Source organism: Mycobacterium sp. EPa45 (assembly GCF_001021385.1).
Lineage (GTDB): Bacteria > Actinomycetota > Actinomycetes > Mycobacteriales > Mycobacteriaceae > Mycobacterium.
Window position 1 is genome coordinate 3,606,823 of the sequence record NZ_CP011773.1, and the last position, 57,671, is coordinate 3,664,493.

Consider the following 57,671-nt stretch of genomic DNA (forward strand, 5'->3'; position numbering starts at 1 on the left):
GCGAGCGTCCGGACGGTGCCTCCTCGGCCACCCGGGCAAGCTCGGCGGCGTCCGCCTTCACCAGCGCATCGAGATTGTCCGACGGCGCACGCGGGTTGTCTCGCAGCGCCTCGACCAGCTGCGGCACCACGCCGCGAAGGTCACCGACCAGCGCCACGTCGACCGGCCGGTTGACGCCGATCGCGGTCGGATCCTGCTCGACCATCACCCACTTGCGATTCGCATTGTTGGCGGCCCAGTGCTGAGTCTTGCCGTAGTGCATGGGCTCGCCGAGCTCGGTTCCCAACGCCACACAGAGGTCGGATTCCTCGACGGCCTCGTTGGCAGCCGGAGAGAACAGATACGGGAAGGTGCGGTCCTGCAGCCCGGGGATGAACGACGTGCCGCCCGAGGTCTGGATCACCGGGCAGGCCATCAGTTCGGCGAGTTCCCTGACCTCCTGCTGGGTGCGGGAGGTGTGCACGCCGTGGCCGACCAGCAGCACCGGGCTCTTGGCCGCACGGATCAGCTTCACCGCCTCGGCCACCTCGCGGCTCCCGGCGCCCTGGTTGACCAGCCGGTAGGCCGACGGCGGCGGCGCGGCATCGACGTCGAGTTCTTCCAGGATCACGTGCGACGGGAACTCGACGTAGGTCGGGCCCGGGGTTCCGGACATGGCCCGGCGGATGGCTTCGTGGATGATCTCGTCGGTCTGGTCCGCGTACTCGATGGAGCTGCTGTATTTCACCGACGCGGCGAAAAGTGGCTCCTGCTGGACGAATTGGATGCGACCGCGCCGGACCCGCCGCTCGGTGACCCGGGCCCGCTGGCCGCCCAGGAAGATGACCGGTGAGTTCTCGACAAGCGCGCACTGGATGGCACCGGCGATATTGGCCATGCCAGGGCCGAGCGTGCCGATGCACAGGCCAGGCTTGCCGGTCATCCGGGAGGCCGCCTCGGCCATGAAGCCGGCACTCAGCTCGTGGTGCGGCGCCACGACCGACCAGCCGCGAGCATCGGCCTCGGTGAACATGTGCACGAAGTTCGGGTCGGGGATTCCGAACAATGTGTTCACACCCTCGGCCTCGAACAGGTCGAGAATGCGTTTGTAAACCGGTACACCCATGCGAAACTCCTTGATTCCGTTATGAATAGCGTTGAGCGAGTTGTTGACGATGCGCGGCCGGAGACCCGAACAGCGAACGGTTCAGTGCGGCGCGCTTGAGGTAGACGTGGATGCCGCTCTCCCACGTGTAGCCGATACCGCCATGCAGTTGCATGGCCTTGCCCGCGATGTCGACGCCGGTGCCGCAGGCGTACGACTTCGCCATCGCGGCTGCGACGGCGGCATCGGGCCGGTCCTCGGCGACGGCGTGCACGGCAGCATCCACCAGTTGCCGGGACACCGCGAGCGCCACGTACATGTCGGCGCAGGCGTGCTTGACGGCCTGGAACGAGCCGATCGGCCGGTCGAACTGCTGGCGCACCTTCACGTAGGCGACCGTCGCGGCGAGCATGGCTTCGGCAACGCCGAGGCTGTCACAGGCTACGGCGACGGCGGACCGTTCGTGCAGCCGGCGCACGGCTGACTGGGGTTCGTCGGCGAAAGCCATTGGTTCCGAGAGCTGTTCGACGGCCACGCGGGCCAGCCGTCGCGTTTCGTCGAGCACCGGCTGACCGGTGACGGTCACGGTCGCTCGGTGGACCGCACCGTCGGCGACCACGAGGACCGTGTCGGCGCCTTCGGCGTCGGGCACGAAGTCGAACGGCTCGAACGCGACGGCCACCCGGGTGGCGCCGGAAGCGATATCGGCGAGCAATTCGTCCCGAAGATCGCTGGGCTGCAGGCTGTTCAGCACTCCGGCGGCCAGCACGGCACCGCCGAGGAAGCTGGTGGCGCTGGCCGCGCGGCCCATCTCTTCGCAGATGACGGCGGCCTCGGCGAACGTCGCACCTGCGCCGCCGAGGTGCTCGGGCACTTCCAAACCGGTCCAGCCCGCGTCCGCGATAACCGCCCAGTCGACGGCGCGTTCCTTCGCGAGCAGGTCACCGGCCACGGACCGCAGCTCGGCATGAAATTCGGAATAGTCGGCCATCACGCCCTGCCTGATTCTCGCGGTCTCACAAGGCCCCGCTCGGACTGGGTTCGCGCGGCAACCCGAGGCCGCGCTCGGCGATGATGGTGCGCTGTATCTCGCTCGCGCCACCGGGAATGGTCCACTCCCAGGAACCGATGAAGTCCAGCATCCACGACCCGGACTCCCAGCCGCTGGAAGCGGGCTTGGTGAGCGCGGTGTGGGCGGCCAGGCCGCCGGTCTCGGCGCCGAAATCGGTCATCCGCTGCAGCAGTTCGCTGTAGAACAACTTCACCACTGAGGCGTCCGCGGCTCCGACACCTCCGTTGTCATGGCCAAGCACCAGGTCCCGGCACAACCCGCGCAGCCCGGCGATCTCGATCTCGAACTGCGCCAGCCGGTCGGCGACCAGGGCATCCTCGATCGGCTGGCACGCCTGCACCAGCCAGCGGAAGCCCGCGTTGCCGAGTCGCTCGGCCAACTCCAGCATCGTCATTCCGCGCTCGGCGCCCAAGGTCGCTTGCGCAACCTGCCAGCCTTCGTTCTCGGCGCCGATCAGGTTGGCCGCCGGGATCACCACATCGTCGAGGAAGATTTCGCAGAAGTGTGATTCGCCGACGGCGTTGCGGATCGGCCGAACATCGATACCCGGCGTGGTCATGTCCAGCAGGAAGTAGGAGATCCCTCGCCGTTTCGGGGCATCGGGATCGGTGCGGGCCAGCAACAGACACCAGTCGGCGTGCATTCCCCCACTGGCCCAGATCTTTTGACCGTTCACCACGTAGGTGTCGTCGACACGCCGGGCGGTGGTGCGAAGGCTCGCCAGATCGGAACCCGCTTCGGGCTCGGAAAAGCCCTGCACCCAGATCTCGCCGGCCAGGATCGCAGGCAGATGACGCTGGCGCTGTTCCTCGGTGCCCGCGACCAGCAAGGTGGATGCGGCGTGGTGGATGCCGACGAAGGCAAGGACCAGTCGCGGGGCGTCATGCGCGGCGAGTTCGGAGTACAGCGCGATCTGCTGATCCACCGGCATGCCGCCACCCCACTGCGCCGGCCAGTGCGGCACCGCGTAACCGGCGGCGTGCAGTTCGGCGAGCCACGCCTTCTGAAAGGCGACGAATTCGGCGTCGGAGGCGCCGGTTTGAGTGGTCCGCCAATCGCTCGGCACATGGGCCTCACACCACGCCCGGACGTCCGCCCGGAAGTCGTCCAGGCACGTCATGACGTGGCCCGCAGCCGGTCCATCGCGTGGGCCACCGCGACACCGTCCTCGAACGACGGAGCGATCTGGGTGCCGGCCCGTACCGCCTCGACGACCTTGCCGAGGAACGACGACAACGCAGGAGGCGGCGAACGCCGTGGCGCAGGTGGAAATTCGAACGTCTGCGGATCCTCGCCGGGCCGATACACCGCGAGTGTCGTGTCAGCGGTCAGTTCAATGGAGCCCGCACTGCCGAGCAGCGTCGCGCGCGGCACGAGGGGAACCGCCCCGGCGAAGCCGGTGTCGTGCGCGGCGGTGCAGCCGTTGGTCATCGTGAACCATGCCGAGTACGCATCCTCGGCCGTTGCCCCGGGCGGCGACCCCTCGATACGCGTCACTCCGCCGCACTCGGCCACCTCGCTGTTGAACAACCACCGGGTGAAGTCGATCAGGTGAGAGCCGTAGGCGCCGATCCAGCCGCCGCCGCGCTCGCGGTCGTTGATCCAGCCGTAGTCACGGCCACGCATTCCGCTCCCGTAGAACGTCCAGTTCAAATGCACTGGTGTACCGATCGTTCCGTCGTCGGCCAGCTGCTTGAGCCTCGCCCACGCCTCGTTGAAGCGAAACTCGAAGTTCAGGAAGTGCAGCACCCCGGCTTCCCGCGCGCGGTCACGCATCGCCTCGGCCTCGGCGGCGTTGCGGCCGAACGGCTTGTCGCACAACACCGGGTGCCCGCGATCGATCGCGGCGTTCACATGATCGACGTGCAGGAACGGCGGCGAGTGGACCGAGACCAAATCAACGTCCGAGGCGATCGCCTTCTGCACGGCGGTGACATCACGTGGGCTGATCACCTCGACGTCGAGGCCGAGACTGGAGTACACCGGCGCGGCGGCGTGCTTTCCGAAGCCGGTGCCGATCACCACGACCTTCATGCGAAGAGTCCTTTCAGTCCGGCCGCGCCGACCCGGCGAGTCAGCAGATCCCGCGTCGCGGACACGCCCGAGGGCAGCCGCCGCAGCGGCTGGCTGTACCGCGAGAGCCACGACAGAGTCGTCTCGTCGCAGAACCCGACCGCGCCGTGCAACTGATGGCACACCCGGAAGACGACCTCCGCGGCTTCGATCGCCGACATTCTCAGGGCGAGAGCATCATTGAGCGCCTCGGCGTCGCCGGTCCCGATGCTCCAGAGCGTGTACTTGGCGAGAATGTCCAATCCGCTGCGCTCGACCTCGGCCTCGGTGAGCTGGAACTGCACGCTCTGGAATGCCGACAACGTCTGACCGAACTGCTTGCGCAGGCTCACGTGTGCAACGGTCAGCTCGATCGCACGATCCAACATCCCGAGCAACGTCCAACACTGCAGCGTCAACGCCAGGGCGACGTCCCCCGCGCCGTTGTCGTCGATCGCCGACAGCTCAAGCTCGGTGACGAAGGCCGGGCCGCTCGCCTCCTGGCCGATCACCTGGCTACGTACACCAGCCAGCGTCACGGCAGCCCAGCGGGATCCGAGGCCGGCCACAGCGGCCGACGGCCGGACATCGGCCACGACCAACAGGCCGTCGACGTCGAGGTCGGTGGGGGCGGCCAGACGCTCGGCCACCGGGTAGGGCACCGCCCAGTAGCCCGCGCTGCGACAAAGGGCCGCGGCGGCTTCCAGCCCGTCGGCATCGTTGCGCGGGTCGAGTTCCCAGGCGCCCAGACCCGCGAGGATCGGGCCGACGAGGGACTCCCGGATGGCTGGTTTGGCCTCCGCATGCTGCACGAGCTGGTCACCGCCCGCGGCCTCGAAAGCCCGAAGTGCCGCAAGCCCGAACTCTCTGGCGTCCTCGCTGAGGTCCAGCACCATCCCGGTCATTTCGCCGCCAGCAGGGAACGCGAGAGCAAGATGCGCTGCATCTCGATGCTGCCGGACGACACCGTCGAGGCCTGCGAGTACTTCCAATGGTCGTCGACCTCCGCGAGGAACCATCCCGCGCGCGGATCGTCGTGTGACACTTCGGTTGCGATATCCATCAGCACCTCTGCGCTGTCCTGATCCAGCTTGGTGACCGCGATACGGTACGCGGCGGCGTCGCCGGGGCGGACTCGCCCGCTGCTCTGGAGCTCCACGATGCGATAGGCCATCAGACGCGCACGGCGGCAGTGCGTCAGCATCCGCACCCACCTACCGCGCAGCTCAGCGGGTACGTCGTCCCAGCGGTCGCCGAGCACCGCCGGCGCGGCCGCAAGCAGCCGTTCGCACCGCGCATAACGCGCGATTCCGACCCGTTCGAAGGAGGTCACCTCCTGCACGATCGACCAGCCCTCATCGACCGTGCCGAGCACGTCCGCCTCGGTGACCCGCAGATCGTCGAAGAACACCTCGTTGAGATGATGCGGGCCCAACATGGCGCGGATCGGGCGGACCTGAATCGCGGGATCGTCCATCGGCACCAGGAAGATCGTCAGGCCCTGCTGCTTCTTCTCACCCTTCGTCGTCCGCGCGAGCAAGAAGCACCACTGCGCCATCGTCGCGTAGGACGTCCAAATCTTCTGACCGCTCACCAACCAGCTGTCGCCGTCCCGGCGCGCCGTGGTGCGCAAGGACGCCAGGTCGCTTCCCGCCTCGGGCTCGGAAAAGCCCTGACACCAAATCACTTCACCACGGGCGATGGCCGGGAGATGCTTGCGCTGCTGGTCTTCGGTGCCGTGCCGCATGATGATGGGCCCGACCCAGTTCACCCCCATGTACTGGGCGCCGCGCGGCTCATGGTGCGCCCACATCTCCTCGCGGACCACGGTCTGCTCCCACACCGAGACGCCGCGACCGCCGAACTCCGCCGGCCAGGCCGGGCAGAGCAACTCGTGCTCGGCCAGCGTCCGGCAAAAGCTTTGTGCCACATCCAGATCTGCGGGGTCATCGGTGAAGGCCCCGAGAAAGTCTTCGGGGACATGTTCTTTCACCAAACCCCGCAGCTGCGAGCGCAAATCCGCCGCGGACGCACCCATATCAAAGCTCAGGCCCATGCGCCGCTCCTCCCCATCGCTCGTACCTCGCTCTGCATCGTCGCCGGCGCGGGCCCATGCGCCGCTCCTCCCCATCGCTGGTACCTCGCTCTGCATCGTCGCCGGCGCGGGCTCATGCGCTCTCCACTTCCAGGCCGAGCTCGGCCAGCACCTCGGCGGTGTCGGCGCCCAGTTCGGGTGTCGGCCCGGCGATGCGACCCGGGGTCCGGGAGAACCAGGTCGGCACACCGGGCATCCGGACGGGTCCCTGCGGGCTGGGCACCGTTTCGAAGAAGCCGACCGCATTGAGCTGTTCGTTGTCGAACAATTGCTGCGGCGAATTCAGCGGTGCGGCCGGAATCTCCAGCTCGACGAACAATCTCAGCCACTCGGCGGTGGTGCGCTCGGTCATCGTCTGCGCCACCAGTGAGTACACGGTGTCGATTTCCGCGGCCCGCGCCGTGAGTGTGGCGTAACGCTCGGTGTTCCACGCGGGCTGGACGGCATTGATGAAGCTGGCCCAGTGCCGGTCGTTGTAGATCAGCGCCGAGATGTAGCCGTCCTTGGTGCGGTAGGGCTTTCGATTCGGCGCGACGGTCCGGTGGTACATCGCGGGCCCAAGAGGCGGGTCGAACATCGCCCCGTTGGCGTGTTCGACGAGCATGAACGAGGCCATCGTCTCGAACATCGCGACCTCGACCTCTTGGCCTTCACCGGTGCGCTCGCGGTGGAACAGCGCCATCGTCGTCGCATACACCGCGGTGAGTCCGGCAACCTTGTCCGCGACGATCGTGGCGACGTAGTTGGCTTCACCGGTCAGCTCGGCCTGCACGGCGGGCAGACCGCATTCGGCCTGGATGGTGTCGTCGTATGCCGGACGGTCGCGGTCGGGGCCACGGCGGCCGTACCCGTAGCAGTTCGTGTAGACGATCGACGGGTTGATGGCCGCGACGTCTTCGTAAGCGAACCCGAGCTTGGTGATCGCCTTCGCGCGCATCGAGTGGATGAACACATCGGCGCCCGCGATCAGCGCGCGCAGCGCCGCTCGCCCCGCGTCTGAGCGAAGATCAAGCACCACGCTGCGTTTGCCCCGGTTGACATTGACGAATACCCCACTGAGCCCCGGCGCCGGGCCGACCGAGACGTAGCGGGTGTCGTCACCGGCCGGTGGCTCGACCTTGATGACGTCGGCGCCCATGTCGGCCAGGATCTGGGTGCAATAGGGGCCCATCACCATCGCGGTGAGGTCGACCACCCGGATCCCGGTCAGCGGGCCGGTGCTCTTCGAAGCCCGCGGCCCGCCGCTGTTCATGCTGTGCCCCTTGCCATTGCGAAGCTGTGGCCGATGTGCGCGTTGTGTCCGTCGGGGACCACCGGGAAGCTGAGTTGCTCACCGAGGTCCCGGATCTCGTCGATGCGGGCACCCACATCGTCGACCGTCCACGCCGGCTGGTAGACCCCGGCCGACTCGACGACCGCGACCCGGGCCACCCGCCCGGCGATCGCGGTGAGAATTTCCCCGGTGACCGAACAGGTTTCGTGCGCCAGCCACCCGACCACCGGAGCGACCAGCTCGGGACCCATCGGCGGGTAGCCCGACGTGTCGATTCCTTCGGCCATTCTGGTCACCGCCGCCGGAACGATGACATTGCAGCGCACCCCGTGTTCGGCGCCCTCCAAGGCGACGACGTTCGACAATCCGATCACGCCGGCCTTGGCGGCGGCGTAGTTGGCCACCCCGTGATTGCCGTACACGCCACCGATCGAGGACGTGAGAACCACCCGGCCGTAGCCGGCCCGACACATCAGCGGAAAGGCCGCGCGGACAACGTGAAAAGCACCGCGCAGGTGAACGTCGAGAACCGCGTCGAAATTCTCCGCCGTCATGTCCGCAAGCGGTGCGTGCCGGACGTTTCCGGCGTTGTGAATCAGTACGTCCAGGCGACCGTATGCCTCGATCGCCGCGGCGACAATCGCCTCACCCCCCGCGGGGGTCGCCACCGACTCCGACGACGCGATCGCCTCGCCACCGGCAGCGGTGATCTCGTCGGCGACCTGCTGAGCCGGCCCGGCGTCGGCGCCCTCCCCGGTCAGCTCGCCGCCGAAGTCGTTGACCACGACCTTGGCGCCCAGCCCGGCGAGCAGCAGCGCGTACTCGCGGCCCAGTCCCCGGCCGGCGCCGGTGATGACGGCGACCCGGTCGTCGAATCGTGCTCGCGTCATCTAGCTTCCGAGCACCAGGCCGTCGAGATCGCCCTTGGCGCGCCATTCGGCGAGGAGGTCGTCGAAGGCGTAGAAGCCGGGCGAATAGAAGTCGCCGAGGAACGCGCCGTTGTTCTCCGAGCCGCCGCGGCCCTCGTTGTTGTAATACCCGGGCGTGCAGGACAGTTCGAACGCGGAGTTGTCGATGGAAAGCTCGCGGACCGTCCTGACCCAGGCGTCCTGGCCGTCCTGGCTGGGCTCGACGGTGGTCGCGCCGCGGTTCTGCGCCTCGGCGATCAGGTAGGCGATGTGCTTGGCCTGCTGCTCGAACATCGCCGTGGTGTTGGCCGAGACGCCACCCTGGATGAAGCCCATGAAGAACTGGTTCGGGAAGCCGCGGCTGGTCATGCCGTGCAGTGTCTTGTACGACTCGTGCCAGTGGTCGAACAGCGACAGCCCATCGCGACCCACGATGGCGTCGATTGCGAAGCGGCGGCTGATCTCGGTGGAGATCTCGAAACCGCTCGCGAAGATCACGCAGTCGACCTCGTACTCCACTCCGTTCGCGACGATCCCCTTCTCGGTCAGCCGCTCCACACCCTTGGACGCCGACACGTCGACGAGCGTCACATTGGGGCGGTTGAACGTCGCCAGGTAATGCTCACTGGACGTCGGCCGCTTACACATGAAGCGGTAGTACGGCTTGAGCGCCTCGGCGGTGGCCGGATCCTCGACGATCTGGGCTACGAGGCGGCGCAGCCGCTCCATGATCTTGTAGTCCTCCTCCTCGCGGAACGCCATGATCTGTTCGATCGACACCGACGCAGGATCTTCGCTGGCCGCGATCCGGGCGGTGAGGTTTCGCCCGAGCTCGGTCCAGAAGTCGCACACCAGGTCCGGTTCCCCGAACACCACGCCGACGAACGGCGACCAGTTGTGAAAGTTGCGTTTGCGCTCCTCCTGCCAGCCCGGCTGTAGCGACGCGGCCCAGGCCGGATCGGTGGGCGGGTTCGTGCGCGCATCGACCGATGACGGGGTGCGCTGAAAGACGAAGAGTTCCTTGGCATCGCGGCCCAGATGCGGAACCAGCTGGATGCCGGTGGCGCCGGTACCCACCAAGGCGACGCGCTTGTCGGCCAACTTGTGCAAGTTTCCGTCGGCGTTGCCGCCGGTGTAGTCGTAGTCCCAGCGCGCGGAGTGGAAAACATGTCCGCTGAAGTCCTTGATGCCCGGGATGCCGGGCAGTTTCGGCCGGTTGTAGGAGCCTTGCGCCATCACGACGAACCGGGCTCGGATGTCGTCGCCGCGGTCGGTGCTGATCCGCCAGCGTTGCGTCTCGTCCTCCCAGCGCAATTCGCGTACCTGCGTGGAGAACAGCGCGCCGTCGTACAGGCCGAAGTGCTTGCCGATGTTGCGGCAGTGCTGGAAGATCTCGGCGCCGTCGGCGAACTTCTTCGACGGCATGAACCCCAGCTCTTCGAGCATCGGGATGTAGCAGTACGCGTCGTTGTCGCACTGGATTCCGGGGAACCGGTTCCAGTACCACACCCCACCGAAGTCGCCGGCCATCTCGATGATCCGGATGCCCTCGACGCCCGCCTTTTTCAGGTGGGCGCCCGCGAGCAGCCCGGCGAAACCGCCACCGAGCACCACCACGTCGACATCCTCGGTGATCGGGTCCCGCGGTGCCACGGGCGTATAGGGGTCGACTTCGTAGAAGTCGGCGAAGTCGCCGTCGAGCTCCAGATACTGCGCGGAACCCTCGGGGCGCAGGCGCTTCTCCCGCTCGACGCGGTACTTCTCCCGCAGGGCGTCGATGTCGATATCAGTCGGTGTCTGGGTGGGTCCGCACTCGACGGTCATCTGTTCTTGGTCTCCTTTTGAGGGATTTCGGCGCGGAAACGTTGGCTCAGCGGCGCAAATCGCGCCGAAATCACAGTTCGCGCGGGCGGGGTTCGCCGGTGCCCATGTATTTCGACAGCTGGTAATGCAGGTTGACGGTGCTGCGCTCGCGGTACGGGTTGGGTTGTGTACCCGGGAAACCCAACGATTTCATCCCCTGCTGGACGGCGGCCATGTTGGAGAAGTCCTGCGGCAGCACACTGCGCCACCGCGGATCACCCACCGGGGTGTACTCCCAGTCCGTCTGCGGCTCCGCGCCTTTCGGGTAGAGCTCGAACACCGACACCTCGAAGATGCACTTGTCCGGATCGTAGCCAGGGTCGGGCCGCGCGCTGTAGCACAGTGCGCTGGTCAGACCCTGGCCGATCTGGAAATTGGGGAACAGCTGCCATGCGGTGCCGCTCTGGCCCAGAATGTCGGCGGGAATGATCGGCCAGATCACCCCGCGTGCCTCGTCGTCACGGCGCGCCGAGGCCAACCAGTGCTCGAGCACCTTGTCAGCCGGTGTGCCCTCGGGCAGTTCGTCGACCAGCCGCAGTGCGGCCGCGACCAGCGTCTGCGTGGTGGTGGCGTTGGTTTCCTCCATGGTGTACAACTGCATTTCCGCGGTGGAGATCCGCGGATCGCCGGTGCCCAGCCGGATCTTCGACTTGGTTTCAGCCATGTCGGCGGGCGCGTCATAGCCGATGTTGCTGTGCCGGCCCTGCGCTTTCGCCCAGCCCTTGAACTCACCGAACTTGTTGAACTCCGGGTGGGTGGTGAACACGTGATAGGTCTCGTTGAACGCCTCCAGGGCGACTTTCCAGTTGCAGTCGAAGTGAACCCACTTGCGCCACTTGCACCGCATGTTCTCCAACCCGAACGGGTCGAGGATCTTGGCGGCCGGGAACAGGAAGTCCGCCAACGGCTCGCTGTCGGGATCCATGTTGATCCACAGCCAGCCACCCCAGGTGTCCACGTTCACCGGCCGAAGGCGGGTGTTGCCGGGGTTCAGTGCACCCTTCCAGTCGGCCTCTTCACGGATGTGGGTGCAGGCACCGTCGAGTCCATAGGTCCAGCCGTGGAAGCCGCAGACGAACGACTTACGCGCCCGTCCGACAGCGTGTTTCGCACCGGACGGGGTGTCAATGAGCCGGCGGCCGCGGTGCATGCAGACGTTGTGGTGTGCGGCGAACTCATCGGGGCCGGTGCGCACCACGATGATCGAGTCGTCGAGGATGTCGTAGGTCAGATAGCTGCCGACCTCGGGAAGCTCCTCCACCCGGCCGACTTGCTGCCATACCTTGCGCCACAGCTTGTCGCGTTCGGCGCGGGCGTACTCCGGCGAGATGTAGGCCTCGACGCCGATGGTCATCGGCTCCGCGAGTTCTTCGACACTCTCCACTTCGCCCATCCTCAAATCCTTTCAGGGCCTGCTGATTTCGCGGCGGAAGTCGTCATCCTTCAGGAACAACGACGTGTTGTCGGCACGCAGGTGACTCCACCGCAGATCCAGACCGCCATCGACGAGCAGCGTCTGGCCGGTGATGTAGCTGGACAAGTCGGAGAGCAGGAACAGGATCGCGCCGGCCTGTTCCTCGGGGCGCCCCCGCCGGCCCATCGCGATGGCCGCCTGGTCGCGTTCAGGATCGGGGTCGACATAGGTGCGCGACGCGGCGGTCTCGGTCACCCCGGGTGCGACGGCGTTGACCCGGATGTCGTCAAGCGCGAGTTCGACCGCCATCGTCCGGGTGGCCGCCACGATCGCGGCTTTGGCGGTGCCGTAGCCGATGTGGAAAGGCGCGGTGTTCATCCCGCTGATCGACGAGACCGAGACGATCGATCCGGGTCCGCCCGTTGCCCGTATCTCGGCTGCCACCGCCTGGCTCATGAAGAACATCGTCTCGAGGTTGGCGGTGAACAACTCGCGCCAATCGGCGCGGCTGACCCGGGTGGCCGGCATCCACGTCGAGGGTGCGGCACCGCCGGCGATGTTGACCAAGCCGTACAAGCGCCCGTCGGTACGACGCACCGTGTCCAGCACGGCGTCGATCCCGTCGTCGGTGGCGGCATCGGCCATCACCGGGACGATCCGCAGTCCCTCGGCGACCAGCGGCCCGATGTGGGCGTCGAGATTTTCCTGGGAACGGCTGACCGCCACGACGGTCGCACCGGCGCGCGCCGCCATCGCGGTCACGGCCGTTCCGATGCCGCCGCCTCCGGCGCCCGAGACCACCACGATGCGGCCGTCGAGCCTGAGGAGATCCGTCATACCCTGCTTTCGGTTGCAGTTTTGTCCGGACAATTATCTGGACTCTGCTGGCTGGAGAACATGATTCCGCAGCAGTTATAGCAGCGTCAAGGGTCTCGGCCAAGTCATCTGGCGACTATTGTCTGGACTAAATCTGCTTGGTACGGTCACGCCGTGACAGAGAAGTCGCCGCATCCTTCTGCCGTTCGCTTCAGCCTCGCCCAGCCCCCGGCGACCGCACCGGGCTGGACCGTGGAACGCCGCACCGCGGCCAGCCGGCTCTTCGGGGCCAACGGCCTGCGGACCGGTCCCGACGGACGCGTGTACATCGCGCAGGTGACCGGAAGCCAGATCAGCGCCCTGGACATCGACACCGGCTCGGTCGACACGATCAGCGCCAAGGGCGGCGACATCATCGCGCCCGACGACGTCGCGTTCGACGACGCCGGAAACCTCTACGCGACCGAGGTCATGGACGGCCGGGTCAGTGTGCGGTCGGCCGATGGCACTACCCGGGTGCTGCGCGACGACCTGCCCTGCGCAAACGGCATCACCGTGTACCGCGGCCGGCTCTTCATCGGCGAGTGCCGAGAGGGCGGCCGGCTGATGGAGCTGGATCCGGCTGGGGGCCAGCCGCGCATCCTGATGGAAAACGTGCCATCGCCGAACGCGATGGAGGTCGGCCCCGACGGGCTGCTCTACTTCCCGGTGATGGGCGCCAACGAGATCTGGCGCATCAACCCCGAGGGCGGCGGCCATGAAGTCGTCGCGACCGGTCTCGGCGTGCCGGACGCGGTCAAGTTCGATTCCCGCGGCAACCTGGTGTCGACCCAGGTGCACAGCGGCCAAGTGCTGCAGATCGATCCGCGCACCGGCGAGCAGACAACGCTGGCCAATCTCAATCCCGGACTGGACAACCTCACCTTCGTCGGCGACCGCCTGTTCGTCTCCAACTTCACCGGTGAGATCACCGAGATTCTCGACGGCCTGCAGACCCGCACGGCCCTACCCGGCGGGTTGAACTGGCCGCTTGATCTCACGGTGGGCCCCGACGGCCGGCTGTACATCGCCGACGGCACCTACTTCTACGCGGTGGGTGCCGATGGCACGTTGCAGACCCTGGGGATGCTGTTCAGCCCCGGCTACCCCGGCTTCGTGCGCGGGGTCACCGCGACCGGCCCGGGCGAGTTCGTCGTCACGACGTCGGGCGGTCAGGTTGCTCGTTTCCGCCCGGCCGATAGCGAAAGTGATTTCCTCGCAGACGGATTGGATCAGCTCTACGGTGTCGCGGTCGGCCCGCGCGGCATCGTGACCGTCGAGCAGGGCACCGGGCGGCTACTGGGGGTGGACGCCGGTCGAACCGAGGTACTGGCCACCGGCTTGGACACGCCGGTCGGGGTGGCGTTCGGGCCCGACGGCAGCACGCTGGTCAGCGAGCGCGGCCGGGTGGTGAGGGTCGACGGCGGCAAGGTCGAGCCGCTGGTCGACGGATTGGGGTCGCCGCAGGGCATTCTGGTGGACGACAACCAGCTCTACATCGTCGACGCGGACGCCAAGTCGCTCGTTGAAGTCGACCTGGCCAGTGGCTCACGCACCACGATCGCCTCGGGCCTTCCGGTCGGCGCCCCACCCGGGGTCACTCCCAAGCCGCTGCGGGGCATGCCGCCGTTCTCGGGCCCCCAGGGACCGTTCGCCGGAATCGCTGCCGCACCAGACGGCACCCTGTATATCTCGGCCGATGCCGAGGGCAGCGTGCTGGCCGTCCGCCGGAAGGGCTGAGATGCCGCACGCCGAGTCCGGCGACCACCGGTACATCCAGGTGGCCCGCACGCTCCGCAAGGAGATCGTCGACGGGGTGTATCCAGTCGGCTCCCAGTTGCCCACTGAACATGAACTGTGCCAACGCTTTTCGGTGAGCCGCTACACCGTGCGCGAAGCTTTGCGGCGGCTGCGGGAGGACAATCTGGTGTCGTCACGACCGCGGGCGGGCACGCTGGTGGTGCCGCGGCCCTCGTCGCACGCGTATGTCCAGGACGTGGTGTCGATCAACGACCTGCTGGCCTTCGCGACGGGTGCCCGCTTCGCGATCGAGTCGATCGCGATGGTGACCATCGACGACGAACTCGCGCAGCGGACGGGCGTGACCGTGGGCGACGAATGGCTGGCGGTGCGCGGGTTTCGCGGCGCGGACGGCGCGGACGCCCCGGTCTGCCGAACCGAGTACTACATCAACCGCGCCTTCGCGGCGGTCGGCCGAATGCTGCAGAACCACAGTGGACCGATCTTTCCGCTCATCGAGGATCTGTTCGGGCTCAGCGTCGTCGAGGTGCGCCAGGAGATCTCCGCGGTCCAGGTCGGCGCCGAGTTGGCCGGACGACTCAAGGTCGAGGCGGGCACGCCGGCGCTGGAGATGCAGCGCACCTACATCACTTCCGACGGCGAGATCGCCCAGGTGACCGTCAACACCCACCCGGGGTCGCGGTTCCGCCACTCGATGACGATGCGACGGGTGAAGGGCTAGCGGGGGCGTGCGCGGCGTACATCGTGACACCGAGTTGGCCACCGAGGCCTATGCCGCCGGACTGTGGGTGCGCGACACCTTGGCGGACGCATTGGCCGCCGCCGCCCGCGACACCCCGAGGCGCCAGGTTCTCGTCGACGGGCCGGTGCGCCTCGACTGCGAGACGCTGCACGCCCGCGCGAACCGGTTAGCCACGGCGATGCTGTCGCGAATGCCCGTCGGCAGCGTCGTGTCGTTCATGCTGCCCAATTGGCATGAGGCGGCGATCGTCTACCACGCGGCCACAGCCGCGGGCATGGTTATCAACCCGATCCTGCCGTCGCTGCGCGACCACGAGCTGGCCTTCATCCTGGCCGATGCCGACGTGCGCATGATCGTCATACCGGCCGCCTTCGGCGGTCACGACTACGCGGCGATGCTCGAGCGGGTCACTGCGGGGATGCCGAACCCGCCCGAGGTGGTCGTGGTGCGAGGCGAACCACTGGCCGGGCAGATCCCCTTCGACGCGGCGCCCGACCCCGTTACGCCTGCCCCCCTCCCCGCGTTGGACCCCGACGCAGTGCGGATGATTCTCTACACCTCGGGTACCACCGGTCGCCCCAAAGGTGTTTTGCACAGCCACAATTCGATCCATGCATTGATTCGGCAGATCGGCACGCACTGGCGGGTCGAGCCGAGATCGGTCTTCCTGGTTCCCTCCCCCATCGCCCACATCGGCGGCTCGATCTATGCGTTCGAATGCCCGCTCCTGCTGGAGAGCACCGCCGTGCTGATGGATCGTTGGGATCCTGATCGCGCGGTCGCACTTCTGGTCGCCGAGCGGTGCACGCACATGGCCGGGGCGACCCCGTTCCTCCAGGGCATCCTCGCCGCGGCCCGACGCGCCGACACCCGGCTGCCCGACCTTCGAGTCTTCATCTGCGGCGGGGCGTCGGTGCCACCTGCGCTGATCCGCAGTGCCGCAGACTATTTCGAACACGCGGTGGTCACCCGCGTCTACGGCTCCACCGAGGTGCCCGTCACCACCGTCGGCGCACCTGAGGATCTCGACCACGCCGCCGAGACGGACGGTGGTCCCGGGATCGCCGACGTCGTCATCTTCGACGGCGAGATCCGCGCCCGCGGCCCGCAGATGCTGCTGGGTTACCTACACCCCGACGACGACGCCAGCGCCTTTGATGCCGACGGGTACTTCCGCACCGGCGATCTCGGCCATTGGGTCGACGGCCGCTTCCTCGCGGTCACCGGCCGGGCCAAGGACATCGTGATTCGCAACGGGGAGAACATCGCCCCCAAGGAGGTCGAGGACGTCCTGCTCGACCACCCGGAAATCCGCGAGATCGCGATCGTCGGCGTCCCTGATCCGCGCACCGGGGAGCGGGCGTGCGCGGTGGTCGTCGCCGAACACTCCCCGGGGCCTGACGTCGAAGATCTGCGCGCCTTCCTGCACGCCACCGGTGTCGCGAAGTTCAAATGGCCCGAACAGGTCGTCATCTGGGACGCCCTGCCCAAGAATGACGCCGGGAAAGTTCTCAAACATCGGATCCGAGCGAGATTGGTCGAAGCGGATGAGTGACGTAAAGGTAGCGGTGGTGACCGGTGCGAGTAGCGGAATCGGCTTCGCCTGCGCCACAACGCTCGCCGAGGCGGGCATGGCCGTGGTCGGCACCGGGCGGGACGCCGACCGGCTCAACGCACTGGCCGAGGCGATCGGCGATCCTGACCGGGTGGCCACCGTGGCCGTCGACATCACCGACGACGATGCGCCGCAACGGATCGTCGAGGCGGCCGTCTCCCGCTGGGGACACATCGACTTCCTGGTCAACAACGCCGGCCTCGGCAGTCCCAAGCCGCTACACGAAACCGATGACGAGACACTGGATCAGTTCCTCGGCGTCATGCTGCGCGCCCCATTCCGGCTCGCCCGCGACGTGATTCCGCACATGCGGTCCGGTTCGGCCATCATCAACGTCACCTCGACGTTCGCTGTGGTCGGCGGCCTGAGGGGCGGCGCCTACTCCGCGGCGAAGGGCGGCCTGACCGCACTGACCCTGCACATCGCCTGTCAATACGGCGCGCACGGCATCCGGAGCAACGCCGTGGCACCGGGCGTCACGCTGACCCCCATGGTGGAGCACCGCCTCGAAGATCCGGGCTTTCGAAAGATGCAAACCGAGATGACGCCGCACACCCGGCTGGGCCGAGTCGAGGACATCGCCGGCACGGTGGCGTTCTTGTGCTCGCCCGCAGGCAGTTTCATCAACGGCCAGACCATCGTCGTCGACGGCGGCTGGAGCTCCACCAAGTATCTCTCGGATTTCGCACTGTCCTCGGAGTGGGTAGCCCGGTGAACCTGTTCGCCACGCTCGATCAGGCGGCCGCCCGGTTCGGCGACCGCGGCGCGGTTTATCGCGGCGAGGAACAGTTGTACACCTGGGGCCAGCTCAGGGAACGCGTGCTACGACTGGCCACATCGATTCGGCGCAGACACGCACCCGGCCAGCGGATCGCCATCGCCAGCGAGAACCGGGCCGAGATCGTCGAACTGTTCTACGGGGTGTGGGCGGCCGAATGTGTCGTCGTGCCGGTCAACTTCAAGCTACACCCCCGCGAAATGGTCCAGATACTCGAAGACTCCGGCGCAGCAACGGTATTCGCGTCCCCCAAGATCGCAGCCGAGCTGACGCCGCACTCCCCTGTCGACGTCGAACTCATCGGCGGCCCCGACTATGACCGGCTGCTCGCCGCGCCGCCGGCCGCGGCGCCGTCGACCGACCCGTCGACTCTGGCCTGGCTGTTCTACACCAGCGGCACCACCGGCCGCTCCAAGGGCGCAATGCTGTCGCACCGCAGCCTCACCGCGATGACGGTGGCCCACCTGGCCGACATCGACTCGCCAGACGAGAACTGCAGCCTGCTGCACGCCGCCCCGATGTCGCACGGATCTGGGCTCTACATCGCGCCCTATGTCCTGCGTGGCGCCCGGCAGGTCGTCGCCGAATCGGGTGTCTTCGATCCCGACGAGTTCCTCGACCTGTGCACTGCGCATCCAGGGTCGTCAGCGTTCCTGGCGCCCACCATGATCCAGCGCCTCGTCGATACCGGCCGTAAGGCGCCCGCTGCGCTGCGCACGATCGTCTACGGCGGCGGACCGATGTACGTCGACGGCCTCAAGAAAGCGATGGCCGCGTTCGGCCCGATTTTCGCCCAGATCTATGGGCAGGGTGAATCGCCGATGACGATCACCGGGTTGCGGCGTGCCGACCACGAATCGGCCGACGACGCGGTCCTCGGTTCGGTGGGATATTCGCGGTCCGGGGTCGAAGTGGCGGTGCTCCGCGAAGACGGCAGCCACGCAGACCCCGGCGAGATCGGCGAGATCGCCTGCCGAGGAGACGTAATAATGTCCGGCTACTGGAACAACGCCGACGCCACCCGGGACACGCTCAAGGACGGCTGGCTCTACACCGGTGACATGGGCTCGTTCGACTCGTGCGGTTACCTCACCTTGCGCGATCGCTCCAAGGACGTGGTGATCAGCGGCGGCAGCAACATCTACCCCCGCGAAGTCGAGGAAGTGCTGCTCGAGCATCCAGACGTCGCGGAAGCCTGCGTCGTCGGTGCGCCGGACCCCGAGTGGGGTGAGGTCGTCGTTGCGTTCATCGTCGGCGCTGCCGCCGGTGAGGCGCTCGACGCCCATCTGCTCGATCGGATCGCCCGGTTCAAGCGCCCCAAGCGCTACGTCTTCGTCGACGACCTGCCCAAGAACAGCTACGGCAAGGTCCTCAAGCGCGAATTGCGCGCCCGGCTCGGGTAACGGCATTCTCGTCTGCATAGAATGCCGCTATGCCTCAGGATTACACCTTCCTCACCTACGAAGAGCTCGATGAAGGCCGCATCGCCCGCATCATGCTCAACCGGCCCGAGGCGCGCAACGCGCAGAACCGCGGCCTGCTCGTCGAGCTGAACGAGGCGTTCCTGCGGGCCGAGGCCGACGATACGGTCCGGGTGGTCATCCTCGGCGGTCACGGCCCGATGTTCTCCTCAGGCCACGACCTGGGGTCCGCGGTGTCACGCGCCGAATACACCCCGGGGCCCGACCAGCACCCCAGCTTCCAGGGCCTGGGCGCCAACCGGGAGGGCGCCGAGAAACTGATGCTGCAGGAGTGGCATCACTTCTTTGCGAACACCCGCCGCTGGCGCGATCTCCGCAAGATCACCGTCGCGCAGGTGCATGGCGACGTCTACGCGGCGGCGCTGATGCTGATGTGGGCCTGCGACCTGATCGTGGCTGCCGAGGGCACCCGATTCGCCGACGTGGTGGGCACCCGGCTGGGCATGTGCGGCGTCGAGTACTTCGCCCATCCGTGGGAGTTCGGTCCACGCAAGACCAAGGAGCTGATGCTCACCGGCGACGCCATGACCGTCGACGAGGCGTACCAGCTTGGAATGATCACCAAGGTCTTCCCTCAAGACGAACTCGCGGACAAGACGTTGGAATTCGCCCGCCGGATCGCCGAGGTGCCCACGATGGCGGCGCTGCTGGCCAAGGAAGCGGTCAACCAGACGGTCGACAACATGGGCTTCTACAACGCGCTGAACGCCTGCTTTACCCTGCATCAGCTCAACCACTCGCATTGGGCGCAGGTGCACGAAGAAGGGTGGCCGGTCGCACTGGAGTCCGACGGCGTGCCGAACTGGAAGACCGCCCCGCCGATCGTGCCTGCGGTCAAGGATCAGGTCCGCGCCGAGGGCTGACGTTCGCACGCACCTGCGATCACGGCAAAGTAGCGGTTCCGCCTCGCCTGAATCGTTCAAGTAGTCTCGGCCCCGTCACGGTTGTCGATTGACGGGCCGTCCGGGTGGAAATCCGCTAAAAGAGTTCTGACAGTCAGAAGTTGCCGAAACCCATTGTCATAGACTTTAATTCGCAAACCGCGCAAAGCTTCGACATCGGATTAGCCTTAGAATTCTTAAGGAATTTGTTGTGTGCACCACACCAAATCACGAAACGTGGTGAAAAGCACAGACTTTGGACTATGCGCAAATTGTTGTTAGTTTCGGCCGCATGTTTGCAATCGCGACGTTGATGACTCTGATCAGTCAGGTGTCAGGCACGCCGTACGTTCCCGGCGGGGACAGTCCGGCGGGCACCGACTGCTCCGGTCTGGCCTCCTGGGTGTCCAATGCGGCCACCGGCAGGCCGGTCTACGGCAGCCGATTTCACACCGGCAACGAGGAAGCCGCACTGCTCGCCCGTGGATTCCACTACGGAACCGCACCCAACTCCCTGGTGATCGGCTGGAACGGTGGCCACACCGCTGTGACGCTGCCCGACGGCACCCCCGTGTCCAGCGGGGAAGGTGGTGGCGTCCGCGTTGGTGGCGGCGGTGCCTACCAGCCGCAGTTCACCCACCACATGTACTTGCCGATGCCGGCCGAGGACATGCAGGATCCGCTCGCCCCGCCGGCACCGGATGCTCCCCCGCCGCCGGACGCGCCGGTGTTCGTCTACGCAGTCGATGCGCCGCCTCCGCCTCCGGCCGATGAGGTTCCTCCGCCGGCGGGCGACATCGTGCCCGTTGGAGCCGACATCGCCCCCGCGCCAGGAGATTCCGTCCCCCAGCCCGCCTAACAATCAACGCCTGAGCCGCACCGCCTCTCCGGCGGTGCGGCTCAGCCGTCTGGTCGGTCAGAAGCCTTGTTGTGCCATCAGTTTCAATCCCGCTTCCCGGGCGGCGGCGGGGCGAGCGAGCACGGTACCCACCACAAGTCCCAAGACCGCGAGGGCAAGGCACGGTCCCCACAGCGCACTGCCGTGCGGCCACGGGATGACGTTGCGGTACAAGGTGTATGCCAGCAGGGCCAGACCGAGCAGTGGGAGCAGCACCTCCCATTTGTGAATCCGGGTGTCATGGCCCAGGAACAGCAAGCGAATGGCTCCCACTGTGCACAGTGCGTACGCGATTAGCAAGATCAGCGTTCCCGCGGTGGCGGCGATGGTGAACACGTCGAATGGGCGCGCCCGCAGACCAACCCAACCGATGGCCTGGATCGCGAACACCATGGCGACCGCCGTCGCGGCCGCCACATGCGGCACATTGCGCGTGGGATGCACCGCCGCCAATGCCGGAACCCCCATCCCGTCTCTGCTCAGTGCGAAAATCAATCGACTCGCACCCACCACGCTGGCCAGGCAGCATGCCGCCGCGCTGAACGTCGCACCGACGATGATGACCGCAGACAGCCAGGGTGCCACGTACTGCTGAGCGAGATCGCCCATGAGAGCGTCAGATCTGACGAAAGCCGCCACTCCGGCGGCGTCCGTGCCGAACGCCATCATCTCGATCGCTGTGACCACCACGAAGAACACCCCGCCGAAGAGTGCCGTGCCGAGGATGGCCCGTGGGATGTTGCGCCGGGGTGCCTCGGTTTCTTCGCCGAGAGTCGCCGCGGCCTCGAAACCGGCGAAAGACAGGAAACCGAAGACGATTCCGAGGAAAACCGTCGAGGCCGACGTACCGGAAGCAACGGTGAAGACCGACATGTCGACGTGCTGACCGCCGGGAGTGTGTCCAGTGATCAACTTGCCGAGCGTTATCGCCGCCACCACAAGGATGAGCGTGATCGTCAGGCCTTCGGTGATGAGCAGAACCGTCGCACCGCCCTTGATTTCACGGGCGGACAGCCACCACACCGCGGCGAGCACCAGCCAGGCGAAGACGAAGGCGACCCAATCCGGTAAGTCCCTGGGCGCAGCCACTTTCCGAGCCAGGTCGGTGAGGAAGATGCCCGCTGCCGTCGACGTCACCGCACCATAGAAGACATAGGTTGACGCGTTGAGCCAGCCGGCGACACTACCGGCCCGAGCTTCGAGCGTGACGCCCACGAACGCGTACACACTGCCGGCGTGACTGAATCGCTGCGAGAGCCGCACGAATGTGTGAGCGATGAGCAGGACACCGACGGTCGCCATGAGAAAAGCCAGCGGGACGGCCCTGCCGACAGCTGAAGCCGTCCCCTGGGGATTGATGTTGATGGCCATCGACGGCGCCATCAGGGCCACCGACACACCCACCGCCGACCAGACGTTGAGGGTCCGGCGCAGCGTCGAGTCGTGGGGGGTAGCCCTCACGACCGGCTAGTCACTCTCGTCGAGGATCAGCGCCTCTTCCGGGCAGGCGGCGACGCCGTCCCGGGTGCGCTGTTCGTCTTCGGGAGCGACATCGTGGGCTTCGAGGATCGAGTAACCCATGTCATCGACGGGGAACAGTTCGGGGTCAACGGCATAGCACAGCGCATGGCCCACACATCGTGAATTCTCCAGACGAACCCGCATCGGCCAAGGGTAAATGCGAGCCTGCCGCGCACGTGCCGATTCTGGCCAACCTCAGGGGTTGATGGTGTTCTCGCCGACCTGACGACCCCAGACATACTCGGTGAGCAACGGCTGGCCGAGCTCGAAGTGGTTGTACGGGGCGATCGAGGCGCCGTCGTCCATCACCAGGTAGGGAGCCGGCCAGAAGTTGCGGTCGATCGTCTGCCAGCATCCTGGCGCTCCGCCGGGACCACCCCTACCGTTGGTCCGCGGCAGATTGTCCGGATACACATAGGGATTCTGCGCACCGAGAATCTCGGTCATCGTATTGAGTGAATATCCATTGCCTCCGAACGCTTCCAGTGCGCTCGGCGCCGCCAGTGCGATGTTGCGGATGCCGCAGAATATCTCCGGGCTGTAGGTGTCGAGAAGTTGAGCGCTGGGCACCAGGTCCGCCATGCCGCGGACGAAGTACGGCTGGCTGCGCTCGAAGATATCGGCGCCGGTGTTGCCGAATCCCATGGAGGCCAGCAGCGCGGCGTCGATGTCCTGTTGTTGGGCATTGAGCGAGTGTGCGGTCACCACCGCGTGGTCGAGCGCGTCCCACAGGTCCGGGCTGGCCTTGGTGTAGACGTCGGACAGATCGGACAGCCGCTGGATGTCATGGCGGATCTGGGGCATCTGCGGATTGATGTCGTCGAGCACCGAATTGCCCTTGACGATCGATTGGCCGAACTTGGTCCCCAACCCACTCAATGCCTCGGCGGTCGCCGACAGCGTCAGATTCAGCTTGACCGGGTCTACCTTCTCGGCGATCGAGGTCACCGTCTCGAAAAGGGTGTTGAACTCCGTGGTGACACTGGACGCATCGATGACATCAGAACTCGTGAGACGCTTGGACACCGGGTTCTTGGGTGTCGACAGCGCGACGTACTTGTTTCCGAACACCGTGGTGGCCTTGATGTCGGCGTGCACATTGGCGGGAATGAAGGCCAGATAGTGGGGGTCGACGTCGAGTGTCAGTCGCGCGATGTTCTTCCCGTCACGCTCTCCGGAGCTGACGTTGAGGACCCGGCCGATGACCACCCCGTTGAAGGTGACCTTCGAGCCCGTGTCCATCACCAGGCCGCCGCGGTCGGACACCATCGTCAGCGTTGTGCTCGGCGAGAGGTCTCCGCGGAATTGCAAGTAGATCACCGTGAGGACGGCCAAGATCAGGGCGAGGAACGCCACGCCGGCAGCCTTGAGCGGGGGGCGGTCGCGCCAGTTCACCGCAGCCTCTCCTTACCCCGACCCCAAGCGAAAGGACGCCCCATGCCGGCCGCAACCGGTGATGTGGACCACAGGAATGTACCTGATTTTGTACCTTCGTGGACGGCATCGACACAATTCGCCGCGAACAGTTTCCGGCATTGCTAATTGCGATGGCGTCAATAAATTAGATGATCATTCGCCGTAGTGGAAGATGCACGCGCACAGGCGATTCCGAATAGCAATAATAATAGCGACGGTGCCCGCCCATTAGATGCTCACCCGGCTCGGGCAGAATTTGCTACGCACGCCGTACGGCGGTTGCCGAAGGTCGTTGAACGTCAACCGGCGGCCGAGCGTGACCCGCACTGATCGGAAAACCCACTCCAGTCAGCAGCAGAGTCGGGATAATCGAGTGTGCCGCCCAGGGGCGTCGCCGGGGCGCGAACCAGCTCAGCGAGGAGCGTGAGACCCATGTCCATCATCGAAGCGGACTCAGCGACCCAGTCGCCTCATCAGCGCGAGGTCAACGAAACCCAGCAATACATCGACAGTCCGCGATTCGAGGGAATCACTCGGCTCTACACGGCAACCCAGGTCGTCGAGCAGCGCGGCACGATCCCCGTCGACCACACCGTCGCCCGCGAGGCGTCCATCGCCTTCTACAAGCGCCTGCGTGAACTGTTCGCGGCCAAGAAGAGCATCACCACCTTCGGCCCGTACTCGCCGGGCCAGGCGGTGACGATGAAACGGATGGGCATCGAGGGTATCTACCTCGGTGGCTGGGCGACGTCGGCCAAGGGCTCGACAACCGAGGACCCGGGTCCGGACCTGGCCAGTTATCCGCTGAGCCAGGTGCCGGAAGAGGCCGCCGGCCTGGTGCGCGCGTTGCTGACCGCTGACCGCAATCAGCAGTATCTGCGCCTGCAGATGACCCCTGAACAGCGGGCAGCCACACCGGCGGTCGACTATCGACCCTTCATCATCGCCGACGCCGACACCGGCCACGGCGGAGATCCGCACGTGCGCAACCTGATTCGCCGATTTGTCGAGGCAGGGGTGGCCGGCTACCACATCGAGGACCAACGTCCCGGCACCAAGAAGTGCGGCCATCAGGGCGGCAAGGTGCTGGTGCCGTCCGACGAGCAGCTCAAACGGCTCAACACCGCCCGCTTCCAGCTCGACATCATGGGTGTGCCGGGCATCATCGTCGCCCGCACCGACGCCGAAGCGGCCAACCTCATCGACAGTCGTGGCGATGAGCGGGACCAGCCCTTCCTGCTCGGCGCGACGAATCTCAAGGTGCCTCCGTACAAGTCGTGCTTCCTGGCGATGGTGCGCCGGTTCTACGAGTCGGGTGTCACCGAACTCAACGGTCATCTGCTCTATGCGCTGCCCGAGGGTGAGTACGCGGTGGCCGACGCCTGGCTGCAGCGGCAGGGCATCGTCGACCTGATCACCGAACAGGCCGCCGCCTGGCGCAACGGCAAAGAGCACTCGCTGGATGCCCTGTTCGACAAGGTCGAGTCGAGGTTCGTGGACGCCTGGCAAGACGACGCCTCGCTGGCGACCTACGGCGAAGCGGTCGCAGAGCTTCTCACATTCCGCGAGGGTGAGGGCGAGCCGCACGAGATGAGCGCCGCGGACTGGCGCGAGTTCGCCAAGACCGCATCGCTGTACGCGGCCCGCGAAAAAGCCCGCGAGCTCGGCGTCGACGCGGCGTGGGACCCGGAGCGGGCCAAGACCCCCGAGGGCTATTACCAGGTGCGCGGCGGCATCCCGTACGCGATCGCGAAATCCCTTGCCGCAGCTCCGTTTGCGGACCTACTGTGGATGGAGACCAAGACCGCGGACCTGGCCGACGCGCGCGAATTCGCCGAAGCGATCCACGCGGTGTACCCGGACAAGATGCTGGCCTACAACCTCTCCCCGTCGTTCAACTGGGACACCACCGGAATGACCGACGAGGAGATGCGCGCCTTCCCCGAAGAGCTCGGCAAGATGGGCTTCGTCTTCAACTTCATGACGTACGGCGGTCACCAGATCGACGGTGTCGCTGCCGAGGAGTTCGCCACCGCTCTGCGCCAGGATGGCATGCTGGCGCTGGCCCGCCTGCAGCGCAAGATGCGACTCGTCGAATCCCCTTACCGCACACCGCAAACCCTGGTCGGCGGTCCGCGCAGCGATGCCGCGCTGGCTGCGTCGTCGGGCCGCACCGCCACCACGAAGTCGATGGGCAAGGGCTCCACTCAGCACCAGCATCTGGTGCAGACCGAGGTGCCCAAGAAACTGCTCGAAGACTGGCTGGCGCTGTGGAGTGAGCACTATGAACTCGGCGAGAAGCTGCGGGTGACGTTACGTCCGCGGCGAGCCGGCGGCGAGGTCCTCGAGCTCGGCATCTGGGGCGAGCGGGAGAAGGGCGGCGAGCAGGAGCTGCTGGCCAACGTGCTGGTAGACCCGATCAAAGACCGGCACGGCCGCAGCATTTTGACGGTGCGCGATCAGAACACGTTCGCCGAGAAACTGCGCCAGAAGCGCCTGATGACGTTGATCCATCTGTGGATGGTGCACCGCTTCAAGGCCGACGCCGTTTACTACGTGACGCCGACCGAGGACAACATCTATCAGGCCGACAAGATGAAGGCGCACGGCATCTTCAGCGATGTGCACAAGGACGTCGGCGAGATCATCGTCGCCGATGTCAACCAGGCGCGGATCGCCGAGCTGCTCGAGCCCGACCGTGCCGCACTGAAGCGGCTCATCGCCAAGGAGGACTGACCACTTTCACCGCTCCTCTCTCGCCCAAACCGACATTTGGCCGCGAAAATGCGAGAAGGAACCGACATTTCGTCGGTTTCGGCGCAGAGAGTCAGCGTGACCCGAGGTAGGCCACGATGGCATTGGTAAGCCCGCGGCGGGCCGCGTCGAGATCCCCGTAGCTGCCCAGCTGCTTCTCGGACGCGATACCTCGCATGGCTCCCGGTATCAGCCACGCCATCTCGCGGATGCGCTGCGGGTCGACGTGCAGATCCGCGAACGCCTTCTGGCAGGTCTCCTGCCAGCCCTGACCCCAGGAGAACAGTTCGGCGGCGGTCTGCGGGTACAGCCGCTCGAGGTCGGCATGCTCGCGCGGCAGGGCGGCACGCAGGTTCTCGATCGCGCGGGAGTCCCGGTTGGTCAACCCGTCATAGAGCGTGTCGATGATGCCGGCCACCCGGTCGCGCAGGCTCGCAGAGGTGTCGGGCGGAGTGAAGATGTTGGCCCGGCGCTCGGCGGTGTAGCGCAGCACGGCAGCCCAGAAACCGTCGGTATCGCCGAATTGATATTGCACGGTGCCCCATGTTGCTCCGGCATCCTTGGCGATCCGGTTCGCCGAGACCGCGCCGGGCTGACCGGAGGCCAGAGCGGTGAGGGCTGCCTCGAGCAGGCTCTCGCGTGTGGCCGAACCTCGCCGGTTCGGCCGTCGCCGCGCACTGTCCGCTTCCGCCACAGCCGAATCCTAACTCAGATTCATTGACACCTCTATGAACTATTTCTAGACTCGCCAACGTGGCCAAACCGTCCCTGTCGATGAAGCCCACCGGCTGGTTTCAGGTCGCGTGGTCCGACGAGATCGCCGTGGGCGACGTCAGGAGGATGAGGTACTTCGGCACCGACATGGTGGCCTGGCGCGCGCAGTCCGGCGCGCTGACCGTGATGGACGCCTACTGCGAACATCTCGGCGCGCACCTGGGCTACGGCGGCCAGGTGGTCGGCGAGGTGATCCAGTGCCCGTTCCACGGATGGCAGTGGAATCACGAGGGGCGCAATGTCTGCATCCCGTACCAGGACCGGCCGAATCGCGGTCGTCGAATTCCCATTTATCCTGTGGTGGAACGCAATTCGTCGGTGTACATCTGGCACGACGTGGAAGGTCGGACGCCGTACTTCGCGGCGCCGGATATCTTCGCCGACTTCGGCGACGACAAAACCGCTTCCGATTACTACCCGCAGGCTCGGTTGTACCGGCCGCAGCTCGAACTGCATCCCCAGTACGTGCTCGAAAACGGGGTCGACTTCGCACATTTCAAGTTCGTGCACCAGACACCCATCGTGCCGCTGTTCACCCGGCACGATTTCGACGAGCCGGTGTCCTACGTGGACTTCACGATCACGTTCGAGGGCGACGAGGGCCAGATCATCGACGACGTGAACAGCGGCGTCGAGGCCATCAACGGCGGACTCGGGATTGCGGTCACCAAGAGCTGGGGCATGGTGGACAACCGCACGATCTCGGCGGTCACCCCGGTCGACGAGAACACCTCCGATGTGCGGTTCATGGTTTACATCGGCCGAGTCCCCGGGGATGACAGTCCCAGGGCCGAAGCCAAAGCCAAAGCCTTCGCACAGGACGTCATCGACCAGTTCGCCGCCGATATTCAGATCTGGCAGCACCAGCGCTACACCCACCGGCCCGCCCTGGCGACCACCGAGTTCGATGGTTTTACGGCAATCCGCAAGTGGGCCAACCAGTTCTACGTATCCGACCACCAAGGAGAACCTGCTCATGTCAGCCAATAGCCCGATTCGGGTGTTCCAGGTGGCGACCGGAAACGTCGGTACCGAGATGATCAAGCGGATCGGCGAGCACCGTGGTCTGGAACTGATCGGCCTGCACTGCTACTCCCCGGAGAAAATCGGCCGCGACGCGGGCGAGATCGCCGGCATCGCGCCGAACGGTGTCACCGCAACGGGATCCGTTGAGGAGATCATCGCCGCCAAACCTGACGTGCTCACCTTCCATGGCGTGTTCCCCGATGAGGATCTCTATGTCAAGGTGCTCGAGGCGGGCATCAACATCGTCACGACAGCCGACTGGATCACCGGCTGGCACCGCGACACCAACCATCCGCACCTCTCCGGCAAGAAGGTGTCGCAGCTTCTCGAAGAGGCCTGCCAGAGAGGCGGTTCCACGTTCTACGGCACCGGTATGAATCCCGGTGTCAACCAGATCCTGGGCGTGGTCTGCTCGTCGGACGTCGCCGAGATCGAGAACATCACCACCATCGAGTCCGTCGACGTGTCCTGTCACCACTCGGCCGATACCTGGAAAGAGGTCGGCTACGGCCTTCCCGTCGATGACCCTGCGCTGCCCGGAATGCTCGAGAAGTACACCCGCGTCTTCGCCGACAGCGTGCTGATGATGGCCGACTGCTTCGACCTCGAACTCGACGAGGTGAAGTTCAGCTACGAACTCGGCGCCTGCACCAAGGACGTCGACCTCGGTTGGTATCAGCTGCCCAAGGGCTCGCTCGGCGGCAACTACCTCAAGTACCAGGGCGTGGTCGACGGCGTACCGCGCGTCGAGACACATCTGGAGTGGCAGATGACGCCGCACACCGATCCGAGTTGGGACATCAAGGGCTGCTACATCACGCAGATCGCCGGCGATCCGTACGTCTACAACAAGCACATGATCTTCCCGAAGCCGGGCGTCGACCTGTCCGACGTGGCGTCGTTCGCGTCGATCGGGATGACCGTCACGGGGTTGCCGGCCCTCAACGCGATACCAGCGGTGGTGGCCGCCGAACCGGGGCTCATCACGAGCGCGGACCTTCCGTTGCGCGGATTCGCCGGCCGATTCAAGAAATAGCGGCCGTCAGCCAGAGGCGGTCGAGCGAACCGTAACCCCGACAGTATCGGTCCGGATTCGGTTCGGTGAACAGGAGATGAACACGCACGTCGTGGGCCAATTTTGGACGTCCCCTGGCGGGATGACCTTCGTACGTAGCCGGGGCGGACAGCAACATTTCACCCCGCACATGGGTACCGCACCCCTGACCAGAAGATAGCGAAGAGAGTATGTCCGCCGGAATTGGCCAGGTAAAGTGCCGTCCGTGGGAAAGCACCGGTTAGCCAGGCCACGGCGCCGATGGTCTGTCGGCGTTGTCGCACTGGCCGCTCTCCCCGCCGCAGCGATTCTGTCGGGCAGCACCGGCTCCGCGCCGAATCGTGCGCCCCACGGTCAGCTGGAGTGCTGCGCCGAACTCATCGCCGCCGCCCCGTTGGAGATGGCCGCCGCGCCGATCGGCGCCCACTACGTCGTCATGACCCAAGCCGAGCTGGTGGCCAGCAGAAGTGCGGTCAATCGCACGACGCTGCACGCCCTGCCCGCGGGCGTCGGCGTCGAACAGGGTCTGCAGATCAAGACGATTCTGGCCGAGCGCCTCGTCAGCGCCTACTTCCCCGAGATCCACAGCATCGGCGGCGTCCGGCCCGACGCGCTGAAGTGGCATCCCAACGGGATGGCGATCGATGTGATGATCCCGAACTATCAGACTCCCGAGGGCAAGGAACTGGGTGACCGCATCGCCGCGTTCGCGCTGGCCAACGCCGACCGGTTGGCACTGAACCATGTGATCTGGCGGCGCATCATCTATGACCACGGCGGCAAGCCGTCCCTGATGCCGAATCTGGGTGGCGACGACGCCAACCACTACACTCACGTTCACATCGCCACCAACGGTGGCGGTTATCCGACCGGCGACGAGAGTTATTTTGGCTGACCTCAAGGGTTTTGGCGTTGCGGTAGGTGCTTCGGTCCTGCTGGTCGCCGCACCCGTCGCGCACGCCGACGAGGCATTCTGGGGTGGTTGGTACAAGATCACCTTCCACACCGATCAGAAATCGGGCACTTCGGTTGCGGCCACGCAACAGGAGACGCCCTACACGGCTTCGTACAAGATCACGACGGACTGTTCCGGCGGCATCTGCACCGCCTCGGTGATCGACGGTCCGACGGCCAAGGACAACGCCGCGCAGAACACCAGCTTCGTGTGGTCGGGTTCGCAGTGGTCGCGGTCGAACAGCTGGCGGTGGGACTGTGCGCTGCCGGACGGCACGATCACCTACGACCCCGCGCATTCGGTGACCACCTACACCCCGCAATCCGACGGATCGTTGGCTGGCAGCTTTGCGACCACCATCGAAAGTGGGGCCTGCCAAGGCGCCGTCACGATTCCGGTGACCGCCGTACCGTCCTGACATCAGTCGTCCCCTAGGGTTCGAAAGATGAATCGTCTCGACCGCTTCTTCGAGATCACCGCCCGCGGGTCGACGATCGGCGCCGAAGTTCGAGGCGGGCTGGTCACATTCATCGCGATGGCCTATATCGTCGTGCTGAACCCGATCATCTTGTCCGGCGCCGCCGACGTGACCGGGCACAAACTGGGCTTCGCCCAGGTTTCGGCCACAACGTCGCTGGCCGCCGGGGCGATGACCATCTTGTTCGGCGTGTTCGCCAGGCTTCCGTTCGCGTTCGCCGCCGGGCTGGGTATCAACTCGTTCCTGGCCACCACCGTGGTCGGCACCGTCAGCTGGCCCGAAGCGATGGGTCTGGTGGCGATCAACGGCCTGATCATCGTCGCGCTGGCCGTCACCGGACTGCGCCGACTGGTGTTCGACGCCGTGCCCATGCAACTCAAGCTGGCGATCACCGCAGGCATCGGCCTGTTCATCATGTTCATCGGGCTGGTCGATGCGGGCTTCATCTCCTCCACCGGATTACCCTCTCCGCCAGTCGGATTGGGTGGCGGAGGGCACGGGTCGATCAGCACCGTGCCCACGGTGGTGTTCGTGTTCACACTGCTGCTCACCGGCATCCTGGTCGTGCGTAAGGTCCGCGGCGGCATCCTGGTCGGCCTGGTCGCCGGCACCGTCGTCGCCGTCATCATCGAGGCGATCTGGCATCTGGGCCCCGCGACAAAGAACCATGGCGGCTGGACCCTGTCGGTTCCGACGCTGTCGGGGTCGCCGTTCGCGCTTCCCGATCTGTCTCTGGTGGGCGCCTTCAGTTTCGACAGCTTCGGGCGGATCGGCGTGCTGGCCGCCACGATGCTGGTCTTCACGCTGGTCTTCGCCAACTTCTTCGACGCGATGGGCACCTTCACCGGGCTGTCCCGCGAGGCCGGCCTGGCCGACGAACGCGGAAACTTCCCGCGGCTGCGCTCGGCGCTCGTCGTGGAAGGCGCGGGCGCTGTCGTCGGTGGTGCGACGTCGGCGTCGTCCAACACAGTCTTCATCGAGTCCGGCGCCGGCATCGAGGAAGGCGCCAAGACTGGGCTGGCCAACCTTGTCACCGGCGCACTGTTCCTTGCCGCGATGTTCGTCGGCCCGCTGGCGCAGATCGTGCCGACCGAAGTAGCCGCGGCAGCGCTGGTGATCGTCGGGACGATGATGTTCTCCCAGCTGCGCCACGTCGACGTGTCGGAATTCTCGGTGGCCCTGCCTGTCGTGCTGACTGTCGCGGTGATGCCGTTCAGCTACTCGATCGCCAACGGCATCGGCGTCGGATTCGTGACGTGGGTGGTGGTGCGGTCGGCGGCCGGCAAGGCCCGCGAGATCAGCCCGCTGTTGTGGATCGTCGCGGCCGGCTTTGTGTTGTACTTCGCCCGCAGTGGCATCGAGTCCTTACTGGGTGTCTCCTAACGCCGAGCCGAAATTGGGGTGCCGCCGACGAGGGCGGTTGGCTAGCGTGTGGCCCGTGGCAGAAGTCTCGGAGATCTACCCAGGCCAGACTCTTCGGGCCGCGGCAGCGATGTTGACCCTGCGTCCGCGCTGGCGATCAGCCGAGGCACTGGTTGAGGTCATCGACGGTCGACTTCGGCCGAATGGATATCGGCTCGCGGGCGTCTTCGACGATGACCCCGAGACCGCGGTGTCGGTCATCGGGTTCCGCGAAGCGTGGTCGACGGCCTGGGGCCACCATCTCTACGTCGACGATCTCTCGACCATCGCTGACGCACGCGGTCGTGGTCATGCGGACCGCCTGATCCGATGGGTCCTCACGGAGGCGCAGCGATTGAATTGCGAAGCGATTCACCTGGATTCCGGTGTCGGCGCGGATCGGGCCGCGGCGCATCGGCTGTACATGAGGAACCTCTTCGAGATCACCGCGCACCATTTCAGCCGCCCGATCGTGTCCTGAACTCGGCGCGACACGAGACCCGATCCGCCGGGCGGTCGCAGCCCTGGCCGATCGCGTCGGCGATAACGTCGACCGCCGGTTCAGAAGACGGGCAGGTGCGCCGCCGCCACGAGCGGCAGACGCCCTGCGCTCATGCTGCGCCCTTCGTAAACGGCGGGCACGCGGCCGCGGAAGGATGCGCCGTAGAACGGGTCGATCGGGGTCAGCGCGTCTGCGCCGCCGAGGCTGTTACCGGCCCGCTCCAACCAACGTGCGATTCGATTCCTCATCGCTGACCTCCTAGTCGGTGTTTCTCGTCGTCGGCGTTGACTCTCCTCGCAGGCGCCGCTCGGCGGCATCGGGTAGTCGGCGGATGCGCGGGATGAATCCGATGTCCGCCAATCAGGGGACATCGGGCTGCCATGCTGGAGGCATGCCTCGCTTGCCCCGACGGATCACGTCGGATCTGACCGCCGTCGTGGCAGGGCTGGAGGGCAGCCTCACCGAGCGCCGTCGTGGCCTCAAGGTTCGGTTGGGGGCGTTCCGCGGTGTGCATGTGGTGGTCTATCGCGGATATGTGGCCGACAACGTGGCCAAGGTGCGAGTTCGGGTGATGGAAACACCGGAGCTACCTGGCGAGCACCGCATCCCGTATTGGGCTGTCGCACAAAGCAATGTCCGACGACACGTAACGCTGTCCATCGTCGGCGCCGAGGTCGAATTGCGCATCGGCCAGCACCGGGCCACCGAGGTCACCGACAGCCACGGCTTCGCCACCTTCTCACTGCCGGTGCCCAAGTTGCGGATCGGCTGGCACCCGGCGGAGGCGATCGTCTCGGCAGTCGGCGGGGACGAACCTGTCGTCGGCACCGGGTTGGTCATCAAGCCCTCGCTTGCCGCGCCGTTCCTGGTGATCTCCGATATCGACGACACGATCCTGCTCACCGGTCTGACCGAGGGTCTGGCGATGGTCGGCAGGACGCTGCTGCGCGATGTCGAGGAACGCAGGGCGATTCCCGGGATGTCGGCGCTCTATCGCGGCCTGGCGCGCGGCGTACCCGGCCGCACCGGCAGCCGCCGCCCCGAGCCGGCGTTTTTCTACGTCTCGACGGGAAGCTGGTCGTTCTATTCGATGCTGGAACAGTTCGTCGAGCTGCGCGCCTTCCCGCCGGGCCCGATGTTCCTGACCGACTGGGGCCCGACCGAGCGCTATCTGCGGCGCAGCGGTGCCGAGCACAAGCGCGCGGCCGTGCGTCGGCTGTTCGAGGCCTACCCCGGAATGCGATTCGTGTTGATCGGTGACAGCGGCCAGCGCGACCCGGTGATCTATGAAGAGGTGGCCCGCGAGTTTCCCGGACGGGTGAGGGCAGCCATCATCCGGCAGGTCGGCGCCGACGATGAGGACCGGAACTCGGCGTTGTTGCAGCATGCGCAGATGCTTCGCAGCGAGGGCATTCCGATGCATCTGGTGGCCGACGCCGCTCGGGCCGCCGAGCTGGTCCACCGCCTGCGTCTGTGTGACGAGGACACCATCGCGGAGGTCCGGGCCGAGCTGGACGCCTGAAACATCAACACGAATATTTGCTGAACTGGTAGTCTGCGCAGCGTGCGAGCGGCAGGGTATTTCGCAGGCGGTCTACTTACGCTGGGGATCGGCGCTGGACTCTTCCTCGGGCACGGGGTGGCGGCCGCCGCTCCCGACGCCGGAGCCTCCGTCGACCAGTCGGTGATGAAGCCTGCTGCCAGATCTGCGCGGCAGGCTGTTCGTCACGAGCCCGCGCGCAATCAGAGTCGACGTGCTACCACACCACCCACGGCACGTATCGCCCCGCGAACGGCGCTATCTCACGAAATGCCAACCGCACCAACGGCTGTGGCGATCAACCTGCCTCCGATGCCGGTTATCAGCGGCGCGTCGTTCACCGTGTCAGCCGAATTCATCAAGCCGTTCGCCACGAATTTCATTGCGGCAGGCGGTGATCCGGCTGACAGTGCCCGGTTCTTCTTCGGCGAGCTGGCGGTCAAGAGCCTCGACGCCCTGGCCGAAGGCGAAGCCAGTGCGCAACAAACCCGCCTGCTGCTGGGCAACCTGACTGCATCCGGTTACTTCGGCGGAATCTGGTTGCGGGACAACCTGCACACCACCCCCACCAGCACCCCCGCAACCGCGATACCCGTCCCGGCGCCACCGGGGATCGACCTGTCGCCGGCGGCGATCGGCATCCGGCTGTTCGACACCCTGTCGGCCGGGTTGACGAACGCGGCGGCGACGGCACCGGCTTGGGCTGTCTCGGCGGTCGCGCACGTCTCGGTGCCGGTATTGCTGGCGCTCTACGGCTACAACCGCGGTTACCTGCAGGTGATTCTGGAGCATCCCCCCACCGGCGTCCCGTCGATGCAGGACACGCTGACCTGCGACGGCTTCCTGGATTGCAGCTCGACCGCCTTTCCGCTCGAGCTGGCCAACCGATACGACGGCGCGCTGGACAAGCTCGGCGACCCGACCACCGCCGGCTGGGCGGAGATGTCGATGTGGACCACCGTGCTTGAGGGTGCGACGGGCGCGGGGCGGTTCGTCTGGGAGGGGTTGGCGCGCGCCGGCCTCTCCCCCGCGTCCTATCCGGCGCTGGTGCAGTTGAGTTCGGCCTACCTGATGGTCACCAAGGCGGCGGTGCTGTCCAGCATGATGGCCTACGCCGGCGGCGATACGGCCGTCGGACGCACCGCTTTGCGGCTGCAGGCCGGCCTGTGGATGTGGTCAGGCGCCTATTTCGCCGGCCTCGCTTCGGGCGCGGCGCCCGGCACGATGCCGGAAGTTGTTGTTTCCTAGGCCGCACCCGCAGAACGTTACCGGCCGCTGATGGTTCGTTCTGGGCGTTCAGACCTGCCAACGGTGCTAAGTTCCGATCATCGGTCAGCGACCGGAATGGGGGCTCTGCAATGCCAGATAACGATTGGTCGAAGCCGGCCGCGAAAGCCATCCCCAAGGAGGGTTACTTCGAACTGGAGCGCGGGCGGTACGGACCGGTCTTCCCCCGCACGCCCGCCTGCTATGGCTTCTCGATCATCGCCAAGGTCAAGGAGGGGCGCGAGGAGGCGGTCCGCGCGTACGGCAAGCAGATCGAGGAAGCGATCGCCGGCAGCCCCGACGTGCTGGCCCCGCTGCGGCTGCATTACCTGCGATGGGTGCTGTTTGACGTCGGCTCTGGGCTGCATTTCCAATACCAGGGCATCTTCGACACCGATTTCGACAAGTACACCGAGGACGCAGTGCAGCTGTTCAGTCAGACCGGTATCACCACGGTGTTCACGAATCTTGTAGGATTTCCCGAGGATTGGAAGGAAAATCCGGACGCGTTCGTGAAGTTTGTGCGCGACCATCAGTGCCCGAGCTTCCTGGAATACGGCGAATACCCTTACGTCACGGCCGACGAGATCAAGAAAGCGTTGCGACTCAAGAGCGCCTTCTCGACCATGCTCGACCAGATGCAATGAGCGTTGCGCCGTGACCGCGCTCGAACTTGACGACATCCAGCACATCATGCTGACCCGTACGCCCGCCATCACCGGACGCTACGAGTTTCTGACCTTCGACACCCCGGCCGGTGGTCGTGCGTGGCTGACCGAACTGCTGGACAAGGTGCAGTCAGCCGCGGAGGTGCGCGCGAGTATGGACAGCTCCGATCGCTGGGTGACGTTGGCGTTCACGTGGACTGGGCTTCGAGCATTGGGAGTTCCAGAGGAGTCGTTGGTGTCGTTTCCCGATGCCTTCCGCGAAGGCATGCCGGCCCGCGCGGAGATCCTCGGTGACACCGGGTCGGCCGCACCGCAGCACTGGGTGGGTGGGCTGGCCGGCGACGACCTGCACGCGATCGCCATCCTGTTCTCACGCACCGACGAGCAGTGCCGGCGTTCCATCGCCGAACATGACAAGCTTCTCGAACGGACCGACGGCGTGCGGAGTCTTTCGTACCTCGACCTCAACGCCACCCCGCCGTTCAACTACGCCCACGACCATTTCGGCTTCCGCGACCGGTTGTCCCAGCCGGTGATGAAGGGCTCCGGCGAGGAGCCGACCCCGGGCTCGGGGGACCCTCTGGAGCCGGGTGAGTTCATCCTCGGCTACCCCGACGAGAACGGGCCAGTGATCAGCCTTCCCGAGCCAGAGGTGTTGTCACGCAACGGAAGCTACATGGCGTATCGGCGGCTGGAGGAGCATGTCGCGGTCTTCCGCGAGTATCTGCGGGCCAATGCCGACACCGCCGAGGGTGAGGAGCTGCTCGCCGCCAAGTTCATGGGCCGTTGGCGCAGCGGCGCTCCCCTGGTGTTGGCACCGGACAAAGACGATCCCGAGTTGGGCGCCGATCCGATGCGCAACAACGACTACAACTACAAGGAGATGGATCCCTTCGGGTATGCGTGCCCGCTGGGATCCCACGCGCGCAGGCTCAATCCGCGCGACACCGCCCATTACATGAATCGACGGCGGATGATCCGGCGTGGCGCCACCTACGGGCCCGCGCTGCCCGAAGGTGCACCCGATGACGGAGCAGACCGCGGGATCGCCGCGTTCATCATCTGCGCTGACCTGGTGCGCCAGTTCGAGTTCGCCCAGAACGTCTGGATCAACGACAAGACGTTCCACGAGCTGGGCAACGAGCACGACCCGATCTGCGGAAGCCAGGACGGCGCGCTGGACTTCACCGTTCCCAAGCGGCCGATCCGTAAGGTGCACAAAGGCATCCCCGCTTTCACAACGCTGACGGGCGGGGCCTATTTCTTCCTGCCCGGGCTCAATGCACTGCGCTACCTCGCCACGCTCGGTACATAGAAGGAACACCATGCGGGCACGCACCTACAACCAGAGCCACGTGGCGCGTCACCACGACGGGCGCAGGCGGGTCAGCATCTACTGGACGTGGAGCTATCCGTGGGAGTCGCAGCGAGATCCCGCGGGCATCTACAACCGGTTCTCCACCATTACCGAAGTCCGCAATGTCGCCTGGCCCGCCTACGAGACAATGGAATACGCCGAGGCGAACTTCTTGCAGGGCATCGCCGGGACATTGGAGTTGTTCCACCGTTCGACTCTGTCGTTCCAGGAACTCACCGAAGAGGCCACCGGCCATCCCGTCGCGGTGTTTCAGCGCGTGGATCAAGCCGGCTATCGACAGCCGATTGACGACCGCATCCTCGCTGATACCGACACGCTGATGGTGTTCGGCCTGGATCATCTGCTGTCCGAGCAGAACGCCGCCCCTGAGGAGATCGCGGCCATCGAGAACTGGCTGCAGCGTGAGGGCACCTGCCTGGTGCTCGCACCGCACCACGACGTCGGATTCACCGACGATCTCACCCAGCGACAGATCGAATACGAACACCACGGCGACCGGCTGGTCCCCCGCCAGCAGCGCTTCAGTCAATACACCCGATCGCTGATGAAGGCTTTACACGTCCCCGTGCACAACATCTGGGGTCTGCGGCCCGCGGTCGTCGAGGGAACCCGGGAGATCGCGCCGCTCACCGGCTTTCGCGATCTGGACAGCTCCAGATTGCTCGACAACGTGACGACGTTCAACTTCCATCCCCACCTGCCACACTACGAATTGACCGCGCCGGAGGGGCCGGAACTACGAGTGCTGGGGCGGCAACGGGTGGACCCGAACCGGCCACATCCGTTCACGCAGCAAGGCAACACCGAATTCAACGCGCTGATCTGGATGCCGCCGACCAGCACGCGCGCCGGCGACATCGTTCTCATCGATTCCACCCACTTCACCACGTTGTTCGGTGGGACGGACAGCTTGCGCAATCTCTGGCACAACCTGGTCACGATGGATTAGTCAGAGGTCGCGCTCGAGCAGAACAACTCCGGCGTCCGCGGAAACGATTTGCACTGAAGCGATTTGATCGACGGGCATCGAGGTGCTGCCACCCAACGACGCCGGCATCCCGACCCTGGCCGTCCAGGTGGCCAGCTGGGTGCGGCTGCCGTCGCGCCCCACCGCCACCATCGCCAAGGTGTCGCTGGACTGGTCGCCGTCGTAGCCGACGTCCATCGGCCCCGCCTCGTAGGTGCATTGCATCTCAATCCGGGTCCCCCACGCCCGGCGGGTGAGAGTGACTGTGGCAGCGAGGGGCACCGGCTTCGTCGGCGTCATCGTGAGCGATGACGCCTGCCCGGGCTGCAGCGCCGGCGTCACCGCCACCGGGTTGGATTGAACCACCAGGAACAGCCCGATCACCACCGATGCAGCCACGGACAACGTCCACGTCGCCGCGCGCGACCGACGCCGTCGCGCATTCACCTTGGCCAGCAACTCGTCCCGCACCGGCGGCAGCCCGGCCTGCCCATCGACCTCGTCGAGGGTGTCCACATATCCCCGGTCGATCTGTGACAGCAGCCCCCGCATACCGACGAGGTCACTGACCGCGTCAGCACAGGACGGGCAATCCTTGACGTGCGCCTCGAATTCGCGTCGCTCCGCACACGACAGCGAGCCCAGTACATACGCCGCATCCCACAGGGCGTACGGGTGGGTGTCGCCGCGCGACGACGGACCGTCGACTGTGGTCATCGCATCAGCCTGACTTCAGACCCTCGAAGAGTCGGGTGATCAGCATGATGACGAAGCTGTCGAAGTCGCCGCGCAAGCGCTGTTCGTCGGAGGCGAAGGGACGTTGCATCGACATTCCCAGGAGCACAACTTCCATGAGCCGCACCGACTCGTCGATCACATGATCGGGCGCGTCGGCACCGGCGATGGACCGAAGCAAGCCGGCGAACTGCCGCCGCTGCGTATCGCGGAACGCGAGGTACGCGGTGCGCAGGAATTCGTTGTGGTTGGCGGCCGCCCCGAATTCGACGACGAAGGTGACGGTGTCGAGGTTGTCGATGAACAGGGTGTACAGCAGACCCGCGGCGTCGGCCAGGCCGGCACCCACCGAGTCGTTGGGCATCAGTTGGGTCGCGGCAGTCTCGAACAGCTTCGTCGCCACGTCATTGATCGCGGCATCGAAGAGCTTTTCTTTGGTCTCGAAGTGATAGTGCAGGAGAGTTTGCGACACCTTGGCCGTATTCGCGATCAACCGCATCGACGACTTCTCATACCCGTAGGCGCGGAAGCACTGCACCGTCGCTTCCAGGATCCGCTGCCGGGCATCACCAGCCGCGACCTCGGGCAGCCCGACACCGTCGTTTGCCTCAACCGTTGGTGTCGACATCGACACTCCTCGCTTTTCGATGACCTGTTCCTGATCGCGCAATCAGTGTCTCCTCTAGTGTGAGACACGAGGGGCGATTCCGGTTGGTTCAGCCGGAAACCAGGCATATCCCGTATTCCCGAGCCTGGCGGGCGGATCCGCGCGCTCATATTACGAGGAAGACGGACTCAGCTCGCCGGCATGCAGTCTAAGCGCGCGCCGAACCGTCACGGTGCGACGCAGACGCCTGGTCCAGGCGACCACCAGCGCGCTCAGCATCAGAATCGACAACGCCGCGAGCCACGGGTAGCCACCGTGGCCGTGCACCCACGTCATCAAGGCGCCCTGAATTTGACCGGCGCCGGTGATGACCGGGTCGTCCGGGGCTGCGGTGCCCCTGAAAATGCGCACCTCGTAGACACCGTAATAGCCGACGTACAACCCCACGACCAGCACCAGGGCGCCGCTAAATCTGTTGATGTAAGGCAGGATTCGACGCATCCGGTAAACCCCGACAGGGTTGGCAAAAGCTGCGGCGATGGCGAGCACGCCGACGATCAGCGACATGCCCGCGGCGTAGACCAGATACGTCAGCAACCCGTTGACGGTCAGGCCGCTTCGGAAGCTGGCCGCGGTCACCGCGAGGAATGGTCCGATGGTGCAGGACAGGGACGCGATCGCGTAGCCCACCCCATAGCCGAACATCGAGCCACCACGTGCCGTCGGCGCCCACCGGCTACTGCGGGTCGCCGGATTGAGGCCGGGAAGGTGGCGGCCGGCCAGCGACCAGATGCCGAGTCCGACGAGCACTACGCCGATCACCACCGTGACGTAGGGCAGATATCGCTGCACGGTGGCGGCGGCCGACACCGTGAGTAGGCCGAAGGCACCGAACACCGTCATGAAGCCCAGAACCATTTCGATGGTGGCCACCCCGGCGCGGCGCAGCGCGCTGAGCTGACCCGTGGCATCACCGCGCACGACCAACGTCATATAGACAGGCAGCATCGCGAAGCCGCACGGATTGAGCACTGCGACCAACCCGGCGCCGAACGCGAGTCCCATCAGACTTTGTTCCACGATGCGCGCATGCCCCTGTCTATCGTCGGGCGACCCGGAACTGTCGTCTGAGTACGACACGAGCCTGGGCGGTTCCGGGTTCACCGAAATCGTGAAGATGCCGCTGGGTACCGAGGCGCCTTTGAAGGTGGCGACCGCCAATAGATGACCCGGATCGGCCATCGATGAAAGATGGCCGGGTTGAGCGATGCGGGCTTGGGCTGGGGACTCGTAGTTTCTCGGCATGACCGAGACTGCCCGCGACGAGTCCAGCACCGCCCAGCAACACACGTCCACGTATGCGGCGTGGCTGCGCGTCATGGCGTTGGTGTACGACCCGTTCGTCTGGCTGGGCGAATTGATCGGAATGCGACGCCGGCGGCGCGCATTGGTGGCTGCCGCCAGGGGGCGCGTCGTCGAAATCGGCGCCGGAACCGGGCTCAACGTCGAGCACTATCCCGACAGCATCGACGAGCTGGTGCTGACCGAGCCGGAGCCGGGCATGCGGCACAAGCTGGCACGGCGTCTGAACCGAGTCGGGCGCACCGCGCACATCACTGACGCGTCCGCTCTGCATCTTCCGTTCACCGACGCCTCGGTGGACACCGTTGTCTCGACGCTGGTCTTGTGCACCGTCCCTGACCCCGAACGTGCGCTCCGCGAGATCGCCCGTGTGCTGCGCCCGGGCGGGCAGCTGCTGTTCATCGAACACATCCGAGCGGGCTCACGATCCCTCGCGGCATTGCAGGATTTGATGCTGCGGCCCTGGCGTGGTTTCGCCGGCGGGTGTGTGTGCAACCGTGCGACCCTCGAGATGATGAACGCCTGCGGGTTCACGGTGCGGGCCGAAGCTGCCGTATGGCATGGGATGCCTTCGATCGTTCATCCGCTCGCGGTCGGGCGGGCCACGGTGTGATGGTTTGAATAACCTTTGCCCGGCGACATACCAGGTGATTCTGTGCGCAGTTGATCGAATCGTCGAACCGGGGCACCTCGTGTTCGCGTTCAACGCCTTCGCTTAGCTGGAGTTGCGTCGCGACGACGTCTTTCATCGCTACACTCCGTCGACTACTCGGCCTGGAGGAATTGCATGGGACAACACCATCGGACGCGTCGGCACGGTGGCCGTGACGCTGGGGCGGCCGGCGGTGACAGGGGCGCGACCGGCCAGGCCGGTCCGAACCCATGACCGGACCCCCTACATCATTTGACCCATGCAGCCGTCTGCGAACACATAGTTCGGCCGAAGAGCGCACTCACGTGCGGCCCATACGGTCAGCGGCATGAACATCAACACGAGCATCAAGAAGTTGGCCTTCTCCACCGCACTGTTCGGCGGAATCGGTGCTGCCGCACTCGGGATCGGCACCGGCCTGGCGCAAGCCGACTCCGCGATGCCCGGGGGTCTCACACTCCAGGCTCAGTCCTACGACCGTGGCGACCAAGAGGTCGTTCCGCGGGGTCACCCGATCCCGGTGCACGGCGACGACAGCGGCACCCACGTCCCCGGCTCAGCCCGTCCGGCTCCCACCGCGGGCGCCGTCCACAACAATGCACCGCATCACGGCGAGTAAATCTGTGCCGAAACCTGACATCCGACCAACGCGAGAAGAGGCACAATGACGCAGACGGTAGCGGCCGGCGAAGCCGCAGACGACTTCTGCGAAGACTGCGGCTACGAGCCAGAACTCAAGCGAACACTCAACGGCTTTCAGGTGTTTGCCATTTCGTTCGCGTCACTGTCCGTCGCGGTGGGGATCTTCGCCACCTACGACGATGTTCTGCGCGCCTCGGGGCCGGTCGGTATCTGGCTGTTCCCCATCGTCGCGATCGGTCAGACCTTGGTGGCATTGGTCTACGCGCAGTTCGCCGCCCGCATCCCGTTGAGCGGCTCGTCCTACGCCTGGGCATCACGGTTGGCCAGTCCCAAGATCGGCTGGTTCTTCGGCTGGCTCGCCGTATTGAGCGCCGTCGCCAGCCCGGTGACGATCGACAATGCGTTGGCCAGTCAGTGCCTGATGCCGCTTCTCGGCATGGAGCCGAATGAGACCACCGCACGGGTGATCACGGTGATCATCCTGGTGATCCAGGCAGCGCTGGCCGTCGCCGCGACGCGCATCGTCGGCTGGGTGAACTCGTTGTCGGTGGGCGTCGAACTGGCGATCCTGTTGGTCATCGGCGTCGCACTGGCCATTGCCTTGGTGGTGGCGGGAAATGCCGCACCGGCCAACTTGTTCTCCCGCGGTATCACCGAGGGCAGCCCAAACTTCTGGGCGATCGGCGGCGGATTGATGGCCGCATCGATCATGGGTCTGTCCACCCTCGTAGGATTCGAGACGGCATCGAATATGGCTGAGGAGGCGAAGAATCCGACACGGAGCGTCCCGCGCGCGATCATCGGATCGGTGACCGCAGCGTCGGTGCTGGGAATGTTGTTCGTCATCATCCTCACCGTGTCGATCACCGACATGGCGAAGGTGTCCAACACCGAGTCGCCGGTCGCCGAGATCATGAACCAGCGCTTCGGGCCGGGCTTCGAACGGCCCCTGCTGGCCGCGATCACCCTCGCCTTCTTCGGTGCAGCCCTGGTCGCCATGGTGTCCGGCGCCCGGTACATCTATGCGATGTCCCGTGACGGACGCTTCCCCGCGCACAAGGTGATGGGCCGCGTCAACCCGCGCACCCACACCCCGATACCCGCGACGCTACTGGTATTGGCCGTGGGCGTGATCCTGATGGCGGTGATGCCGGGAGACGCACTGCTGCAACTGATCATGGCCGGCGCGATCGTCACGATCTTGCCCTACCTGATGACGATCGTGCTGTACCTGGCCACCCGCCACAAGCTCGACCGCAAGCCGGGCGGCTTCGACCTCGGCCGGTGGGAGTGGCCGGTGGCGATCGGTTCCCTGGTATGGGTGATCGTTTCGCTGTTCGTGGTCATCACCACATCCCCGTCCTGGGCGCCCATCGCGCTGGCCTTCGGAATGTCCGCTGCCGGTCTGCTGTACTTCGGCTACCTGTGGAAGTTCAACCGCGAGGTCCTCGAGCACGAGCCGGGCGATCCCAACATGTTCGAAGAGGTGAAGGAATCATGACCGATGCACTCACCGGCCGGGTGGTTCGTCCCGGCGATGCCGACTACGCCGATGCCAGCCGAGGGTGGAACCACCTCTTCGTCCACCGGCCCACCGCCGTCGTGTTCGCCTCCAGCACCGAGGATGTCGTCAACGCGCTGGCATGGTCGCGCAACCAGGGCCTTGCTGTCCGGGTACGCAGCGGTGGCCATTCGCTGGAAGGCTGGTCAGGAGTTGACGACGGGGTGGTGATCGACGTGAGCGGGATGAAGGCGGTGACCATCGATGCGCACGCGCGCACCGCGACCGTCGGCGCCGGACTCAACCAGCTGGAGGCAGTCACCGGACTGGGCAGGGCCGGCTTTGCAGCCCCGACCGGAACCGAAGGCAGCGTCGGGCTTGCCGGTGCGACGCTGGGCGGCGGCTTCGGTCTGCTGACACGAAACTTCGGCATGGCGTCGGACAACCTGTTGGCCGCCGAGGTGGTGGTCGCCTCGGCCGGTGGCGGTGCCGAGGTGGTGATCGCGGACGAGAAGAACAACCCGGATCTGCTGTGGGCGCTGCGCGGTGCAGGAAACGGGAATTTCGGCATCGTGACGTCCCTGACGTATCGGATTCATCCGCTGGCGCAGGCGATCTTCGTCGTCGCGACCTGGCCTGGCCTGAATGATCTGGAGACCGTCTTCGACGCGTGGCAGCGTTCCGCTCCCTACACCGACAACCGGCTCACCAGTCAACTCGAGATCGAGGGCGACAAGTTCAGCGTGCACGCTGTCCTCGCGGGTGGTTCGGAAGCCGAAGCATTGCAGCTACTTTCGCCGATGGTGTCGATCAACAGTCCCGATGTGGTCGTGCAGGACGCCAGTTGGGCCACGATCTACACCGACTTTCAGATCCCCCTCGCCGAAGACCCGGCAAACTGGAAGTTCAACTCGCAGTTCATGACCGAGCCGTTCCCGCCCGAGGCGATACGCATCATCGCTCAGTTTATGGCGAAGGCACCGGCGGGATGCAACTACTTCACCAACGCTTTCGGTGGTGCGGTGGCCACCAGCGAACCGTCGGGTGGTTCGGCCTTTGCGCACCGGGAAGCGCTGTTCTACGCCGAACCCGGCGCCGGCTGGGGGGTCCGCGGTGGTCCGCCGGCGCCCTCGAAGGACGCAGATGACCGCCTCAGGTGGCTGGCCGAGTTCAGCGATGCGTTGACGCCCTACGCCAACGGCGCCTACGTGAACGTGCCGAACTCGGGCATGCCGGACTGGGAGCGGGCCTACTGGGGACCCAATGTCAAACGGCTGCGCCAGATCAAGGCCGCCTACGATCCCGACAACGTGTTCAGCTACGAGCAGAGCATCACGGCCTAGCTGTCGGTGGTCAACTCCGCGAGGAATTTGGGCAGTCGGCCGGAGCCGAAGTCGTAGAACCGCGCCCAGAGCGGTTCGATCGAGATGCGCACCATCTGCCGGTAGGTCGACTGAACGTTGCGTTCGAACTCGGCGAGTTCGTCACCACTCATCGAATTACGCGCTGACGCCAGATATTCCGCGGTGACGCCGTCGACGGTCTCCAGCGTGGCCAGGCCCCGCACCAACAATGCCGTCGCCTCTTCCGGCGAGGACCCGCCGTCGATGGTCACGGCGACCTGCGGGCGGGAGGCCAGTGCGCGGGCTTTCGGCGACGTCGGTGCGGTGGATACCACGATCCGTTCGCCCGTCCAATGGAACCCGACGGGAACGACCCGCGGGAAGCCATCGTGACCGTTGTAGGCGAGCCGGGCCATCGCGCCCGACAGCAGCCTCTGGGCGCCGGGGTGGCCCAACTCCCCCGCCAGTTCTTGCTCGTCCATCAATTGACCATGGGCTGCAGCGGTCCGATATACGTCCCCGGGTGACTGGCGGCGTCCTGCCGCGCAAGCGGAACACGACCGGCGATCCACGGTGTCTCCATCCGCCCCGGCCCACCGGGCAGGGTGACCGCTATCGTGTCCGGCACCCACCCGCTGGGGTCCGCCAAGAACGTGAGGCGGCTGCTGGCAGCGGCGCCGGGCGCGAGCGTGACCAGTTGCGGGTCCCCGGCCTGCTGCGGCAACTGGTAATCCGGACCCCACACCGGGTCGTCGGGACCGATGAGATCCACACCGGGATAGCCCTGCAGCTCACAAGGCTGAGCCGAGGTATTCGTGAAGATCACGTCGAAGTGAATCTGCGTGGCGTCGCCGGGTGACGCGGGCGCGCTGGTGGTCAGACCGAGCGAATCGAGTCCGCACGCAGGCAAGGCTGATGCGGCCGGGCTCGCGGCCATCGGACCGATGGCCAGGATGGCAGTCAACGCCCCGGCTACACCAGGTAGGCATCTCATCATCGCCGCCCTTCCCGCCGTCGCGAATTCTCGACCGGCGAGCGAACTCTAGTCCCTTAGCCGGGTCACTTTGTCAGTTCTCGACAAGCGCCGGGGTCAGCCGGCCGCGACCCCGGTCGGAGGTTCATCCACTTCGGGCGCAACCGGAACCACGACCGTGATCGCGGTGCTGCCACCGTGACCGTCCGCCACCGAAATGGTGAAACTGTCGTGGGTGACGGTGAACGGGGCGCCCAACGCCGCCGCGAGGTGCCGCTGCTCAGCGGTCGGGTTGTAGGTGAATGAGCCGTCACCGTAGACATCGACGATGCCGCCGCCCGTCGTGGTCGGATTCGAGCTGTAGCTCAACGGATCCGAATCCGGGTCGGTCACCCCGATGACGGCGCCGGAGACGACACCGATGACGTCGTCAACCGCCACGCCGGTGATCGTGCCGCCGCTGGGCTTGCCGTTGGCGGCACTCACCGGCACCGTGATCGTCTGGGTGGCCAAACCGCTGTAACCGTCGCTGACAGTGACCGTGAAACTGTCGGTGGTGGCCGCTTCGGGCGCGTTGTCAGCAGCTGCGGCGTGGCGAATCTGGAACGTCGGCGCGTAGGTGAACGAACCGTCGGCGTTCACGGTGACGGCTCCCCCGCCCGCACTCGTCGTCGGTCCGCTGAAGCGAAGGCTGTCCTGATTGGGATCGGTCGCCTCGATCTGGCCGGAGACGGTGCCGTCGACGGTGGACGTCATGTCTGAATAGCCGCCGATGGTCGGTGCCTTGTTGATGGACGCGACATCGACGGTCACCGTCGCGGTAGCCGAGTCAGGGCCGCTGATGCCCAACCGTTGTGCGCAATAGTGGATCACCGATTGGATGCGGCCCAGTACGCCGGGCAGCCGGTATGCACTGCCGTTCTCCGCGGTGGCGGTGAAGCTCACGGACCCCCCGAGGTGGGCAGTATTCGCATCGGGAGCAACGGAGAAGGTTCCGTCTGGGTTGACGTGGACGACGGCGTTGTCGGGTTGGGTGACCGTGTAGGTCAATCCTTCCCGAGACCCGTTGGCGTCGTGAAGATCTCCCGTGACGACACCGGTAACGGGATCTTCCGAGTGTTGAACGGCCGCGATCACGGGAGGCTTGTTGAACAGGGTGTAGCGCAACTCGCGGCGGATCCAGCCCACTACGTCATGCGGGCTGAGGACCGTCTTGGGTAGGCCCGCTGGCGTGGTGCGGCTGGTGCCGCCAAACGACTGAATTGTATTGGGCACCTTGAGCGTGACGGAACCGCGATGACGAGTGGGGGCGGCCGGTCCGGTGCTGCCGCCGGCAGCAGCGTCGTTCCTGCTGCTGTGTCCGGTGTCGGCATCCGCCACCGCAGATCCCTGCGCCAGAGCGGCACCGATGCCGACCGCGATCGCGCCGGCACCCAGCCAGGCGGCGGGGCCACCGACGAAACGGGCAGACGAACCGCGGCGTACCGCGGACCTCAGGAGCTCAATCCCCATCAGGACCGCGCCGCCCACCGCCCAACAAATCAACACCGTGATGGCGGCGCCGGCTCCTGCCCCGTTGAAGAAGGCGGCCGAGCGCAACAGAGTGACGGTCGCCCCCTGCGGAAGGTACTGGCCGAAGGCACCCCAGCCGCCGGGCAGCATTTCCGGCGCACTCGTCATGCCCGACAGCGGGTTTCCCAGCAGCAGCGCCAACGCCGAACCAAGCGCCAGCCCGGTGCGCCCGAACAGCGTGCCCAAACCCAACACGGCCAGACCCGCACCACCCAGACCCAACATCACGGCGGCCGCGACACCGCCGACGTTCTCGTCGATCGAACCAACGACCCACACCAGGACCGCCGTGATCGTCAACGCTGTCAACCCTGAAAATAGCAGCAGTGCAAAGATTCTCAGCCATATCCGGCTAGGCAGCAGCAGCACCAGCAGGATTGCCGGCAGGAGGCCGGCGATCGTGATCGGTAGACCAGACGCGATGAGCCCGGCTCCACGCGGGTCCTGTGCAGTCGGGGGCGCAAGGTCCTCGGTTCGCACCGGCACCGCAATCATTTTCGAAAGCTGATTGCCTAGTTGGGAAAGCGTCTGTGCCACAGCGGGACTCGCGCTGGTGGCAGTGAGCAGTATGGGGCCGGTCGACCCGAGAGCCACACCGCCGTACGCGTCCCGGTCACGAATGGCTCCCCGCAACACTGCCTGGTCGGGGTAGGCGGTCACGCGAAACGATCCGGGAGCATTCCGCACCAGCAGGGATGCAATCTCCTCTGCGTGCGGACCGGCCACGCCGATCGGTACGTCGTGCGGCTTGCTACGGGCGGCCGGTAGCGCGAAGGCGACGGCCAACACCGCCACCACCACGGACAGGCCGACGGCGATCGCGGTCGCGCGCGCGGCCCCCACTGCCCTGCGTCCCGGCTCCGCCGCATGCCCGGGCCGAGCGTTCGCACTTTTTTCAACGACGGATGAAATCATGAGCTGAGCGTAAACCGTGGCGGGAGATAATTCAATGGCTATTGAAATGTTAGGGTCAGACATGCCCTCACGTGCAACGATGGACAAGCGACGCGGCAGACGCCACGGCGAACCGGTGTCACGGGACGTGGTCCTGCGCGCGGCCAAGAACCAGTTCGCTCAGCACGGCTACGAGAAGACGACGTTGCGCGCGATCGCCGACGAGGCGCACGTGGACCCGTCGATGGTGTTGTATCTGTTCGGCTCGAAGGCGGAGCTGTTCCGCGAGTCGATGAAGCTGGTTCTCGACCCCGAACTGTTCACCGACCAGTTGACGGCCGGCGACGATGACGCGTTGGGGTTCCGCATCGTCCGGGCCTATCTGAGCATCTGGGAGCAACCCGACACTGCCGCGAGCATGGTCTCGATGTTGCAGTCAGCGACATCGAACAGCGATGCGCACGAAGCATTTCGGGAGTTTCTGCACAGCTATGTCATGACCGCGGTCACCGACGCACTGGGCGGCGCCGACGACGCGCGACTTCGGGCGATGCTCGCCGCCACCAGCCTCGTCGGCACGGCGATGCTGCGGTACGTCATGCGGGTGCCGCCGCTGTCCACGCTGGCAGCCGACGACGTGGTCACCCTCGTCGGTCCCAGTGTTCAGCGCTACCTCAGCGCGCCTGCGGATGAACTCGGCCTGCCGACCATCCGGGCAGACTAGCCGAGGGCCCGATGCCCATCCAGAAATTCGGCGACCACCCTGCCCGCGTCGATGTCCGGGACCGCCGGAGCCGCCCCCGTGCGCGCCCATAGACCGAACACCAGCAAGGGTCCGATCAACGCCACCAGCTTGTGCAGTGGGTCGCCTGGGGCCAGGCGCCCGTTGTCCTGATGCGCCGCGATCACGTTTGCGGCGTTGACGAGATTGGGCATCAGCGCCGTAATCGCCTCGCGTAGTTCCGGATTCCGGGGAATCTCGGCGAGAAGCGTCACAACCGCACCACCGTACCGCTGTGCGGTCTCGATGTACGATCGCACCAGCGCGGTGAGGTCGGCCGTGACATCGTCGCTGATCGCCACGCTCGCGAACGATGAATCCGCCAACACGTGCGTCAGCGCCGTGTTGATCAGAGCCGCCTTGGCTCCGTAGCGCCGGAACAGCGTCGCTTCGTTGATACCCGCCCGCGCCGCGATCTCCTGGGTTTTGGTGGCCCGATAGCCACATTCGGCGAATACCGCGACTGTTGTCTGGAAAAGGTCATCTTCGTCGATGCGTTTGGGCACACCCCAGATATTAATGCAAGTGTCCACTTGCATTAAATGGGGAGCGGAGTTACGGTTCGGGCGCCTATCGGCTACGCGAGGAACCAAGAAGGGATGGTCCCGTGACGTCCACCAAAGCGCCACCGACGAAAGTTGTCCGGGCCATCGAGCGGGTCCGTCATCACCTGACCCGCATCAACCAACGCGCTGCGCCGCCGGCAGCCGCGATGATGGAGCTGATCATGGGGGCGTGGATTGCCCAATTGATCGCCGCCGCAGCCGAACTGGGTGTTGCCGATGCCTTGGCAGATGGGCCCGCGACCGGCGACGCTCTCGCATGCCGGTTGAACGTCGACCAGGACGCGCTGGGCCGAATGCTTCGGGCCCTCATCGGTATCGGTGTGTTCCGGCAGCGCAGCGACGGCCGCTACGAGCTCACCGCCCTCGCGGAGACGTTGCGCACCGACTCTCCCGTCTCGATGGCAGGTATGGCCCGGTGGGTGGGCGCAGCACAACACCGTGAGCACTGGAGCCACGTGGCTGACGCGATCCGTACGGGGGCCGCGGTGGTCCCGGCATTGCGGGGCAAGCCGATCTTTGACTACCTCGCCGATGAGCCCCAGCTCGCCGGGATCTTCAATCAGGCCATGACGGGCCTGTCGGAGTCGTCGATCACCGCGGTGGTCGCGGCGTACGACTTCAGCCGCTTCGCCACGATCGCCGACATCGGCGGCGGTCACGGTCGGCTGCTCGCGGCGATCCTCGAATCGGCGCCGCAGGCCCGCGGCGTGTTGTTCGATCTGCCCGAGGTGGTGGCCGGTGCACCTGCACTGCTCCGCCAGTACGGCGTCGATCGCCGCACCCGAATTGAGCCGGGATCGTTCTTCGAATCGGCTCCGGACGGCGCCGATGCCTATGTGCTCAAGCACATCATTCACGACTGGCCCGACGGTGATGCGGTCCGCATTCTGCAGACCGTCCGCAACGCTGCTCGCCGAGGCGCACGAGTCCTCTTGATCGAGTTCGTCATTCCCGATCATGATAGAAACTTTCACGGCAAGTGGGTGGACATCGAGATGCTTGTCGTCGCCAACGCCCGCGAACGCACCACCGCCGAATACCGTCACTTGCTCGACAAGGCAGGCTTGCGGCTGACTCGAGTGGTCGACACCGTCGGCCCGATCAGCATTCTGGAGGCCGTCGCGGTCTAGCCGACCGTCGTCAGGCGATGACCCCCGATTGTCGCAAGTCGGCCCGCTGGCCCGCGCGACCCATTTCGGCGAGTATCTCCTCGGTGTGCTCACCCAATGTCGGTGCGGGACCGGCGAGTTGAGCGGGTGTGCCATCGAACAACGCCGGGTGCCGTGGAATGCGCACCCGTCCCACGACTGGGTCGTCACGTTCCTCGAACAGCCCCATCGCGATGGCATGCGGATCATGGGGTAGCTCGTCGGGCGGAACGATCATCGCGTATGGCACGTCGGCGGACTCGAATCTCTCGGTCGCCTCGCGCACCGTCAACTTTTCCGCTCCGGCGTAACACGCCCCCATCACCTGCGCCATCAACGGGCGATGTTGGTTGCGTAGCTCGGCGGTCTGCAGCCGTGGATCATCCGCACCGGGCGCGCCCAGGCAACGGCACATACCGGTGAAGTCGGAGTCCGAGATCGGTGTCACCACTCCCCAGCCGTCGATGAAGCGGAAAGGTTTGAATCCCGATGTGAAGCTGGACGGTTGGGAGTTGTCCGAGTCGAGCAAGACCTCGTTGCCCGCCGCATCCGTCCACAAGAACGACACCACCGCATCCACCATCGAGACGTGCACATGCTGCCCGCCCCGCCCTCTCTCGCGCGCGAACAGTGCCGCGGTGACGGCCTGGCTGGCATACAGCGCGGTGACCTTGTCGGCGATCACCTGCTGCAGGAAGATCGGTTCGCCGACATCGGGTGCGGCCTGACTGGACGCGACACCGCCGTATGCCTGAATCACCGTGTCGTAGGCGCTGCGGTCGCGATACGGACCGACCTCGCCGAAACCGGTCAGTGATACGTAAACGACATCAGGATTGACGGCGACAACGTCGTCGTAGCCGAGCCCGAGCCGGTCCGCTACGCCGGGACGGAAGTTCTGGATCACCACATCGGCGCTCGCGGCCAGCTCGAGGGCGATCTCGCGACCGGTGTCGGTCCGGACGTCCATCGCGATCGATTTCTTGCCGCGATTGCAGACCCGGAAGACCGCGCTCAGTCCGTTCACGCTCGGGCCGATCCACCGCAGGATGTCACCGATATCCGGACGTTCCACCTTCACCACGTCGGCACCCTGGTCGGCGAAAAGGGCGCCGATGTACGGCCCGGTGAGTGCCAGCGAGAGCTCCAGAACACGAACGCCGCTCAGTGGCCCCGGGTGCGGCCCATCAGCCGAACTCATCGATCAGTTCTCGACCAGGTCGGCGAGAGGCTCGGTCTCAGTGAGCCAGTGCCGTCCGGCCTGGCGGGCGGCCTCCCACTTGGGAATGCTGACCGCGTCGTCCTGACCCAGCTCGTCGGGTGTCGGGCCGATGCGCTGCACGAGTGGCGCGAGGGCCGTCAAATCGAAGTTGTAGATCTCGGCCGCCGCCAACCCCAGCATCTGCCGGGTCTCGTCGATGGGAACATCCCAGAACGCATGCCGCAGCCACTTGCGGGTGTTCGGCCACGTGCCCTCCGGGTGGGGGTAGTCGTTGCCCCACAGCATGTTCGGAACACCGATCTCGTAGCGCCGAGCCAGTTCCCGGCGCTCCGTGGTGGTCGCCCCGATGAAGCAGTTCCGGTCGAAGTACGCCGACGGCGGCATCGTCAGATCTCCCTCGAGCAGTTTGCTCATCTTCTTCGCCGAGTGCTCACGCAGGAACCGGGTGTCCATCAGCCAGAGCAGATCGTTGGCCCAGAACGCACCGCACTCGGTGGCGCCCCAGCGCAATCTCGGGAAACGCTCGAATACCCCGGCCCACAGGGCGAACCACAGCGGCCGAGCGCCCCACCAGCGCACCTCGGTGGTGTAGATGCCCAGATGCTCCCCGTACTCCTCGCTCGGCGCCGGGCCCACATGGGTGTGCACCGGCATGTTCAGGTCTTGGCATGCGGCCCAAACCTTGTCGTAGCGACGATCATGGTAGGGCGGGTAGTCGCCCCACAGCACCGGGATCAAAATGCCGCCCCGCAGACCGGCTTCGGCTGCGCGGTGGATCTCGGTGACCGCCGCGTCGACGTCGGCGAGGATCGGGATCACCGCAACCCCAGCTCGCCGCTCGGGGCTGTGGCTGCAAAGCTCGGCCAGCCAGCGGTTGTGTGCCCGCGCGCCCGCCATCGCCCGGCCCGGGTCGAGGTTGCCCGACTGGCCCAGGCCGGCACCGAACGGTGCACCGGCGACTCCTGTCACGGCGTCGGCGTCGGGGAAGATGACCTCGCCGGCAACACCGTCGCCGTCGAGTTCCTTATCACGTTGTGCGACATCCCATCCGCCGGCGATGCCCTCGCCGTGCTCGTCGAACCACGCTTGCGCGAACTCCTCGTCGATGAAGCCACCGGCCTGCGCCGCCGCTTGTTTTTCGGCCAGGAACGCGTCGAAGTCGTCTCGGTATTCGGGGTCGACGTATTCGCGGTACCGCTCGGTCGGGAGTTCGGCGTGCGTGTCTGCGGAGATGATCAGGTAGGGATCCATGGCGCTTGTCCTTTCACTACCAGGTACGGATGGGGTCGGGTTCGAAGACGGTGCTGCTCGCCCCGGCGGGCACTTCGGCCAGCGGCTCGGCGACCTCGGCCACCGTCGGACCGATCCGGTTGACCAAGGGCTGCAGCGCCGCCAGGTCGAAGCCGTAGACGGTTGCCGCGTTTCCGCCGACCATGGCCGCTACCTCCTCGGGCGGAACACCGGAGAATGTGTAACGCAACGCTTCTCGGGTGAAGAAGCCCGTTCCCTCCAGATGCGGATAGTCGCTTCCCCACATGATGCGGTCGACGCCGATGTCATGACGTTCGGCGCACTCGACCGGTCGCATGAAGCTGGCGCCGACGTAGCATTGGCGGGCCCAGAACTCACTGGGCTTGAGGCTCAGCGAGCCGGCGGTGGGGCCGGCGAACCGGGCGATCGCCGAGCCCTCGCGCGCGTAGCGGGCCGCCGCGACGTCGAGGGATTCCAGGGTGGCCGGGATCCAGCCGGCGCCCTGCTCGGTGAAGACCACGGTGAGATCGGGATGACGATCCATCACACCGCTGAAGATCAAGTGCCACAAAGCCCGGTGGGCGAACCAGTGGGTCTCGTAGACCCATATCGCGAACGAGCTGCCCCAGCCGTCGAGTGGGCTTGGTCCGGCGTTGCCGCCGTGGTGGTTGACCACGACGCCCGCGTCGGCGCACGCCTCCCACAGGGGCTCCCAGTGTTCGGCATACAGCTGCGGGATGGCTGCTCCGGGCGGGACCCCGGGCAACAGAACCCCGCCGCGCAGTCCGAGTTTGGCGATCTGCTTGATCTCGGAGACGGCCTCGTCGAGGTTTTGAAGCATGACCTGACCCACCCCGGCACGCCGCTCGGGCGAGCGGGAACAGAAGTCGGCCAGCCAGCGGTTGTGTGCACGCAGGCCGGCGCAGCGCAATTCCAGCTCGCGTGCGGTCTCCGGTGGCGTAGCCGCCAGACTCGACGAAGGGAAGAACGGCGGAATGGTGTTGGGGTAGATGACCTCCCCCGCAACACCTTCGGCATCGAGGTCCGCGTTGCGCCGGTCGCTGTCCCAGTTGCGTTCGGCGTCGGCATCTGCGAGGTCGGCGAACGGATTGACGTATTCCGCTGCCCAGCTGTCGAATTCGTCCCGGAAGCCGGGATCGAGATAGTCGCGGTAGTCGAGCAGGTCGGCGCCGGCGTGGCAGTCGGCTGAGATCACGGTGTACCGGTCCATCGGCTACACCCGCGTCGGCTCGGGCCTCGGCGCGGCGAGCAGCGCCACGTCGTCGTAGCGCTGATGTACGTACGGCAACAACCACTCGGCCGGCACCCGCTCGGCAATGCGGCCGACCTGCACGGTCCGGCGACGGCACCAGGTGATCGACTTGATCTGCCGCACAACGATATCGGCCACCGGGTCCAACGGCGATTCCCCGAGCTCGACAGTGCCGTCGATGTCCTCCAGCACCTCGTAGTGTCGGTGGTATTCGCCGTACACCAGGTGCGGATCGGTGATGCCATCGCCATCTGGAGCGCGCAGGAACTTGAAGTAGAACTCGGTGTTCACCTGGTCGGGCGGCAACTCCGCCGGGCCGGTAACCCGACCGCTCAGAGTGAGCAACGCATAACCCAACCGGTTGACGGTGGCGGTGACACCGTCGCCGTCGCGGTCGACTCGGATATCGGCCAACTTCTTGGGCTCACCGAAGGTCTCGCGCCCACCGGTGACGGACTGCTCGGTGGACTGCGGCATGAACAGCGGGTAGTCACCGTCGACCTCACCGTGGCGGGCAGCCACCGAGAACACCGCCGAGCCGAACGGCGGCCGGCCATCGATCTGGACCCGCTGGAGCGAGATTCGCACCAGCGGTTCAGCCGCCGGCTCGAGCGGTTTGGGCAGGACCGCGGCGACGATCTCCGGATCCGTGAGATAGGTGACCGTGACGGCCTCCGTGGCGATGGGCGCCTTGGTGGCGTCGATCTCATGGTCGACGCGCGCCTCGGGCGGGCGGGGGCCGTAGCGAACCGCGTTGGCGCTCATCACTTCTCTCCTTCTGTTGCGGTTGTCTGCGTCGCGTGCTTGCCGAGGACGTCGACCAGGTAGTCGGGCTCGCCGCGCGCGATGATCGACGCTGCTTTCTTGCTCACGACGTCATCGGACGGAGCCGGCGGGCCCATCATCCAGAAGCTGTCTGACCGGATGCCGTCGACGACCTGCGCGGCGATGGTCTCCAGCGGCGTGAATTCGATGTGCACACCGGCGGACTCGAAGCGGTCCACCACCCTGGCCAGGGTTTGGTCGGGGGTGTGGCGTTCCTGAGTTGGGGCGTAGCGCTGCGGGCGATGCCGCCACGACTCCCAGATGCCGGTGTTCAGGAAGCCGCCGGGGAACAGAACGTGCGCCCGCACCCCGGATCCGGTCATTTCCAGGTGTGTGTACAGACTTTCGGTCAGGCACAGCACGGCGGCCTTGGTCATCGGGTAGACCGCAGTGGCCGGTCCGCCCATCGCACCGCGGGCGATCGGCGCGAATCCACCATTGCCAGAGCAGGTGTTGACCACGTGGCCTTCGCCTCGGTCGAGCAGGATCGGCACGAATGCCTTGATGCCGTGGATGACGCCCAGCACGTTGACGTCGATGCCCCAGCGCCAGTCGGCGAGGTCGTGTTCCCACATGTATCCCTCGGACACCGCACCGGTGCCCGCGTTGTTGCACACCACATGCACGGCGCCGAAGCGATCGAGCGCTCCTTTGGCGAGCGCTTCCACCGAGGAGTAGTCCGTGACGTCGGTGACCACACCGACGGCGTCGATACCCTCATCCGTCAACTCTCGGGTGGCTTCGTCGAGGGGTTCGGCCAAGACGTCGGCCAGGACGATCTTCATGCCTTCTTGACCAAACCGCCTGCCCAGTGCGCGACCGATTCCACCGGCGCCCCCGGTTACGACGGCGACTTTGCCCCGTAGGTCGTTCATTGTGGGCATCGTCACATGGTCGCGTATATCACCGCAAGCAGTCGCATTATGCGACCATCATCGGATGCCGCCACGTCCATCTCCGCAGACCGAGCGGGTGGTGAAGCTGTTCGAGCACCTGGCCGGCGACGGAAGTCGAGGGCTGACGCTGACCGAGGTCTCGCGCCAGTTGAGCGTGCACAAGGCCAGCTGCCATTCGATGCTCTCGGAGCTGGCGCGGTCGGGCTGGCTGCTGCGTGACCCGGTTCGCAAGACCTATCACCTGGGGCCTGCGCTGGTCCGCCTCGGCCGGGAGGCAGCCGGCCACTATCCGGCGCTGGTGCTCGCCCGCTCGGCGATGGTCGAGCTGTCTGCCGCGACCGGCGCTCATTGCGTCGCCTTTTCGGTCGGCGACGACTACTCCACGGTGGTCGATCAGGTCCGCAGCCGTCTGGGCGGCGGCCACCCGATGGCGATCGGAACCCAGTTCCCGCATCGCCCGCCGTACGGCGCATCGACGGTCGCATGGGCAGGTGCGCAGGCGCGGGAGCGTTGGCTGGCCGCCTTACCCGAGGACGTGCGCGATCGGTACCGGCGCGCCATCGCCGCCACACAACAGCGCGGCTACGCCGTCGGCCTGCATCTCCTGCCGGATCTGCGCCTGCAGGAACTGGCACTGATCGTCCGCAGTGCCGAAGTCCGCTCCACCCGGCTCAGCCAGCTGGCGCAGGCGTTGACCGATGAGCTGATCAACCAGGAGGAGTGGTTCCCGGCCAGCCTGGACCCGGACCGTACCTACGAGGTGAGCCATATCGACTCCCCGATCCTGCAGCCGGATTCACGAATTGCGTTGATACTGAGCCTGGTTCCAAGCCCTGAGCCGATGAGCGGTGGCGACGCCACCCGCATGGGTGAGCAGCTCGCGGGTGTGACCCGCCAACTCAGCGCCGCGTTGGACGAGGAACCGCAGCACACCGAATAGCGACCGATGTGAAGGT

Annotated in this window: 54 protein-coding genes (1 of these 54 running past the window's edge); 26 read left to right on the forward strand and 28 right to left on the reverse strand. The window is 65.9% G+C overall.

Annotated features, from left to right (window positions below; genetic code table 11):
- From AB431_RS17310 to AB431_RS17360, 11 genes are all read right to left on the reverse strand, one after another.
- Positions 1-1,105 carry the 5' portion of a thiamine pyrophosphate-binding protein gene (locus AB431_RS17310; RefSeq protein ID WP_047330972.1) on the reverse strand. 611 nt of this gene lie to the left of the window's left edge, so only the first 1,105 of its 1,716 coding nucleotides appear in the window; it begins with the start codon at positions 1,103-1,105; its stop codon lies beyond the left edge, outside the window.
- Between the two features lie 19 nt (positions 1,106-1,124).
- Entirely contained in the window at positions 1,125-2,075 is a 951-nt protein-coding gene (locus tag AB431_RS17315; protein ID WP_047330973.1) for an acyl-CoA dehydrogenase family protein, read from the reverse strand.
- A gap of 25 nt (positions 2,076-2,100) precedes the next feature.
- Positions 2,101-3,276 (reverse strand): acyl-CoA dehydrogenase family protein, encoded by a 1,176-nt coding sequence (locus tag AB431_RS17320; RefSeq protein WP_047330974.1) that lies wholly within the window; start codon positions 3,274-3,276, stop codon positions 2,101-2,103.
- A complete protein-coding gene (locus AB431_RS17325) occupies positions 3,273-4,190 on the reverse strand; it encodes a Gfo/Idh/MocA family protein (protein WP_047330975.1) in 918 nt (305 codons plus the stop codon). The genes AB431_RS17320 and AB431_RS17325 overlap by 4 nt, the downstream gene beginning before the upstream one ends.
- Positions 4,187-5,104: an acyl-CoA dehydrogenase family protein gene (locus AB431_RS17330; RefSeq protein WP_047333523.1), complete on the reverse strand. Its 918-nt coding sequence runs from the start codon at positions 5,102-5,104 to the stop codon at positions 4,187-4,189. Before AB431_RS17330 ends, AB431_RS17325 begins: the two co-directional genes overlap by 4 nt.
- Before the next feature lie 5 nt (positions 5,105-5,109).
- Complete coding sequence (locus AB431_RS17335; RefSeq protein ID WP_047330976.1) at positions 5,110-6,264, reverse strand: acyl-CoA dehydrogenase family protein; 1,155 nt, start codon at positions 6,262-6,264, stop codon at positions 5,110-5,112.
- 112 nt (positions 6,265-6,376) lie between these two features.
- Positions 6,377-7,555 (reverse strand): CaiB/BaiF CoA-transferase family protein, encoded by a 1,179-nt coding sequence (locus AB431_RS17340; protein ID WP_047330977.1) that lies wholly within the window; start codon positions 7,553-7,555, stop codon positions 6,377-6,379.
- The gene (locus tag AB431_RS17345; protein WP_047330978.1) at positions 7,552-8,466 is read right to left on the reverse strand and encodes an SDR family NAD(P)-dependent oxidoreductase; all 915 of its coding nucleotides are present in this window, start codon (positions 8,464-8,466) and stop codon (positions 7,552-7,554) included. The genes AB431_RS17340 and AB431_RS17345 overlap by 4 nt, the downstream gene beginning before the upstream one ends.
- A complete protein-coding gene (locus tag AB431_RS17350) occupies positions 8,467-10,308 on the reverse strand; it encodes an NAD(P)/FAD-dependent oxidoreductase (protein WP_047330979.1) in 1,842 nt (613 codons plus the stop codon). It lies immediately after the preceding gene.
- A gap of 70 nt (positions 10,309-10,378) precedes the next feature.
- Entirely contained in the window at positions 10,379-11,740 is a 1,362-nt protein-coding gene (locus tag AB431_RS17355; protein ID WP_047330980.1) for an SRPBCC family protein, read from the reverse strand.
- Between the two features lie 12 nt (positions 11,741-11,752).
- On the reverse strand, positions 11,753-12,598 hold the full coding sequence (locus AB431_RS17360) for an SDR family NAD(P)-dependent oxidoreductase (RefSeq protein ID WP_047330981.1): 846 nt from the start codon (positions 12,596-12,598) through the stop codon (positions 11,753-11,755).
- A gap of 231 nt (positions 12,599-12,829) precedes the next feature.
- Between AB431_RS17360 and AB431_RS17365 the strand changes: the two genes are divergently transcribed.
- The 7 genes from AB431_RS17365 to AB431_RS17395 all read left to right on the forward strand — a co-directional run bounded on the left by AB431_RS17365 (position 12,830) and on the right by AB431_RS17395 (position 20,733).
- Positions 12,830-14,356: an SMP-30/gluconolactonase/LRE family protein gene (locus AB431_RS17365; RefSeq protein ID WP_235435942.1), complete on the forward strand. Its 1,527-nt coding sequence runs from the start codon at positions 12,830-12,832 to the stop codon at positions 14,354-14,356.
- Between the two features lies 1 nt (position 14,357).
- A complete protein-coding gene (locus tag AB431_RS17370; protein ID WP_047330983.1) occupies positions 14,358-15,098 on the forward strand; it encodes a GntR family transcriptional regulator in 741 nt (246 codons plus the stop codon).
- 7 nt (positions 15,099-15,105) lie between these two features.
- Entirely contained in the window at positions 15,106-16,674 is a 1,569-nt protein-coding gene (locus AB431_RS17375) for an AMP-binding protein (RefSeq protein ID WP_082135714.1), read from the forward strand.
- Positions 16,667-17,449 (forward strand): SDR family NAD(P)-dependent oxidoreductase, encoded by a 783-nt coding sequence (locus AB431_RS17380; protein WP_047330984.1) that lies wholly within the window; start codon positions 16,667-16,669, stop codon positions 17,447-17,449. The genes AB431_RS17375 and AB431_RS17380 overlap by 8 nt, the downstream gene beginning before the upstream one ends.
- On the forward strand, positions 17,434-18,915 hold the full coding sequence (locus AB431_RS17385) for an AMP-binding protein (protein WP_144418286.1): 1,482 nt from the start codon (positions 17,434-17,436) through the stop codon (positions 18,913-18,915). Before AB431_RS17380 ends, AB431_RS17385 begins: the two co-directional genes overlap by 16 nt.
- Before the next feature lie 29 nt (positions 18,916-18,944).
- Positions 18,945-19,856, forward strand: coding sequence for an enoyl-CoA hydratase (locus AB431_RS17390; protein ID WP_047330986.1), 912 nt, complete (start codon positions 18,945-18,947; stop codon positions 19,854-19,856).
- Positions 19,857-20,166: 310 nt separating this feature from the next.
- A complete protein-coding gene (locus tag AB431_RS17395) occupies positions 20,167-20,733 on the forward strand; it encodes a glycoside hydrolase (protein WP_047330987.1) in 567 nt (188 codons plus the stop codon).
- Between the two features lie 57 nt (positions 20,734-20,790).
- Here AB431_RS17395 and AB431_RS17400 read toward each other — a convergent pair whose 3' ends face one another.
- Genes AB431_RS17400 through AB431_RS17410 form a run of 3 tightly spaced genes read right to left on the reverse strand, consistent with a single transcriptional unit; the run spans position 20,791 to position 23,688 of the window.
- On the reverse strand, positions 20,791-22,233 hold the full coding sequence (locus tag AB431_RS17400) for an APC family permease (protein ID WP_052960308.1): 1,443 nt from the start codon (positions 22,231-22,233) through the stop codon (positions 20,791-20,793).
- Positions 22,234-22,239: 6 nt separating this feature from the next.
- Entirely contained in the window at positions 22,240-22,437 is a 198-nt protein-coding gene (locus AB431_RS17405) for a ferredoxin (RefSeq protein ID WP_047330989.1), read from the reverse strand.
- A 51-nt stretch (positions 22,438-22,488) separates the two neighbouring features.
- Positions 22,489-23,688 (reverse strand): MCE family protein, encoded by a 1,200-nt coding sequence (locus AB431_RS17410; protein WP_047330990.1) that lies wholly within the window; start codon positions 23,686-23,688, stop codon positions 22,489-22,491.
- A 453-nt stretch (positions 23,689-24,141) separates the two neighbouring features.
- Between AB431_RS17410 and aceA the strand changes: the two genes are divergently transcribed.
- Positions 24,142-26,445: an isocitrate lyase ICL2 gene (aceA, locus tag AB431_RS17415; protein WP_047330991.1), complete on the forward strand. Its 2,304-nt coding sequence runs from the start codon at positions 24,142-24,144 to the stop codon at positions 26,443-26,445.
- A gap of 91 nt (positions 26,446-26,536) precedes the next feature.
- Here the strand turns inward: aceA and AB431_RS17420 are convergent, their stop codons facing one another.
- The gene (locus tag AB431_RS17420) at positions 26,537-27,157 is read right to left on the reverse strand and encodes a TetR family transcriptional regulator (RefSeq protein ID WP_047330992.1); all 621 of its coding nucleotides are present in this window, start codon (positions 27,155-27,157) and stop codon (positions 26,537-26,539) included.
- Positions 27,158-27,216: 59 nt separating this feature from the next.
- Here AB431_RS17420 and AB431_RS17425 point away from each other — a divergent pair, with 59 nt between their 5' ends.
- The 6 genes from AB431_RS17425 to AB431_RS17450 all read left to right on the forward strand — a co-directional run bounded on the left by AB431_RS17425 (position 27,217) and on the right by AB431_RS17450 (position 32,632).
- Positions 27,217-28,227 (forward strand): Rieske 2Fe-2S domain-containing protein, encoded by a 1,011-nt coding sequence (locus AB431_RS17425; RefSeq protein ID WP_047330993.1) that lies wholly within the window; start codon positions 27,217-27,219, stop codon positions 28,225-28,227.
- Complete coding sequence (locus tag AB431_RS17430) at positions 28,214-29,299, forward strand: dihydrodipicolinate reductase (RefSeq protein ID WP_047330994.1); 1,086 nt, start codon at positions 28,214-28,216, stop codon at positions 29,297-29,299. Before AB431_RS17425 ends, AB431_RS17430 begins: the two co-directional genes overlap by 14 nt.
- Positions 29,300-29,543: 244 nt before the next feature.
- Complete coding sequence (locus tag AB431_RS17435; RefSeq protein ID WP_047330995.1) at positions 29,544-30,212, forward strand: hypothetical protein; 669 nt, start codon at positions 29,544-29,546, stop codon at positions 30,210-30,212.
- Positions 30,205-30,690 carry a hypothetical protein gene (locus AB431_RS17440; RefSeq protein ID WP_052960309.1) on the forward strand — a complete coding sequence of 162 codons (486 nt, stop codon included), beginning with the start codon at positions 30,205-30,207 and terminating at the stop codon, positions 30,688-30,690. Before AB431_RS17435 ends, AB431_RS17440 begins: the two co-directional genes overlap by 8 nt.
- Positions 30,691-30,717: 27 nt before the next feature.
- Positions 30,718-32,133 carry an NCS2 family permease gene (locus tag AB431_RS17445; protein ID WP_047330996.1) on the forward strand — a complete coding sequence of 472 codons (1,416 nt, stop codon included), beginning with the start codon at positions 30,718-30,720 and terminating at the stop codon, positions 32,131-32,133.
- 55 nt (positions 32,134-32,188) lie between these two features.
- Complete coding sequence (locus AB431_RS17450; RefSeq protein ID WP_047330997.1) at positions 32,189-32,632, forward strand: N-acetyltransferase; 444 nt, start codon at positions 32,189-32,191, stop codon at positions 32,630-32,632.
- 80 nt (positions 32,633-32,712) lie between these two features.
- On the opposite strand, the gene AB431_RS30455 is transcribed toward AB431_RS17450, so the two are convergent.
- The gene (locus AB431_RS30455) at positions 32,713-32,901 is read right to left on the reverse strand and encodes a hypothetical protein (RefSeq protein WP_144418287.1); all 189 of its coding nucleotides are present in this window, start codon (positions 32,899-32,901) and stop codon (positions 32,713-32,715) included.
- Positions 32,902-33,044: 143 nt separating this feature from the next.
- Between AB431_RS30455 and AB431_RS29570 the strand changes: the two genes are divergently transcribed.
- From AB431_RS29570 to AB431_RS17475, 5 genes are all read left to right on the forward strand, one after another.
- The gene (locus tag AB431_RS29570; RefSeq protein ID WP_052960310.1) at positions 33,045-34,175 is read left to right on the forward strand and encodes an App1 family protein; all 1,131 of its coding nucleotides are present in this window, start codon (positions 33,045-33,047) and stop codon (positions 34,173-34,175) included.
- 330 nt (positions 34,176-34,505) lie between these two features.
- Positions 34,506-35,441 carry a hypothetical protein gene (locus AB431_RS17460; RefSeq protein ID WP_144418288.1) on the forward strand — a complete coding sequence of 312 codons (936 nt, stop codon included), beginning with the start codon at positions 34,506-34,508 and terminating at the stop codon, positions 35,439-35,441.
- Between the two features lie 110 nt (positions 35,442-35,551).
- Positions 35,552-36,106 (forward strand): hypothetical protein, encoded by a 555-nt coding sequence (locus AB431_RS17465; RefSeq protein ID WP_047330999.1) that lies wholly within the window; start codon positions 35,552-35,554, stop codon positions 36,104-36,106.
- A 46-nt stretch (positions 36,107-36,152) separates the two neighbouring features.
- The gene (locus AB431_RS17470) at positions 36,153-37,442 is read left to right on the forward strand and encodes a peroxidase (protein ID WP_047333527.1); all 1,290 of its coding nucleotides are present in this window, start codon (positions 36,153-36,155) and stop codon (positions 37,440-37,442) included.
- A gap of 10 nt (positions 37,443-37,452) precedes the next feature.
- Positions 37,453-38,454, forward strand: a complete 1,002-nt coding sequence (locus tag AB431_RS17475) for a hypothetical protein (protein WP_047331000.1) — start codon at positions 37,453-37,455, stop codon at positions 38,452-38,454.
- On the opposite strand, the gene AB431_RS30460 is transcribed toward AB431_RS17475, so the two are convergent.
- The 3 genes from AB431_RS30460 to AB431_RS17490 form a co-directional block, all read right to left on the reverse strand.
- Complete coding sequence (locus tag AB431_RS30460; protein WP_047331001.1) at positions 38,455-39,189, reverse strand: anti-sigma factor; 735 nt, start codon at positions 39,187-39,189, stop codon at positions 38,455-38,457.
- A 4-nt stretch (positions 39,190-39,193) separates the two neighbouring features.
- On the reverse strand, positions 39,194-39,835 hold the full coding sequence (locus tag AB431_RS30465; RefSeq protein WP_047333528.1) for a TetR/AcrR family transcriptional regulator: 642 nt from the start codon (positions 39,833-39,835) through the stop codon (positions 39,194-39,196).
- A 150-nt stretch (positions 39,836-39,985) separates the two neighbouring features.
- Positions 39,986-40,894 carry a cytochrome c biogenesis CcdA family protein gene (locus AB431_RS17490; protein WP_047333529.1) on the reverse strand — a complete coding sequence of 303 codons (909 nt, stop codon included), beginning with the start codon at positions 40,892-40,894 and terminating at the stop codon, positions 39,986-39,988.
- Positions 40,895-41,117: 223 nt separating this feature from the next.
- Between AB431_RS17490 and AB431_RS17495 the strand changes: the two genes are divergently transcribed.
- The 4 genes from AB431_RS17495 (at position 41,118) to AB431_RS17510 (ending at position 45,314) form a co-directional block, all read left to right on the forward strand.
- Positions 41,118-41,789 carry a class I SAM-dependent methyltransferase gene (locus tag AB431_RS17495; protein WP_082135716.1) on the forward strand — a complete coding sequence of 224 codons (672 nt, stop codon included), beginning with the start codon at positions 41,118-41,120 and terminating at the stop codon, positions 41,787-41,789.
- A 367-nt stretch (positions 41,790-42,156) separates the two neighbouring features.
- Complete coding sequence (locus AB431_RS17500) at positions 42,157-42,447, forward strand: hypothetical protein (protein WP_047331002.1); 291 nt, start codon at positions 42,157-42,159, stop codon at positions 42,445-42,447.
- Between the two features lie 45 nt (positions 42,448-42,492).
- Positions 42,493-43,971 (forward strand): APC family permease, encoded by a 1,479-nt coding sequence (locus AB431_RS17505; protein WP_047331003.1) that lies wholly within the window; start codon positions 42,493-42,495, stop codon positions 43,969-43,971.
- Positions 43,968-45,314: an FAD-binding oxidoreductase gene (locus AB431_RS17510; protein ID WP_047331004.1), complete on the forward strand. Its 1,347-nt coding sequence runs from the start codon at positions 43,968-43,970 to the stop codon at positions 45,312-45,314. The genes AB431_RS17505 and AB431_RS17510 overlap by 4 nt, the downstream gene beginning before the upstream one ends.
- On the opposite strand, the gene AB431_RS17515 is transcribed toward AB431_RS17510, so the two are convergent.
- The 3 genes from AB431_RS17515 to AB431_RS30035 all read right to left on the reverse strand — a co-directional run bounded on the left by AB431_RS17515 (position 45,311) and on the right by AB431_RS30035 (position 48,774).
- The gene (locus tag AB431_RS17515) at positions 45,311-45,796 is read right to left on the reverse strand and encodes a pyridoxamine 5'-phosphate oxidase family protein (protein WP_047331005.1); all 486 of its coding nucleotides are present in this window, start codon (positions 45,794-45,796) and stop codon (positions 45,311-45,313) included. The two genes, AB431_RS17510 and AB431_RS17515, sit on opposite strands and share 4 nt — an antisense overlap.
- A complete protein-coding gene (locus AB431_RS17520) occupies positions 45,796-46,278 on the reverse strand; it encodes a DUF4232 domain-containing protein (RefSeq protein WP_235435702.1) in 483 nt (160 codons plus the stop codon). Before AB431_RS17520 ends, AB431_RS17515 begins: the two co-directional genes overlap by 1 nt.
- Before the next feature lie 126 nt (positions 46,279-46,404).
- On the reverse strand, positions 46,405-48,774 hold the full coding sequence (locus tag AB431_RS30035) for an Ig-like domain-containing protein (protein WP_082135717.1): 2,370 nt from the start codon (positions 48,772-48,774) through the stop codon (positions 46,405-46,407).
- 61 nt (positions 48,775-48,835) lie between these two features.
- On the opposite strand from AB431_RS30035, the gene AB431_RS17530 reads away from it, so the two are divergent.
- Positions 48,836-49,477: a TetR family transcriptional regulator gene (locus tag AB431_RS17530; protein WP_047331006.1), complete on the forward strand. Its 642-nt coding sequence runs from the start codon at positions 48,836-48,838 to the stop codon at positions 49,475-49,477.
- Here AB431_RS17530 and AB431_RS17535 read toward each other — a convergent pair.
- Entirely contained in the window at positions 49,474-50,040 is a 567-nt protein-coding gene (locus tag AB431_RS17535) for a TetR/AcrR family transcriptional regulator (protein WP_047331007.1), read from the reverse strand. The two genes, AB431_RS17530 and AB431_RS17535, sit on opposite strands and share 4 nt — an antisense overlap.
- Positions 50,041-50,141: 101 nt before the next feature.
- Here AB431_RS17535 and AB431_RS17540 point away from each other — a divergent pair, with 101 nt between their 5' ends.
- Entirely contained in the window at positions 50,142-51,230 is a 1,089-nt protein-coding gene (locus tag AB431_RS17540; RefSeq protein ID WP_047331008.1) for a methyltransferase, read from the forward strand.
- Positions 51,231-51,240: 10 nt separating this feature from the next.
- Here AB431_RS17540 and AB431_RS17545 read toward each other — a convergent pair whose 3' ends face one another.
- From AB431_RS17545 to AB431_RS17565, 5 genes are read right to left on the reverse strand one after another with little or no spacing between them, the layout of a single operon-like run.
- On the reverse strand, positions 51,241-52,449 hold the full coding sequence (locus AB431_RS17545) for a CaiB/BaiF CoA-transferase family protein (protein WP_047331009.1): 1,209 nt from the start codon (positions 52,447-52,449) through the stop codon (positions 51,241-51,243).
- Positions 52,450-52,452: 3 nt separating this feature from the next.
- Positions 52,453-53,721 carry an amidohydrolase family protein gene (locus AB431_RS17550; protein ID WP_047331010.1) on the reverse strand — a complete coding sequence of 423 codons (1,269 nt, stop codon included), beginning with the start codon at positions 53,719-53,721 and terminating at the stop codon, positions 52,453-52,455.
- Positions 53,722-53,737: 16 nt separating this feature from the next.
- Positions 53,738-54,952, reverse strand: a complete 1,215-nt coding sequence (locus AB431_RS17555; protein WP_047331011.1) for an amidohydrolase family protein — start codon at positions 54,950-54,952, stop codon at positions 53,738-53,740.
- A gap of 3 nt (positions 54,953-54,955) precedes the next feature.
- On the reverse strand, positions 54,956-55,759 hold the full coding sequence (locus AB431_RS17560) for an acetoacetate decarboxylase family protein (protein WP_047331012.1): 804 nt from the start codon (positions 55,757-55,759) through the stop codon (positions 54,956-54,958).
- Positions 55,759-56,694, reverse strand: coding sequence for an SDR family NAD(P)-dependent oxidoreductase (locus AB431_RS17565; RefSeq protein WP_047331013.1), 936 nt, complete (start codon positions 56,692-56,694; stop codon positions 55,759-55,761). Before AB431_RS17565 ends, AB431_RS17560 begins: the two co-directional genes overlap by 1 nt.
- A 64-nt stretch (positions 56,695-56,758) precedes the next feature.
- Between AB431_RS17565 and AB431_RS17570 the strand changes: the two genes are divergently transcribed.
- Complete coding sequence (locus AB431_RS17570; RefSeq protein ID WP_047331014.1) at positions 56,759-57,655, forward strand: helix-turn-helix domain-containing protein; 897 nt, start codon at positions 56,759-56,761, stop codon at positions 57,653-57,655.
- Positions 57,656-57,671 lie beyond the last annotated feature (16 nt).

Coding starts and splice junctions, on each gene's coding strand:
- AB431_RS17330 (WP_047333523.1), bottom strand. CDS start 5,104: ATGGTGCTGGACCTCAGCGAGGACGCCAGAGAGTTCGGGCTTGCGGCA.
- AB431_RS17390 (WP_047330986.1), top strand. CDS start 18,945: ATGCCTCAGGATTACACCTTCCTCACCTACGAAGAGCTCGATGAAGGC.
- AB431_RS17430 (WP_047330994.1), top strand. CDS start 28,214: ATGTCAGCCAATAGCCCGATTCGGGTGTTCCAGGTGGCGACCGGAAAC.
- AB431_RS17570 (WP_047331014.1), top strand. CDS start 56,759: ATGCCGCCACGTCCATCTCCGCAGACCGAGCGGGTGGTGAAGCTGTTC.
- AB431_RS17360 (WP_047330981.1), bottom strand. CDS start 12,598: ATGACGGATCTCCTCAGGCTCGACGGCCGCATCGTGGTGGTCTCGGGC.
- AB431_RS17355 (WP_047330980.1), bottom strand. CDS start 11,740: ATGGGCGAAGTGGAGAGTGTCGAAGAACTCGCGGAGCCGATGACCATC.
- AB431_RS17475 (WP_047331000.1), top strand. CDS start 37,453: ATGCGGGCACGCACCTACAACCAGAGCCACGTGGCGCGTCACCACGAC.
- AB431_RS17555 (WP_047331011.1), bottom strand. CDS start 54,952: ATGGACCGGTACACCGTGATCTCAGCCGACTGCCACGCCGGCGCCGAC.
- AB431_RS17470 (WP_047333527.1), top strand. CDS start 36,153: ATGCTGACCCGTACGCCCGCCATCACCGGACGCTACGAGTTTCTGACC.
- AB431_RS17445 (WP_047330996.1), top strand. CDS start 30,718: ATGAATCGTCTCGACCGCTTCTTCGAGATCACCGCCCGCGGGTCGACG.
- AB431_RS17405 (WP_047330989.1), bottom strand. CDS start 22,437: ATGCGGGTTCGTCTGGAGAATTCACGATGTGTGGGCCATGCGCTGTGC.
- AB431_RS17320 (WP_047330974.1), bottom strand. CDS start 3,276: ATGACGTGCCTGGACGACTTCCGGGCGGACGTCCGGGCGTGGTGTGAG.
- AB431_RS17460 (WP_144418288.1), top strand. CDS start 34,506: ATGCCGGTTATCAGCGGCGCGTCGTTCACCGTGTCAGCCGAATTCATC.
- AB431_RS17545 (WP_047331009.1), bottom strand. CDS start 52,449: ATGAGTTCGGCTGATGGGCCGCACCCGGGGCCACTGAGCGGCGTTCGT.
- AB431_RS17350 (WP_047330979.1), bottom strand. CDS start 10,308: ATGACCGTCGAGTGCGGACCCACCCAGACACCGACTGATATCGACATC.
- AB431_RS17340 (WP_047330977.1), bottom strand. CDS start 7,555: ATGAACAGCGGCGGGCCGCGGGCTTCGAAGAGCACCGGCCCGCTGACC.
- AB431_RS17500 (WP_047331002.1), top strand. CDS start 42,157: ATGAACATCAACACGAGCATCAAGAAGTTGGCCTTCTCCACCGCACTG.
- AB431_RS17395 (WP_047330987.1), top strand. CDS start 20,167: ATGTTTGCAATCGCGACGTTGATGACTCTGATCAGTCAGGTGTCAGGC.
- AB431_RS17325 (WP_047330975.1), bottom strand. CDS start 4,190: ATGAAGGTCGTGGTGATCGGCACCGGCTTCGGAAAGCACGCCGCCGCG.
- AB431_RS30035 (WP_082135717.1), bottom strand. CDS start 48,774: ATGATTTCATCCGTCGTTGAAAAAAGTGCGAACGCTCGGCCCGGGCAT.
- AB431_RS17370 (WP_047330983.1), top strand. CDS start 14,358: ATGCCGCACGCCGAGTCCGGCGACCACCGGTACATCCAGGTGGCCCGC.
- aceA (WP_047330991.1), top strand. CDS start 24,142: ATGTCCATCATCGAAGCGGACTCAGCGACCCAGTCGCCTCATCAGCGC.
- AB431_RS17515 (WP_047331005.1), bottom strand. CDS start 45,796: ATGGACGAGCAAGAACTGGCGGGGGAGTTGGGCCACCCCGGCGCCCAG.
- AB431_RS17530 (WP_047331006.1), top strand. CDS start 48,836: ATGCCCTCACGTGCAACGATGGACAAGCGACGCGGCAGACGCCACGGC.
- AB431_RS17345 (WP_047330978.1), bottom strand. CDS start 8,466: ATGACGCGAGCACGATTCGACGACCGGGTCGCCGTCATCACCGGCGCC.
- AB431_RS30465 (WP_047333528.1), bottom strand. CDS start 39,835: ATGTCGACACCAACGGTTGAGGCAAACGACGGTGTCGGGCTGCCCGAG.
- AB431_RS17335 (WP_047330976.1), bottom strand. CDS start 6,264: ATGGGCCTGAGCTTTGATATGGGTGCGTCCGCGGCGGATTTGCGCTCG.
- AB431_RS17495 (WP_082135716.1), top strand. CDS start 41,118: ATGACCGAGACTGCCCGCGACGAGTCCAGCACCGCCCAGCAACACACG.
- AB431_RS17380 (WP_047330984.1), top strand. CDS start 16,667: ATGAGTGACGTAAAGGTAGCGGTGGTGACCGGTGCGAGTAGCGGAATC.
- AB431_RS17510 (WP_047331004.1), top strand. CDS start 43,968: ATGACCGATGCACTCACCGGCCGGGTGGTTCGTCCCGGCGATGCCGAC.
- AB431_RS17315 (WP_047330973.1), bottom strand. CDS start 2,075: ATGGCCGACTATTCCGAATTTCATGCCGAGCTGCGGTCCGTGGCCGGT.
- AB431_RS17550 (WP_047331010.1), bottom strand. CDS start 53,721: ATGGATCCCTACCTGATCATCTCCGCAGACACGCACGCCGAACTCCCG.
- AB431_RS17505 (WP_047331003.1), top strand. CDS start 42,493: ATGACGCAGACGGTAGCGGCCGGCGAAGCCGCAGACGACTTCTGCGAA.
- AB431_RS29570 (WP_052960310.1), top strand. CDS start 33,045: ATGCCTCGCTTGCCCCGACGGATCACGTCGGATCTGACCGCCGTCGTG.
- AB431_RS17560 (WP_047331012.1), bottom strand. CDS start 55,759: ATGAGCGCCAACGCGGTTCGCTACGGCCCCCGCCCGCCCGAGGCGCGC.
- AB431_RS17465 (WP_047330999.1), top strand. CDS start 35,552: ATGCCAGATAACGATTGGTCGAAGCCGGCCGCGAAAGCCATCCCCAAG.
- AB431_RS30460 (WP_047331001.1), bottom strand. CDS start 39,189: ATGACCACAGTCGACGGTCCGTCGTCGCGCGGCGACACCCACCCGTAC.
- AB431_RS30455 (WP_144418287.1), bottom strand. CDS start 32,901: ATGAGGAATCGAATCGCACGTTGGTTGGAGCGGGCCGGTAACAGCCTC.
- AB431_RS17565 (WP_047331013.1), bottom strand. CDS start 56,694: ATGAACGACCTACGGGGCAAAGTCGCCGTCGTAACCGGGGGCGCCGGT.